Origin of the sequence: Streptomyces sp. NPDC090083 (assembly GCF_044747445.1) — a bacterium.
Lineage (GTDB): Bacteria > Actinomycetota > Actinomycetes > Streptomycetales > Streptomycetaceae > Streptomyces.
In genome coordinates this window covers 1-57,671 of sequence record NZ_JBIVED010000020.1, presented here as the reverse complement: position 1 = coordinate 57,671, position 57,671 = coordinate 1, and the positions used below count along the sequence as shown (strand labels likewise).

Sequence of the window (57,671 nt, the reverse complement as noted above, 5' to 3'; positions counted from 1 at the left end):
ACCCGGTGGGGCCCTGCGGCTCCGCGGCCCGTCCGTCCGGGCGGGTGCCGGTGCCGGTGCCGGTCAACTCCCCGCCGGCCGGCGGTTCTTCGTCAGTTCGTCAGGAGCTTTCATGGAGTACCTCGTGCGGCATGCCGTCACCACGATCCGCGAACGCTTCTGGGAACCGCTGAGCCTGGAGGAGCTGGCGCGCGGCGCGATGGTCAGCAAGTACCACTTCCTGCGGGTGTTCACCCGGGTCACCGGCGTCACCCCGGGACGGTTCCTGTGCGCGGTACGGCTGCAGGAGGCCAAAGTCCTGCTGCTGAGCACCCAGTTGACCGTCGCGGACATCGGGGCGCGCGTCGGCTACAGCAGCACCGGCAGCTTCACCCGCCGCTTCACCGAGCTGGTGGGCCTCTCGCCCACCGGCTACCGCGCGCTCTCCCTGACCCCGGCCGGCCCCGAACAGGCCCCGCCCGCCCCCCGGTCGGCACCGGTCCCGGCCACGCCGCCGGCGACGACGATGTCGACGGCGGCCCGGCCCACCGACACCCGCACCGGCACCGGCACGGTGACGGGCCTGCTGCACACCACCGGCGGCAGCGCGCGGGCGGTGCGGGTGGGCGTCTTCGCCAGCCCCCTGCTGCAGGGCGCCCCCGTCCAGCTCACCCACGCGTCCGCACCCGGCCCCTTCACGCTGGAGCACATCCCCGAAGGCGTCTGGTACGTCCACGCGGTGACCCGCCCCCGCCCAACCACCCCGGCACGCAACCGGGGTGAGGGACCGTCACCGGCCCGGCTGACGGCGGCGATCGGCCCGGTACGCGTCAAGGACAACACCGCGCGCCGCCTGGAGATCACCCTGAGCGCGCCCGACTGGAGCAGGCCGCCGGTCCTCTCCGCCCTGATGGACCTCGCCCCGCACCCCGCGGCGGCGTGACCCCCAAGCCCCCCAGCCCTTCAGCCCTACGCGCCGCGCAGTAGACGGCGCACACGCATGCACACATGCACACACGTGCACTTTTCCCCGGCAGACCTAGAGAAGGCGGACCCGACATGGCCAGGCTGTGCAAGCCCGCGGTGCAGGCGCCCGAGCACGTCATCACGATGGAGGAGACGCTGGACTTCGCCCGGCGTGTGCACGAGGGGAAGGAGCAACTGCCGCTCGCGCTGCGCCTGATACGCAACACGGGCGTCCAGAAGCGCCACCTCGTCCAGCCCATCGAACAGACCCTGCGCCACCCGGGCCTGACCGAACGCAACCGCATCTACGAGGTCGAGTCCAAGAAGCGCACCCCCCAGGTCGTCGAGGAGGCGCTGAAGAACGCCGACGTCGCCGCCCGCGACATCGACGCGATCATCTACGTGTCGTGCACCGGCTTTTTGATGCCGTCCCTGACGGCATGGCTCATCAACACGATGGGGCTGCGCCCCGACACCCGCCAGATCCCCATCGCCCAGCTCGGCTGCGCGGCCGGCGGCGCCGCCGTCAACCGCGCCCACGACTTCTGCGTCGCCCACCCCGGCAGCAACGTCCTGATCGTGTCGGCCGAGTTCTGCTCGCTGTGCTACCAGCCCGACATGGACGACATCGGCTCGCTGCTCTCCGACGGCCTGTTCGGGGACGCGGTCGCGGCCGCCGTGGTGCGCGGCAACGGCGGCACCGGCATCGAGCTGGAGCGCAACGCCTCCTACCTCATCCCGCACACCGAGGACTGGATCTCCTACGCGGTGCGCGAGACCGGCTTCCACTTCCAGCTGGACCGGCGGGTGCCGGGCACGATGGAGCCGCTGGCGCCGGTGCTGCGGGAGTTCGCCAAGGACCACAGCTGGGACGCGGGCAGCCTCGACTTCTACATCGTCCACGCCGGCGGCCCGCGCATCCTCGACGACCTCGCCAAGTTCCTGGAGGTCGACCGCAGCGTGTTCCGGCACAGCTGGGCCACGCTCAGCGAGTACGGCAACATCGCCAGCGCGGTGGTCCTGGAGGCGGCCCGCCGCCTGTTCGAGGAGGACACCCCGGCCCCCGAGGCGACCGGCCTGATCGCGGGCTTCGGCCCCGGCATCACCGCCGAGATGGCCCTGGGCCGCTGGAGCGACGGCGCCCGCGCCGACGTCGACTGACCCCCTCCTGTTCCGCCCTTTTCCGCCGCCGTCTCTGCCGAAGGACATCAATCGGATGACTGGCCTCATCGTCCCGCCCGGCCAGGGCCGGAAACTGATCACCAAGGCGCAGGAAGTCACCTTCAAGGCCACCAAGGACCAGGGCTCCATCCTGTCGGTCTTCGAGGTCGTCGTCCCGCCCGGCTTCGACGTCGGGGCGCACGTCCACCAGGACGCGCAGGAGTTCTTCTACGTCCTCGAGGGCGAGCTGGAGCTCCTGGCGTTCGAGCCGGAGCGGCGCACCGAGGACTCCTGGCACCGGTGGACCTCCCCGGAAGGCGACCGGATCGCCGCCGCGACCGAGGGCGCCTTCATGTTCGTGCCCCCGGGCACCCCGCACGCCTTCCGCAACGCCTCCGACAAACCGGCCCGCATGCTCTTCCAGTGCTATCCCTCGCCGTACCACGAGTTCTACTTCGAGGAGATCGCCGAGATCTGGCAGGCGGGCGGCACGATCGACCAGGAGGCCGTGGAACGCATGCGGCGGCGCTACGACGTCCACCAGCTGACCCCGCTGCGCTACGAACCCCCGGTCCGCGAACCCGCGCCCGAGCCCGCAGCCGCGTCGGCATCCGCGTCGGCGTCCGGATCCGTACCCGGGGCCGCGCCCGCAACGGCGCCTGCCGCAGCCCCTGTTGTTTCCACCCCTGCCCCTTCTGCCCCTTCCCCTGTTTCTTCCCCCCGGGCCGCCGGGCGCGGAGCGTGAACGGAGTGACCACGATGGACGCGATTCCCCTGGTGCACGCGAGCCTGGGCGAGCGGGAACTGGCCGCCGTCGCCGAGGTGTTCGCCTCCGGCTGGCCGGCCGGCCAGGGCCCGCAGGGCAAGGCGCTGGAGGCCCGGCTGGCGGCGGAGTACGCGGTCGGTGACGCGGTCGCGGTCAGCAACTGCGGTGCCGCCCTGCACCTGGCGATGCTCGCCCTGGGAGTGGGGCCCGGCGACGAGGTCATCGTCGCCGACTACGGCTTCCCCGCCCCCGCCCAGGCCGCCCGCTACGTCGGCGCCACCCCCGTCTTCGCCGACGTACGCCCCGACACCTACACCGTCGACCCGCAGGCGGTGGCCGACCTGGTCACCCCCCGCACCGCGGGGATCATCGCGGTCGACACGGTCGGCCTGCCCGCCGACTACACCGAACTGCAGGAGACCGCCGACCGGCACGGCCTGTTCCTCGTCGAGGACGCGGCCTGCGCGGTCGGCGCCACCTACCAGGGCGGCAAGGCGGGGGCGCTGGCGGAGGTGGGCTGCCTGTCCTTCCACGGCCGCAAGGGCGCCAGCAGCGGCGAGGGCGGCGCGCTGCTGGCCTCGGACCCGGAGATCGGCAAGGACGCGCGGCTGCGCTCCTCGTTCGGCATCGGCAGCATCTTCGACATGGGCAACGTCGTCGGCCTGCCGATCCCGGTGTTCACCGAGATCGGCTACAACTTCAAGCTGTCCGACATCGCCGCCGCGATCCTCCAGGTCCAGCTGGGCCGCATCGGCGAACTCCTGGCCCGCCGCAGCGCGGTCGCCGCGCAGTACGGCGAACTCCTGGCCGGCGAGGACCTGCTGACGCTGCCCCACGTGCCCGCCGACCGCACCCACGCCTGGCAGACCTACATGGTCACCCTCGACGAGGCGGTGGACCGGGGCACGGTGGCCACCGCGCTGCGCGCCCAGGGCATCGGCTGCGGGCACGGCACGTTCGCCGGCCACACCCAGCCCGTCTTCGACGCGAAGCAGACCTGCCCGGTCTCCCTCGACCTGGCCACCCGCCAGCTCGCCATCCCCATGCACGCCGAACTGACCCAGGACCAGGTCACCCGCGTCGCCCACGCCCTGCGCACCGCACTCCACCAGAGCACCGTCCGCCACGCCGCATAGCGGCCCCGCACAGCCCCGGCGGCACGGCAGGAACTCCCGCACCCGAGCGATGGATGCCGGGTCCCTGCCGTGCCGTACGACCCCGCCCCCGCCCTGCGCCCCACGGTCCGGCCCGGCAGCCCCGCGCCCCGCACGCGGTGCGGCCTTCGCGCGTCCGCCCCGCAGCGTGCCCCCGAAGGAGACACATCCCCATGAAGGGCTCCACCGCCTACCGATCGATCCAACGAAACGGCCTGCACATCGGCCTTCTGCCCGAGACGGCCGCCGCCGTGAACCCCGCGACGCCGATCATCCTGGACCACGACCTGGGCGTCCTGCCCGAGGCGGGACGCCGGCTGACGGTGCGCCAGTACGCGGAGCACGTCGACGATCTCGCCGGCCGTCTGTGGGCGGCCGGGGTCCGCCCCGGCGAGCACGTCGTGATCTACAAGACGGCCAACGCCGACCACTGGATGCTGGCCTGCGCGATCTCGCGCATCGGCGCGGTGGTGGTCAACCTGTCACCGGCGCTGGACGCGGCCACCGTGGGCGTCCTGCTGGGCCGGCTGGGCCGTCCGACGCTGCTGACCGACGGCACCGCCCTGGACCGGCTCGCCGAGGTGGCGCCGGACCGGCTGACCCGCCGCGTGATCACCTCGGCCGGCGACCGCCCCGGCACCGTCTCCCTCGCCGGGCTGGCGGGCTCGCCCCGGGTGCGGCCGGTGCTGCGTCCGCTGGACGAGGCCGCCGTCATCACCCACACCTCCGGCACCACCGGCATCCCCAAGCTCGTCGTCCACACCCCCCGCACCCAGGCGATCCGCCTGGTGCCGCAGTGGCGGCTGCTGGCCCTGAAGCGGAAGAAGGAGACCGTCGCCATCCATGTGCCGTTCGTGCACTCCCGGATGGTCGCGGCGATGTCCCTGGCACTGCTGAAGCAGTACCCGGTGCTGCTGCTGCGCGAGACGGACCCCGCGGTGGTCGCCGAGCAGTTCCTGGCCCACCGGCCCGCGTTCGTGGAGGCACTGCCCAACTCGCTGATGGAGTGGGAGCAGCTCACCCGCGACCCCCGGATGCCGTTCGCCTCGGTGAAGGTCTTCTCCAGCACCTTCGACGCCATCCACCCCGCCACGATGAGCCGCCTGCTGAAGTCCTCCCGCCGCCGCGGCGCCCTGTTCTTCCAGATCTACGGCCAGAGCGAGGTCGGCCCGGCCGTCGGCCGCGCCTACTTCCGCCCCTTCGCCCACAAGGCCAACGGCCGCTGCGTGGGCTGGGCCATGCCCAGAGGCGCCGCCCGCATCCGCGTCGTCGGCCGGGACGGCCACCGCCCCAGCGAACGCCACCCCGGCCGCATCGAGGTCGCCTGGCCGGGCCTGGCCAAGACCTACCTGGGCGAGCAGGAGCGCTACGACGACAACCGCAAGGGCGACTGGTGGGGGACCGGCGACGTCGGCTACCGCACCCGCCTGGGCTGCCTGCACATGCTCGACCGCGAGGTCGACATGATCCCCGGAGTGCGCAGCTCCCTGGAGATCGAGGACGTCGTCCTGGGCGCACTGACGGAACTGAGCGAACTGGTCATCGTCCAGGGCCCGGACGGCGAAGCGGTCCCGGTGATCTGCACCCACGACGACGCCCCCCTGGACACGGCCCGCTGGCGGGCGGCCACCACCGCCTTCCCGCAGCTCGCCGACCCCGTCCAGATCCCGCAGGCCGAACTGCCCCGGACCGCCACGCTCAAGGTGCAGCGCCTGGAGCTGGCCCGCCGCTTCACCCAGCCGCCGGCACAGAGCCCCGCGGCCCGCCCCACCGACTCGAAAGGCTGACACCGTGACACCTGACGCCACGCTCGCCCGACTGCGCGAGTACATGGTCGGACCCTCGCGGTTCATGAGCCTGCTCTCCGCCTTCGAACTCGGCCTGGTCGACACCCTGCGCGAGCGCCCCGGCTCCAGCGCAGCCCAGCTCGGCGAGGCCGCCGGAGCCCGCCCCGACGCCGTGGAACAGCTCCTGTTCCTCCTGGTCAAGGAGGGCTTCGTCGCCCACGACGAGGAGACGGGCACCTACACCCTCGACGCGCTGGGCGCCGTCCCGGTCGCCGACCTCAACCGCGCCCTGGCCTACATGAACCTGATCAAGGTCACCGCGCTGCGCCAGCTGTTCTACCTCACCGAGTCCGCCCGCACCGGCACCGTCGTCGGCCTCAAGGAGCTCTACGGCGCCGAGGGCACCCTCTACGACGCGGTCGCCGACCACCAGGACCTCAACGACTCCTGGCTGAAGCTGATGAACAACGTCACGGCCAACATCGACCCCTGGTTCTTCGACAACATCGACATCCCGGCCGGCTCCCGCGTCCTGGACGTGGCCGGCAACACCGGCCTGGGCGCGATCCACACCTACCGCCACAAGGCCTCCGAGGGCCTGACGGTCACCACCTTCGACCTGCCCGGCAAGGAGACCGAGGCGCTGGCCAACTTCCGCGCCGCGGGCCTCGAGGAGCACCTGTCGTTCATCGGCGGCAACGTCTTCGACGAGATCCCCCAGGACTACGACGTCGTCCTGGTCAAGCACTTCCTGGACATGTTCGACAAGGCCGACGTGGTCAGGATCCTCCAGGGCGTCCACAAGGCGCTCAGGCCCGGCGGCACGGTCAACATCCTCGTGCCGGTCTACCCGGAGGACATCACCGACCGCGACAACTACAACGTCGACTTCTTCCCGGCCTTCTTCATCGGCGCCGCCATGGGCCAAGGCGGCCCGCAGAAGCTGTCGGTCTACGAGCGCTGGCTGCGCGAATGCGGCTTCGAGGTGACCAAGGCGCTCACCAAGGACGCAGCCGAGATCCCGCCGGACGTCATCCCCGTCCAGGCCGTCCTGACCGCGGTCAAGACCGCCTGAACGCCCCCCGGCCAGACCCCTGTTCCCTGCCACGGCACCGGCCGCCCGCCGGGAGACCCCCATCCCGGGGGGTCTCCCGGCGGGCGGCGACCCCGCTTCCACCCCCGGCCGGAGCCGGGGACATCCACGAAGGAGAGTCCCGATGAAGGTAGCCGTGTCCGGGACCTACTCCTCGGGCAAGACCTCCACGGTGATGGCGCTGTCCCACTACACCGGCATCCCGCGCTCACTGGCCCGCACCGTCCGCGAGATCATGCCGCAGGCCCTGCCCGGAGTACGCCTGGCCGATGTCACACCGGCGCAGTTCCTCCAGCTCACCCTGCGCCGCCACACCGGCCGCGCGGTCCAGGAGGCCCTGCTCGGCGACCACTTCGTCTCCGACGGCTCCTCCCTGCAGGAGTGGCTCTACGGCGAGGGCCGCCGCCGCTACGGCATGAACCCCACCGCCGCCCCCGCCGACGGCCCTCCCGCCCTGCCGGACTCGCCGCGGATGGTGTTCTTCGGCGAGGTCGTCGAGCAGTACGGGCACGCCTTCAAACAGCACGTCAAGGCCACCTACGACGCCTACGTCCACCTGCGCCACGAACTGCCGATCGCCGCGGACGGCCACCGGCCGATGAACGACTCCTTCCGCGCGAGCGTGGACCGGATGCTGCTGGCCACCCTGGAGGAACTGGAGATCCCCTGCCACGTGGTCGGCGGCCCCATGGCCCAGCGCCTGGAGACCATCGCGGGCCTCTTCGGCTGGACACCGGTGATGACCACGACCGAGGCCATCGAACGGGCCCGGCGCGAGTACGGCCGCCAGGACTTCCGCATGGAGCACGAACGCCTCCCGGCACACCCGTGACCTCGTGAACAGCCCCGCGCCCGCGCCCGCAGGAGGACACCCGATGCACACACCACCACAGCCACAGCCACAGCCGTCGCCGCGTCCGCCGGCCGTGGCGGTCGCCTACCACTCCGGCCGCGGCCACACCGACGTCCTGGCCCGCGCCGTGCGGGCGGGCGCGGTCTCGGCGGGCGCCGAGGTGACCATGGTCGGCGTCGGGGCGATGGACGACGCCGCGTGGCAGACCCTGGACGCGGCCGACGCGATCGTCTTCGGATCGCCCACCTACATGGGTTCGGCGTCGGGCGCCTTCCACGTCTTCGCCGAGTCGACCAGCAGGCGCTGGGCGCGCCAGGCCTGGAAGGACAAGCTCGGCTCGGGGTTCACCATCGGCGCCTGCAAGGCGGGCGACAAGGACTCCACCCTCGGCTACTTCGCGACCCTGGGCGCCCAGCACGGCATGCTCTGGGTCAGCCTCGGCCTCCTGCCCGGCTGGCACCTCAGCCACGAGAGCGACAACGACCTCAACCGCCTCGGCTACTTCAACGGCGCCGCCGCCACCGCACCCGGCGACCTGCCCCCCGACGCCGTCCACAAGGCCGACATCGCCACCGCCGAACACCTCGGCGAACGCATCACCCACCTGACGGCGATCCACCTCGCGGGCCGCGCACTCCTGGCCGGCAGCCAGCGGACCACCGCGGCGAACTGACCCCCGGGACGGGCGGGGCCCGGGGAAGTACCGGCGAGGCCGCGACCACGGCCACGGCCACCGGTTCGGGCACGCACCCCGCGCCACCGCCACGGCCGCACCCTTCGCCCCGCGTCCCCCGCGCCGCCCCCGCACCCGCACCAGGCCGGCCCCGTCCAGGACGGCCGTGTCGTCGCCGTTCCCGTCACCGTGGACGCGGCGGGAACAGGAGTCCCCGTGTCATCCCTGCACCTGGCGTCCATCGACGACTTCCTCGGCCCGCGCGAGGGCCGGTTCCTCGGCGAGGGATTCAAACGGGTCGCGCACTCGCTGACCGACCTCACCATCACACCGGGCCACGCCCCCGCCGACGGCCCCGGCAGAGCCCACGGCCCCCGCGAAGCCGCCTGCATCAGCGCCACCGCCCACCTCGCCCTGCCCGCCGCCTGGTCCCGCAAGGGCGACCGGTACCCGACGCCCCACCTCAGCTCCCTCGACGTGATGCTCTTCGCCGCCCGCCTCACCGGCCTGTATGCGGCCCACGCCTGCTCGCTGGGCCCCGGCGACCGCTTCGAGGTGAGCTCCGTCGACATCAAGGCCGGCGCGCGCCCGGACGAGGAGGGGCTGGAGAGTTTCCCGGTCACCGGCTCCCTCGCCGCCGCCGAGAGCACCGGGCCGCTCTGGTCGACCACCCTGGACTGCCGGGTCGGCTCGCTGTCGGCCCGGGTGCACGCCCGCCACAGCCCCGCCCGCCGCCCGCCCGCCGCACCCCGGTCGTACTACCTGGCGGAGGAACTGCCCGGCCCCTGGAACGACGCCCCCTACGGCGTCCCGCACGGCGCCCGCCGCCAGCTGCTCACCGGCGTACGGATCACGGACGGCACCGAGGAGCCGTCCGCCTCGGCCCGGGTCGCGCTGCTCCCGGACGGGGCGCGGGGCCCCCGGGAGACCACCCCGGCCACCATGATCGACGCGTTCGTCGCGGCCATGCAGCTGGGCCAGGTCCTGCTCTACACGCTGGACGGCGTCGAGCGCGCCGACAGCAACAACCTGTGGATGCGCCGCACCCGCATCACCACCGACACCACTCACACCGCCTCCGGTGCCGGTGTGCCGGGGGAGACGGGCGGTGAGGCGACGGCCCGTCTGGGCCGCGCCCGGCTGCTGAACTCCGCGGCCGGCACCTGGCGCACGGCCGAGATCAGCGGCGCCCTGCACGGCGTACAGGCATGGGCGTCGGTGGCGCACCTGCTCGCCTCGCCCTCGCCGAGCGGCAGCCGCGCGGACGGCGCCCGCTGACCACCGGACCACACCCCGCCCCACCCCCACCACCGCTCTTCCCGCACCGCCCCACCACTCTTCCCATCCCGTTCTCACCCGCAACGACAAGGAGATCCCGGTGACCACCCTGATGCTTTTGCCGGACGGAATGCGCCGCTGGTCCCAGGCGAACGGCGTCTCCCTCGACGACGGCTACGCGGCGATGGGGGACAAGATCGTCGAGTTCATGGACTGGGCCCGCGAGGAAGGCGTGACGACCCTCTACATCACGGCCTCCTCCGCCGCCAACCACAGCCGCCCCCAGCCCGCGGTGACCACGTTCATGAACGCGTTCACCGACGTGGTGCGCCGCGTCCACGACACCTGTGCCTTCGACTTCTCCGGCTCCCTCGACCTGGTGTCCGCCCCGCACCTGGCCGAACTGGAGGAACTGCGCGAGAAGTCGGCCAAGGACACGGGCTTCACGCTCCACTACATCCTGGGCATGTCCCTCACCCACGAGGTCATCGGCATCTTCAACCGGCTCAACGGGAAGATCCCGGAGCTGACCGAGGAGATCCTGGCCCGCCACGCCTACGTCCCGGCCCAGGTCGACCACCTCATCCGCACCGGCGGCGCGACCCGCATGTCGTCGTTCTTCCCGCTGATGTCCCCGTACGCCGAACTGCACTTCGCGCCGTGCCTGTTCCCCGACATGACCCGCGCCGACTTCGACGCCGCCCTCGCCGACCTCAAGGGCCGCGAGCGCCGCTTCGGCGGCTACCCGCACTGACACGCACCCTCTTCCGGGACCCGGCGGCAGCACCCGGCCGCCGGGTCCCGGAAGAGGGTGCCGCCGTTCTTTCCCGCGCCGGTGCGGCCGGTTCCTCCCGCCGGCGCGCCGCGGCACCCACCCCCACTTCGCTCCCGGGCCGGATCCCGCCGACGGAAGACCTCTCGACATGACCACTCATCAGACCTCGTCCCTGCTCGTCGGTCTCGCCGCCGTCGTGTTCCTGGCCCGTGTGCTGGGCATGCTGGCCCGGCGCCTGAACCAGCCGGCGGTGATCGGCGAGGTCCTCGCCGGCATCGCCCTGGGGCCGACCCTCTTCCACGGCGCGCTCTCCGACGCCCTCTTCCCCGCCGGCATCCGCCCGCTGCTGGCCGCGCTGGCCGCGGTCGGGGTGGCGGCCTTCATGTTCCTGGTCGGCCTGGAATGGGACGCCGGGATGATCCGCGGCAGCGGCAGCCTCGCCGTCACCGTCTCCTTCAGCTCCGTCCTGCTGCCGTTCGGCCTGGGCACGCTGCTGGCCCTGTACCTGATGGACGACTACGGCACCGGTGACCGGACGGCGTTCATGCTGTTCATGGGCATCGCCATGTCGATCACCGCCTTCCCGGTCCTGGCCCGCATCCTCACCGACCGGCGCATGTCCCGCTCCCCGCTCGGGGTGGTGGCCCTGGCCTGCGCCTCCATCGACGACGTGCTGGCCTGGTCGCTGCTGGCCGCCGTGATCGCCGTCAGCGGCTCGGCGGGCCCCGACCAGTGGCGCATCCTGCTGGCCGTCCCCTACCTGCTGGCCATGCTCTTCGTCGTACGCCCGCTGCTGCGCCGCTTCACGGCGCGCCGCCCGGGGCTGACGCTGACCCCGACGGTGTTCGCGGCCGTCCTGGTGGGCCTGCTGCTGTCGGCCGCGGCCACCGAGTGGGTGGGCCTGCACTACATCTTCGGCGCGTTCCTCTTCGGCGTGATCCTGCCGCGCGGCAACAGCGAGCGGCTGCGCACGGACGTCCACGAGCGGCTGGGCCACCTGAGCGGGACACTGCTGCTGCCGGTGTTCTTCCTGGTCGCCGGTCTCCAGGTCGACCTGTCGGGTCTCGACGCGGGCGGGCTGGGCGCGCTGGGGCTGATCCTGCTGGTGGCGGTCGGCGGCAAGTTCACCGGGGCGTTCGCCGCGGCCCGCCTCAACCGGATGCCGCTGCGGCAGTCCGCGGCGCTGGCCACGCTGATGAACACCCGCGGCCTGACCGAGCTGATCGTCCTGAACGTGGGTCTCCAACTGGGCTTCCTGGACCGGGACCTGTACTCGCTGATGGTCGTCATGGCCGTGGTCACCACCGCGATGGCGGGCCCCCTGCTGAGCTGGATCATCGGCCGCCCCACCGACGCGGACACACCCCGCACGCCCGCGCACCCCGCCCCCTCGGCGAGCACGGCGACCGCGACCGCGACAGAGGTCGGCACCGAGCACCCGGCGGGAACCGTGGGCACCCCCGCCTAGAACCCCGCCCGGCCCGCGCCCCCGCACCGCATCCGGAACACGCGGAACACCCGGCAACGCGGACCGCATCCGGAATGCCCGCGGATCACGCGGGGATTCTCCGGAACGCACCGGAATTCACCGGCCCCCGGTCCGCGCGGCGGGCCGTTCACCCACTGCTCGCGCATTCCCACGCTTGTCACCGGCCCCGGCGCCAGTGAATTCTCCAGCGGTTCCCGAGCGGTCCCGCGCTATGTTCCCGAAGGCGGCGGAGTACGGATTCCCGCGGAATCAATGACCGGCGCAGACTACTTGGAGTGTTGATGTCCGAAGGCACTGAGGCGGAAAAGCTGTACTCAGCGATCGAGGAGGCGGCCCGGCTGGTGGGGGCGTCGTTCTCGCGTGACATGGTGTGGCCGGTCCTGGAGGCGTTCCGTGACGCGCTGACGGACGGCGCGATCATTTTCAGCGCGCAGGTCAACGCGGGCCGGGTGGGCGAACTCGAATACACCGTGCAGGTGTCGCCCGGGGCCGAGGGCCCCTACGCGCGGGCGCTGGCCGGCGGTCTGCTGCCCCGGGAGGACCATCCCGTGGCGGAACTGCTCTCGGACATCGAGAAGCGGATCGCCGTCGAGGACTATTTCATCGACGGCGGGGTCACCGGCGGGTTCAAGAAGATCTACGCCCAGTTCCCCGGCGACCTGCAGAAGGTGTCGGAGCTGGCCCGGATCCCGTCGGTGCCGCGCTCGGTGGCCGACAACGCCGCCCTCTTCGCCCGCCACGGCCTGGACGAGGTGGCGCTGGTCGGCATCAACTACCGCAGCAGGACGCTGAACCTGTACTTCCAGCTGCCCGCCGACGTGGCCGGCGCCCTCGACCCGCGCACCGTGCTGTCCCTGCTGAAGGAGATGGGACTGCCCGAGCCCGACGAGCGGATGCTCGCGTACGCGTGCACGTCCTACCGGGTCTACGCGACCCTCGGCTGGGACTCCCCGGACATCCGGCGGATCTCCTTCGCCCCGGTGCCCTCCCCGGGCCTGGACCCGGCCGCGCTCCCGGCCCGGCTGGACCCGCGCCTGGAGCACTTCGTGCGCAGCGCCCCCTACACGTACGCGGGGGAGCCGGTGAACGCCTCGGCGGTCAAGTGGTCGCCGGGCGGGGACCACCTCGACCTCGCCGTGTACCACCAGATCTCTCCCTCGCTGCTGGAGATGTTCACCGCCCACGCCCGGACCCGGTCCGCCTGACCCCGCGCCACCGCCCGTCCGCCCTCCCGCTTCGCGCCGTCCGGCCGCACCAGCCCGCGGTGATGTCACAGCCGCCACCCCGTGTCTCGTCCTAAGGGGCGAGGCCTCGAGCCCGTTCGCCAAATCGCCGGATTACGGAACAAGGAGAAGATGATCATGGCAGCACAGAGCGCAGCCGCCGCGGCTGGGCCGAGCACGGGGGCGGCCGCCGACGCACGGCGGCGGTGGCTGATCGGCGCCGTCATCTGCACCGCCTACCTGATGGTCGGTCTCGACCTGACCGTCATGAACATCGCGCTGCCCTCCGCGCAGCAGGCACTGGACTTCAGCAACGCCGACCGGCAGTGGATCGTGACCGCGTACGCGCTGCCGTTCGGCGGCCTGCTGCTGTTCTGCGGCCGGCTCTCCGACCTGATCGGCCGCAAGCGGGCCTTCCTGATCGGCCTGCTGGGCTTCGCCGCCGCCTCCGCGGTGGGCGGCGCCGCGACCAACTTCGAGATGCTGGTGACCGCCCGCGCCTGCCAGGGCGCCTTCGCCGCACTGCTCTCGCCCTCCTGCCTGGCCCTGCTGGCCACCACGTTCACCGACCCCAAGGAACGCGCCAAGGCCTTCGGCGTCTTCAGCGGCGTGGTGGCCAGCGGCTCGGGCGTGGGCCTGATCATCGGCGGTGCGCTGACCTCCGGCCTGAGCTGGCGCTGGTGCATGTACGTCAACCTGCTGCTGGCCGCGGTCGCGTTCTTCGGCGGCATGGCACTGCTGCAGGACCAGCCCAAGTCCGGCGCCCGCATGGACATCCCCGGCGTGCTGCTCGCCTCGGCCGGCATGTTCGCCGTCGTGCTGGGCTTCTCCAACGCGCACAACGGCTGGGGCGAGACGTCGACCTGGGGCTTCCTGGCCGCGGGAGCCGTCCTGCTGATCGCCTTCTCCGTCTGGCAGACCCGCGCCGCCAACCCGCTGCTGCCGCCCCGCATCGTCCTCAGCCGCACCCGCGGCGCCGCCTACTTCACCGTGCTCCTGGTCGGCATCGGCTTCTTCGGCATCCTGATGTTCCTCGTCTACTACATGCAGACCATCCTGGGCTACTCGGCGATCACCTCCGGCTGCGCACTGCTCCCGATGATCGCGATCACCCCGGTGGGCACCAGCGTGGGCGCCATCAAGCTGCTCCCGAAGTTCGGCCCGCGCCCGCTGATCACCGGCGGCCTGCTCATCAGCGCCGCCGGCATGGCCGGCCTGACCCGCATCGACGCCAACTCCGCCTACGCCACCCACATCCTGGGCCCGGTCCTGCTGGTCGGCATCGGCATGGGCCTCATCTACGGCGCGGCGCTGAGCGCGGGCACCTCCGGGGTCGCCCCGCAGGACGCGGGCATCGCCTCGGCCGTCATCAGCACCGGCCAGCAGCTCGGCGGCGCCATCGGCACCGCCCTGCTCAACACGATCGCCGCCACCGCCGCCACCGACTGGCTCGCCGGCCACGTCACGGGCACCCCCACCCTGCAGCAGCTGCACCTGGCGTCGATCCACGGCGACACCCGGGTCTTCTGGTGGTGCACGGCCATCTTCGGCTTCGGCGCGGTCGTCTCCGCCCTCCTGTTGCGCGGCGGCCCGCTGCCCGCACCGGCCGGCGCCCCCGCCCCCAAGCCGACCGAGCAGGCCGAAGCGGCCCGCTCCTGACCACCAGGACCCCCACCGGGGTTCCCCTCTCCGGCGGCCGGCCGCGCCCGGGTCATCACCCGGACCGGCCGGCCGCCTCACCCATCGCTTCACCCCGTGCGCCCCGCACCCGCTCGACCCCCGCTACAGCCGCACTCGAAGCCCCCTGGAGGGCGCGGGACGCGCACCGGCCCCGCCCCTAGGCTGAAAATCCGCCCCGGCACCGGCCCCCGCGCCCAGCCCAGGCCCCCCACCCAGCCAAACCCCCAGCCCCCGAGCCTCCAAGGCTCCAGGGAGGAGACCGCGGTGACCCGGATCGAGGAGTTCGAGGAACTGCGGTCCCTGCTGTTCTCCATCGCCTACCGCATCCTGGGCAGCGTCAGCGAGGCCGAGGACGCCGTCCAGGAGACCTGGCTGCGCTACGACGCCTCCCCGGCCAGCCCCGCGTCGGTGAAGTCCTTCCTGTCGGCCGTGGTCACCCGCGTCTCGATCGACGTCCTGCGCTCGGCCCGGGTACGGCGCGAGCAGTACGTCGGACCGTGGCTGCCCGAACCCCTCCTCACCGACCCCTACGACGACCCGGCCCGCTCGGCGGAACTGGCCGACTCCGTCTCCATGGCGGCGCTGATCCTGCTGGAGCGGCTGTCCCCGCTGGAGCGCGCGGTGTTCGTGCTGCGCGAGGTGTTCGCCTTCGACTTCCCGGCCATCGCCTCGGCGGTGGGCCGCTCCCAGAGCGCCTGCCGCCAGCTCGCGGTCCGCGCCCGCCGCCACATGGCCGCCGAACGCCCCCGTTTCGAGGCCGACCGCGCCGAACGCGACGAGCTCGCCGAACGCTTCTTCTGCGCGCTGCGGGAGGGCGACGTGGAGGGCCTGCGCGAACTGCTCGCCGCGGACGCGCAGATGGTCGGCGACGGCGGCGGCAAGACCCCGCAGCTGGCCAGGACCGTCAGCGGCGCCGACAACACGGCCCGCCTGCTGGCCTCGGTGGTCCCCGCGCTGGTGCGGGTGGAGGTGACGCTGGAGCGGCGCGAGATCAACGGCCAGCCCGGCGCGATCTTCCGCGACCGCGAGGGCAGAGTGCTCACCGCCTGGACCCTGGACGTCCTGGACGGGCAGATCCAGGCGATCCGCTCGGTTACCAACCCCGACAAGCTCGCCCACCTGGGCCCGGTCGCCGACGCCTGGGCCCTCAGCCGCGAGGCCAGCAGAGCCCGCCGCACCCCGCACTGACCTCGCCCCGCACCACCCCTCTGCCCCGCCCAGCCCTGCTCTTCTCCGCTCTTCTCCGCTCCTGTTCCTCTCTTCTTTCTCTTCTTCCTCTTCGTCTTTTCCCACGCCTCTCCGCCCGAGCGGAGAGGCGTTTGTGCTGCCCCCGCACACCCGCCCCCGCCCTTCCTCGCCTCGAAAGGGGTCCGCCGGTGACCACGGATGCCTCGAACACGGACGCCTCGGCGCGTCCCAGTCCCCAGGAGTTCATCGACCGCGGTCCGATGAGCCGCCGGCAGTGGCTCATCGTGGTCCTGGGCCTGCTGCTGATGGTGGCCGAGGGCCTCGACGCGGTCGTCGCCGCCTTCGTCTACCCCCGGCTGGAGAAGCAGTGGGGCGTCGGTGACGGCGCGGTCACCGCGACGGTGACGCTGAGCGTGCTGGCGATGGTCGTCGGCGGCGCGGCGGCAGGACCGCTCGCCGACCGCCACGGCCGCCGGGGTGTCACCGCCGCCGGTGTCGCCGTCTTCGGCCTCGGCACGGCCGGGATGGCGTTCACGCACGGCATCGGTGTGTTCGCCGGGGTGCGGATCGTGGCCTGTCTGGGGCTGGGGGCGGTGCTGCCGACGATGATGGCGCTGGTCGCGGACTGGACACCGGCCGCACGCCGGGGCCAGACGGTCGCGCTGGCCTTCGCCGGGGTGACGGCCGGCACCACCGCCGGCGGGATCCTCTCCTCGGTCCTGATCCCCGCGTTCGGCTGGCCGGTGCTGCTGCTGGTGTGCGGGCTCGCCCCGCTGCTGCTGGTCCCGGCGCTGCTCGCGTTCGTCCCGGAGTCGGTGAGCGTGCTGGCCGCCCGCGGCAGGCCCGCCACGGACGTACGGGAGGCGCTGCGGGCCGCGACGGGGGAGCAGGACGTCTCCGGCGTGGACCTGGAGCGGGCCGCACCCGTCCCGGGGCCGGTCTCGCGGACCGTCCTGTCCGGGGAGGCGACCCGCACCACGGTCCTGCTGTGGCTGTGCTTCCTGGCGGGGCTGGGGGTGGTGGGCCTGATCCTGAGCTATCTGCCGCTGCTGGCCGAACGCACCGGCCTGACGTCCGCTCAGGCGGGTGTGGCCGTGGCGGTGTTCGGGTGGGGCGGCCTGCTGGGCCAGCTCACCGTCTCCTTCGTCCTGCGGCGTCTGGACCGGTTCGCGCTGCTGGCCCTCCTGTGGGGCACGGCCGTACTGGGCCTGGCGGCCGGCCTCCTGTGGGCGGAGCAGTTCGCGGCGCTGCTGGCCGGGACGTTCGTCCTGGGGCTGTGCCTGCCCGCGGCGAACTCCGCGCTCCAGGTGATCGCCGCGCTCGCCTACCCGCCCGCCGCGCGCGCCACCGGCATCAGCTGGGCCAACAGCGCCGGCAAGCTGGGCCCCGTTCTCGGCGGCCTCGCGGGCGGCCTGATGGCGCACGCGGGCTGGAGCCTGGGCACGGTGCTCACCGTCCTGGCACTGCCCCTGGCCCTGTGCCTGCCGGCCGTGCGGGCGCTGAGGGCCCGCGCCCGCCGGCACCACGCCGCCGCCCCGCACGCCGCCGCCGTCCCCCGCCCGCTGCCCGCCCCCGCGCCCGCGTCCGCGCCGGGACAGGTGTGAGCACACGGCACACGGCGTAAAACGCACGGCACGCGACGCACGGCACGCGACGGCACGCAGCAGCGCACGGCGTGCGACGGCACACGGTAGGAAAAGCGGGCCCCACCCCCTCTGGCCGAGGGGGCGGGGCCCGCCTTTTTTTGTGCGCCCGGACCGCTGTCAGGTGCGGCCGAGCAGTCCCTTGGCCTCCACGGACCCGTCGCTGATCTGGTAGTAGGTCTGGAGCTTGAAGTACTCCCCGCCGGCGTACGAGGCCACGTTGTACAGGCCCTTGCCGACCGGCCCGTAGGTGTGGGGGGCGCCGAGCGCGAACCGTTCCACCCGGGGGTCGGCGCCGAAGCGGGCGGGCAGCTCGCGGACGTCGGGCAGCAGCGCGGCGAAGGTGATGCGCTGGATGTCGGGGGAGTCCCAGCTCAGGGTCGTGTAGATGCCGCCGGCCTGCGCGGCGTGGCGCAGCATCGTCTCGCTGGGCTCGGGCAGGCCCATGTCGCGCATCATCGCGCGCACGGTCTCCGGTTCGCGGCAGGCGGCGGGGGCGCCGAGGAAGTAGACGTTGACCGTCCTGCTGGGGTAGTCGATCCCGACCATGCTGATCTTGTCGTCCAGGCCGTAGCGGGCGTAGAAGCCGCTGTTGAGGCCCAGGCTGCGGGGCATGGAGGGGACCTCGGCGAGATCCGACAGCTTCTGCAGGTCATCGACCGGGAAAAACGTCCAGGTCTTCTTGAAACCGCCCACCAGCCCGAAGTCGGCGCCGTGGCAGGGGATCGGGAACCGCGCCTCGAGGTCGGCCAGCAGCGACCCGACGGGGTGGTCCGTCCTGGGGGTCAGCGCGTGCGCCACGGCGTGGGCGTAGGGGTCGAAGCCGCTGGGGAACGCCGTGAAGCGGCAGTCGATGTCCCCGGTGTCGCGTGTCGCGACCCGGAACGCGATCACGGCCTGCGGGATGAAGGACGCGTAGGCGGTCAGGACGGGCCAGACCCGCTCGCGCGCGGGCGTGATGTCCAGCAGCCCGGCCGTTTCCTCCATGACGGAATAAAGATTCTCCAGCTCCGCTGTCCCGCTCATCTACCATCCTCCGATGCTCATATCCATATCCCGGTCCATGAAAGCATCGGCGCCCGAAACTCCGCCTGTCAAGATATTAGCTAATCTTTTCCCTCGATATCGGGTGCGGCCGGGAAATACAGCGGCTTTCCACCGCGCCTCGAGCGGCGCCGGTTACTCTCGATGGGGTGGAATGCAGAATTCGCGGACGGAATTCGCGGCACAGCCCTCTCGCCTGCGTAGACACAGTTCCCTTGCCTGCATGAATCAAGAATTCAAGAATCGCGAACCAGGAATCAGGAAAAGGACACGACCCATGACGACGTCCGGCCCCTCGCCCGCCGCACCCCCCGCCGCCCCGAAGGTCGCCTTCGACTTCGACCACGGCAACTTCATCCGGGACCTGATCACCACCAACGGCGGCGGCGGCTTCCCCCCGGCCGAGGCCATCGCCCCCGGGGACACCCCCGTCTACACCTGGATCACCCTCCAGTTCCAGCTGGCCTGGTTCGACGCGCTGGCCCCCTACCACCCCACCGCCCAGGGCGTGCACTCACGCATCGCCCGCCGCCCCGCCGGGGAGTCCGCCACCAACCGCAACAAGAACATCGCCGGCCTCTACGCCTCCTACCAGGTCGTCAAGGCCGTCTTCGAGGAACGCGCCCCCGTCATGCGGATGGCGATGACCGCCTTCGGCCTCGACCCCGACGACGACTCCCTCGACCCGGCCACCCCCGTCGGCATCGGCAACACCGCGGGCCAGGCCGTCGTGGCCGCCCACCACGACGACGGCATGAACCCCCGCGGCGACCGGGGCCGCGCCTACCACCCCCGCCCCTACGCCGACTACACCGGCTACGCCCCCCGCAACACCGCCTACGCCCTGACCGACCCCACCCGCTGGCAGCCCGCACTGGGCCCCCACCAGCGGCGCGTCGGCGGCGGACCGGGCGACAAGGGCGTCTACACCGTCCAGCAGTTCCTCACCCCCCAGCTGCGGCTGGTCACCCCCCTCACCTACCAGGACCCCGCCGCCTTCCCCCTCGCCGCACCCGCCCACCTCGACCCCGGCACGCCGGACGCCTACCGCGACGCGGTCGACGAGGTCCTGGCCGCCTCGGCCGCCCTGAGCGACGAGCAGAAGGTGAAGGCCGAGTTCTTCGAGCACTCACCGGTCTCCCTCACCTGGGCCCCCCGCGCCGCCGCACTCGCCCACGACCTCGACCTGGACGGCTGGGCCCACCTCTTCGCCACCACCGCCCTGGCCCGCTTCGACAACCTCATCGCCGTCTGGCACCACAAGCACGCCCACGACGCCGTACGGCCCTTCAGCGCCGTCCGCCACGTCCACGGCGACAGCCCGGTGACCGCCTGGGGCGGCCCCGGCCGGGGCACCGTCACCGACCTGCCCGCCGGCCAGTGGAGCGGCTACCTCCCCCCGGGCCCCCACCCCGAGTACCCCTCCGCCTTCACCACCCTGTGCTCCGCCCAGGCCCAGGCCGCCCGCCGCTTCCTCGGCGACGACGTCCTGGACTGGACCCACGCCATCCCCGCCGGCACCGCCCAGACCGAACCCGGCCTGGTCCCCGCCGGCGACCTCAAACTGACCTGGGAGACCTGGACCGACTTCGAGAACGACTGCGCCGCCAGCCGCGTCTGGGCCGGCGTCGCCTTCCCCGCCACGACCCGCCACTCCATCCCCTTCGGCGCCCAGTTCGGCGACCTCGCCCACGACTTCATCCAGCGCCACATCGACGGCGACACCGGGCACTGACCCGGGCCCCGACCCCGGGGGGAAACCCCGGGCGGGGAAACCCCGGCAGCACGGCACGGCCCCGGCAGGCACGGACCCGGAGGAAAGGCAGGACAGCCGATGAGCACCGCCCCGCCCGCCCCCGCACGGCACGCGCACACCGCCGACCTGGTCGCCCGGGCCCGGACCGAGGCCCTCGCCATGACCTCTCCCGCCCCCGGCCCAGGCCCCGGCCCCGGCGAACTGGCCGCCCGCGCCCTGCGGGCACACAGCTCGCTGGCCCGAGGCCTGGGCCGGTGCATCCCGGTCACCGGCCTGGAACCCGGCGGCGGACCCCGCGCCCTCGCCGCGTTCCTCGCGGTCTACGCCGCCCAGCACCGCACACCCGCCCCCGACCCGCCGCCCTGACCCCGACCCCCGTGCACGCCACCCCCCGAGGGCGCGCACGGACCCGCGGGGCAGCCACCTCCCCCCGGTGCCTGCCCCGCACACACCGCCGCGCCCGCCCGCCCCGAGCCTCCCCCCGGCCGGCGGGCGGGCGCGCCGGTTCCCGCCCCCGATGTCACGCGCACCGGGACCGTCTCGTCTCGTGCACGGCGGACAACACGCCAAGCGCGTGCGGGCGGCGGACGTGCGGATGGGTGTACGGCGCGGGGGAGGGGAAGCGGGGCCACCGCGGCCGGGAGACGGTGCTTCTCCCGCGGCGAGCAGAAGGCGGACACCGTCCGCCAAGTCCAAGCAAAGAAGGAGGGAGGGCCCCGGGTGAGCCGGACCGAAGAGTTCGAGGAACTACGGCCACTGCTGTTCTCGATCGCCTACCGGATCCTGGGCAGCGAGAGCCGGGCCCGCGACGCCGTCGAGGAGACCCGGCGCGGTTACGAGCGCGCCTCCGCCGTGCCCGCCTCGCCCCGGGCGTTCCTGTCGGCCGAGGTCACCCGGATCTCCCGGGCCGCCCGCCGTCCGGACCCCGCACCCCCGACGCCGGCGGCGGCCGTGCTGCTCCTGGAGCGGCTCTCCCCGCTGGAGCGCGCGGTCTTCGCCCTGCGGGAGATCTTCGGCTGCGGCACCGCGCAGATCGCGGCGGCGGTGGGCTGCTCGGAGGCGGTCGGCCGCCGCCTCACCGCCGCCGCGACACCGTTCAGCACCCCCGGCACCCCCGGCACCCCCGGCGCCCCGGGTGTCCCGGGTACTTCCGGCGGTCCGGTCCCGTCCTGGCCGGACCGGATCGCCGGCGCCGACCAGGTCGCCCGCGTCCTGGCCGCCATCGTCCCCGCCCTGCTGCGCATCGGCGTCACCATGCGGCCCCAGGAAGTCGACGGCGGCCCCGGCGCCGTCTTCCACGACCGCCACGGCACCGCCCTGGGCGCCCTGGCCCTCGGCATCCTCGACGGACGGATCCAGACGGTCCGCTGGACGGCCGCCCCGCGGAACTCCGGAGACCGCGACACGGCGGCCTGACACCCCCCGCCCCTCCCTCCCCGCACCCCGCCACCGCGCCCTCCTTCCGGCCGTGCCGTCACAGACAGCGGTGCGGCAGCCCCCGCTCGTTCCGGGAACTGCCGCACCGCGATCCGTCCGCGTGCCCGCGGACCTCACTCCCCGCCCGTACCCGCTTCCGCGCCGGCTTCCGTGGCGTCGGCCACCAGGTCGGCGAGATCGAGGTCGAACAGCCCGCCGGCCCGCCCGCTGAGCCCGGAGATGAGCTTCACGAAGTCGACCTGCGCGTCGTTCTCCTGATCGGGGTCGTTGATCTCCTGCGCCAGGTTGAAGTAGAAGCCCTTCGTCTTCGACCGGTCGTAGAAGCCCTCCACGAACTTGCGGATGTCGTGGAAGAAGTCCTGGTACGCGGTCGAGTACCGGTCGAGGGCCTTCTCCTCGATCTGCGGGTTCTGCAGGATCGTGTCGACGACCTTCGACAGGGTGCTGCCCGCCAGCGTCGCGAGCGCGACCCCGGTGGAGAACAGCGGGTCCACGAAGGCGGCGGCGTCCCCGACCAGCACCCAGCCGTTGCCGTGGAAACGCTCGTTGGTGTACGACCAGTCGCGCGCCGAACGGTACCCCGCGGCCTGCGTCGCGTCCTTGAGGATGTCCTTCAGCTTCGTCGTCTGCTCCATCTCCGACTCGAAGAGGTCCTCCAGCGACTTGTCGGTGCCGCTGGCGACGTCCGACCGCGTCACGTAGCCGACGCTGAAGACACCCTTGTCGATCGGGATGCCCCAGAACCAGCCGTCCCGGGTGCCCTCGATGAGGATGTTGCTCCACTCGTCACCCGGCAGCCGGTGGCAGTTGTCGAAGTACGTCCACACCGCGACGTTGCGCAGCTGGTCGTTCCAGTTGACCGCGGAGAACTTCCGGCCCAGCACCCGCGCCTGCCCGGAGGCGTCGACGACCAGCGAGGCCCGCGCCTCATGGGTGCCGCTGAGACCGCGCAGGGCGTAGCGCACGCCCACCACCCGGCCGTCCTCCTCCAGCGGCTCCTTCACCGTGGCGTCCTCCACGACGAGCGCGCCCAGCTCCCGCGCCCGGTCCAGCAGCAGCGCGTCCAGGTCCGCCCGGCGCGTGTGATACGCATACGGGATACGGCCGCCGGTGGTGAACGAGAAGTTCCACGGAACCTCGTTGTTGCCCCACACCAGAGTTCCGCCGTATTTGCGCTCGAACCCCTTCGCCTCCATACGCTCGACCAGGCCGAGTTCCTCCATGGGCACCATCACACCGGGAATGAGGGACTCCCCGACGTGATAGCGCGGGAACCGTTCACGGTCGAGCACCAGAACACGGTGGCCGCGCTTGGCGAGAAGCCCCGCGGTGGTCGCACCGGCGGGCCCGCCGCCGATCACGATAACGTCGAAATCCTCAGTGACCCCAAAAAGAGTGGGCGACATGCGAGACCTTCCCCAGTCATGGATTCGGCCGTACCCGCGAGTCGCGTGGACTTCAATTCCCGCTCCCGCAGAGCACGTTCACCCATAAGCGTGCGGGCAGCACACCGGCACTGTCATCGCCGAGATTGCTCAGCACGAACCACAGCGCGCCTGCAGCGAAACCCCGCCCGCGACACGCCCCCCGGCCGGGGGCGCGGTCACCGCCCCCGCGGATACGGCGGCCCCGCCAGCAGCACCGGCTCGACCGCCTCGTAGCGGTTGCGCTCCCGCGCCGCGGCCCGCCTGCCCGACACCAGCGTCCCCACCACCCCGCACAGGAACCCCGTCGGCACCGACACCAGGGCGGTCGTCGTGAACGGGAACCAGTTGAAGTCCGCCCCGGGGAAGGCCGACTGGGGCGAGCCGGAGACGAGATTCGTCCCCGTCATCAGCACCAGGACACTGACCGTCCCGCCGATCAGCGTGCACAGCAGGCCCGCCCGCGTGTAGCGCCGCCAGAACAGCCCGAACACCAGCGCCGGCGCGATCGCCGACGCCCCCAGGCAGAACGACACGATCGCCAGCGGCTGCAGACTGCGGTGCTGGGCGGCCACCGCCAGCGCGATCACCGGCACCCCCACCCCCAGCGCCGCCAGCCGCGCCAGCGCCATCTCCCGCAGCGGCGCCGTGCCCGCACGCGCCAGCACGTCGTGCGCCAGCGAGTTCGCGCACGCCAGCGTCATGCTCGCCACCGACGCCAGCAGCGTCAGGAAGATCGCGGTGGTCACCGTCGTGAACAGCAGCCCCTCCGCCCGCGACAGATCCGTCCCGAACGCGGCCCGCGCGCCCAGCAGATACGCCGTGTTGCCCCGCGGATCGGCCGCCGCCACCGCCTTCGCCCCGATCAGCGCGGTCGCCCCCACCGCCACCACGGTCATCACCGCCATGAACAGCGCCACCGCCGACACCGCCCACGACATCGCCCGGCGCACCTGACGCGTACTGCCCGCCGTGTACATCCGCATCGTCACATGCGGCAGACACGCACCGCCCAGCACGATCGCGCACTGCGTGCTCACCATGTCCAGCGCCGGATGCCGCCCGCCCGCGAACTGCAGCCCGTAGCGCAGATACCCCGGCCCGGCACCGCTGTTGCGCGCCGCCGACTCGAACAGCGTGCGCGGACTCCAGCCGAACGTGTGCAGGATCAGAGCGGCCACCACCAGCCCCGAACCCAGCAGGATCACCGTCTTCAGGATCTGGATCAACGCCGTCCCGCGCATCCCCCCGATCGCCGCATACGTGATCATCAGCGCCCCCGCCCCCACGACACACCCCGTGCGCATCGCACCGTCGGAGAACCCCAGGACGTACGCCAGCAGCTGCCCCACACCCGCCAGCTGCACCACCATCATCGGCATCAGCGCCGCCAGCGTGACCGCGCACGCCGTGATCCGCACCGCCCGCCCCTGCATACGGCGCCCCAGCACGTCCCCCATCGTGAACCGGCCCGTGTGATGCAGCGGCTCCGCCAGCAGGAACATCAGCAGCAGCAGCGACAGCAGCGTGCTCAGCGCCAGCACCACCCCGTCGTACCCGCACAGCGCGATGATCCCGCCCACCGTCAGCACGGTCGCCGCCGAGATGTAGTCACCCGCGATGGCCAGCCCGTTGCGCAACGGCGACAGGAACCGGTACCCCGTGTAGAACTCGTCCAGGTCCTCCCGGTCCGGGCCGGTGACCACACACAGCAGCAGCGTCAGCGTCACCACACTGCAGAAAGCCACCAGCGACCAGGACTGCGCGGGCCCCCCGAAGCCCGTCACGGCAGCGCCCGCCCCTCACGGCCCGCCCGCCGCACCCGCCGCGCCAGCGGATCCACGAACCACCGCGCGGTCAGCTCGTAGAACACCACCGCCAGCCACGTCACCGGCACCTGCACCAGCGCCAGCAGCAGCCCGAACGGCAGCCCGCCCGGCGCCGGCCGCGTCATCAGCGACGGCACCCGGACGGTCAGCGCCAAGAACACCGCGAAATACCCCAGCGCGGCCAGCGCCGCCACCCGCCGCTGCCACCGGCACGCCCGCCGCAGCAACCGCAGATCCCGGTGCGGCCCCGCCCACGGCCGCACCCGGCCCGTCGCCCATCCCGGCGCCACCGCCGAGGCATGCCGCCCGGCCCGCTGCGCCGGCTGCCGTAACTCGGAGCTGTCGGAAGACATCCCAAGATCTCCTAGGGTCGTGGGCCCCACACGACACGGACCGCGAAGCGCGGGAAAACGGCCCGGTCATCGCACGCTATGCGGCACCCGCACCCACCGCAGCCCTTTCCGACGAACTCCCTGATGAAACCTTCAACCACCCCTGACCTCGGATGTTGCGGGTGAGGAGAGGGTGGCGGGGGAGCACGGCAGTGCCCTGTGAGCCCCGCGGTACGCCGAACCGCCCGGTGCGCCGGAAGCCGGCCCGCAGCCTTCGTTCCCCGCCGGTCGCCACAGAGTTCCGGGGCTGGTCGGGGACGGCCACAGCGCTTCACGTCAGGAGCGGCTCCCCCCGAGGCGGTGGGCGAAGGCGATGCGACAGACCCGGGCCCGACCCGACTCGGATCCCTGCCAGTGGCGTCGTGCACGAGAACGAGGCCATTGGCACAGATCCTGGGGATCGATCGCGGAGGGCGATGGTGGAGCCTCTCAGAGGTCTACGACTGCTGGAACAGAGCTGCACGCGTCTGAGGACGGCGGCCCCCGCAGCCGCGCTTGCTCCTGGTCATTCGGTCCAGTTCAGGGAAGGTTCTGACCTGAACTGGACGTGAAGGCGACCGTCAGCCGGCAGTCCAGTGCCGAGGCGATGCGGTCCAGGAGTGCCAGGGTGGGCAGGTCCCGCCCGAATTCGATGCGCGAGATCGCGGCCTGTCCGGTCCCGGCGAGTTCAGCGAGACGGGTCTGGGACATGCCGCGCTGCCGGCGCCAGGACCGCACCAGCTGGGCGGTGTCGTTCACCGTCCGGTGTCCGCAGGTGTAGTGCTGCCTGTTGTCGTAGGCGGGTTCGCCACTGCGGCGTGTGGGCGCCCAGTGATGGACCGCGGTCCCGTCCCGGGGGTCGACGATCAGGTAGTGCGGCACGCCCATGGCCGGATAGTCGCGCAGCTTGCCCTCATAGTCGTTGCCCGGGTTGGACCGGGAGACGATCTCGATCACCAGGTGACAGCGTCGCGGGTCGATGGCATCGCTCTCGGCCGTCGCCTCCTCCTCGTCGATCACGACGAGGTAGGGGACCCGCAGGATGCCCAGTGCCGCATCCTCCATGTCGGTTGCGGGCATGAGGACCAGGTCCGTACCCAGTTGAGGCTCCAACTGGGTACGCAGGCGGTGGGCAACGAGCTGATGCTGCTTCTTCGGGCTCACCATCATCAGCAGCAGGTGGCCACGGCTGATCTCCGGCCAGGCCAGCGACTCAGGCTTGTCGAACGCCTCGCGGACCTCACGAAGACGTCGGTAGACGCTCTGCTCCGTCACATCTCCACCGTTCATGACGAAATCATCGTGCCAGGTGAGATGTGACCACCCTGGCGGGCTCGCTCGACTGGGCAATAGCGCTCTGGCGGATGGTTGCGTCCCGTCGACCCTGTGCGTTGACGGCATTCCCGTAAGGGAGTTGACACGGCGTCGGCACTCGACTTACGTTTGCTGTGTGTAGCCGCTTGGTTGCATGTTTTTCGGGGGGCGGGCTTCATCGCGTGAGCGGTGGGAAGCCGGGGAATTAACCCCAGGAAACATGCGGCGTGAAGCGGCTTGTTGCTTTTCCGGGGCTCAGTTCCTCGCGACCCGTCCTTCCTGATCGGGAAGGAACGGCGGTGCCCTCTCAGGCTGAGCCACCACAAGAGAACTCTGTTGTTTCGGATACCAGCCGGGAGTCCCGGGAAGAGCCCGATCACCGCACAGTCGATTTGATCGCGCTTGTGTGCATCCTGGCTGCCTGCACCGTGATCTGCCTGTCAGCCGGTGTGGTGGCTCTCCAGGCAGTGATCGGCGCGGCCGGTATTTTGTTCGCCGCGTGGCGGACACCACCGCGGGCCAGGCGGGAGCCGGGACAGGCCCGGCGCCGGCCGCCGCGTCGCCCCGTATGACATGGACCGGGCTTTGACGATGACCGGTTACGACCGTTCCCGCGGTGGAGATCCGACCGCGCCGACGGCAGTCCGGTGTGCAGGGGCTGTTCGTGCGGTGGGGGAGGGGAGTGAGCCCGGACGTCAGGTGGCGAACCAGACACGACGTTCGGAATGCTGATCGCGTTGTTCTCCCGGCGCTCCAGCAGGCGGTGTTGACGGGATGACAGATCGAGGGACCAGAAGCAGGGGCGTCGTGCAGTGCGGAGCCGGATGCTGTGACCGAGCGCGCCCGGACAGGGCCGCAGGTGGGGTGTGGGACTGGCGGACTGCGTGGCTGCCTGCGTTGGGGAAATGCCCACAGAGCAGGCCGAGTTGGGGCGCGCAGGCATCTGCGCAGGGGAAGTGCGGTGGCGGCTGGGGCGATCCAGGGCGACATGTTTGATCTGAAGGAGCTTGAGCCGCCGGCTGGCGCACGCCACCGAACACCGACCCGCCGCCTGGGCCGGCTCCATGGCTCATCACGGCGAACTAACTCACCCAGGCTGCTTCGCCCCTGACAGGTCATCAAGCCTCTCGGTGAATCGACACCGGCGAGGCACCCCTCAGCAGCAACTGACGCCGCCCCCACCGAAATCCAAGACGGCCAGACCCGGCCGCTGAGTCCGGACGGCGGCAGCAGGACAGTGCTGGACAACGGGCGCATTGCCGACCTTGCCGCGCGGTGGACGAGAGCGGATGCAAGGATCGGCCTGTGATGGCTCGCCTCTTCGCGCAGCAGGGCGAGCTCGCCGACAGTGTTTCCGGCAGGGGGACGGGCAGAGCATGCCGACGATTCACCGTGAACCGCGCTTCGCCTATGACGACTTGGTCGATCTCGTCGAAGGCCAGTTACGGGTTGTGGAGCTGACCGCCGTCAACGGTGAGATCGGGGGCCCCGGAGAGCGGCTGTGGCTGACCGAACCGGCACACGGTGCGGACGTCTACCGGTTGTGGCGCAAAGGCAGGGGCAGTCGCACGTACTGGGCTGTGGACCGGGATCACCCCTGGGAGGCGCTGGTCTGGCTGCGTGAGGCGCTGGCTGAGGTGCTGGAGCGCCTGACCAGACCCGGGTCGGCGACGCAGTACGCCCTGGAGGTGGGCCGCGAGGAACGGGACCTGGCCGTGCTGACCGAGCTGGAGACCATATGGCTGTCCGGTCTGTCTCCGCTGAGCCAACTGCACGGGCCACGCGGCGCGGACGTGGAGCTGAACCACTTCCTCCTCATCCCGGCGCAGGCTGAACTCGCCCGGGCGAGCGCAGTGCGCTCCCGCATGCTGCAGCAGAAGTTCGGCACCGGCCCGGAAGCCGCCGAGCGGGTTGCCTCCGAGATGGGCTGGGAGCCGGCCAAAGCGCACAAAACGCTGGCCGCATGGGACGAGTACCGGCGCTGGGTGCGAGAAGGGGCCGCCCACGCGCGGGACACGGTCCCGGTGCAGCGGCCGACGGGCGATACGGGCCTGCCCGATCTGCTGGCGGCCACACTGATGACCGCAGCGTGCGAGGGCGAAACCATCGTTCCCGGGCGGCCCAGCCCCCTTCCGCTGCCGGACGAACTGGCGTGCTGGTACGTCTTCAGCCGGGACCTCGGCGCGTGCATCGCCGTCGCGGTCGAGGACGTCTACACCCCCGGAGCCGAACCAGGACAGTACATGCACCTTGCCCCCGCCCCCATGGTCCTGGAAGCCGGCTGGACCCTACGTGACGGCCTGGTCGTCTCACCCCTGCCTCACAACGGCTTCGGTGTCGAATACGACGAGGAGGCGATCCTCGCCGGCGGCGGCAGAATCCCCGCGGACGGAAGGGAAACCGGCACGGCGAGCCTGGACGACGGGCCGGCCGGGTGACGAAGAGGCACGAAGAGGCGCCCGCAACCCATTTACCCACGGCCGCCCCGGGACTTGTTCCTGCTGCTGCGCGGCGCGAGCCAGGTGCGAAGCCCAGTCAGCACCACGCTACATGCCAGGACGTGCCAGGACGTGCAGGCCGCTGCGGGCGCTCCCCTCGTCTCGGATGACTGAGATCGTCCGCTGCTCCGCCGGCCTGAGCACCTGCCCGTACATGAGAGAGCAGCCGGGCGGCACCTGGCCGGGACGGCCGGCCTCAGCCGCACCCTCACGCCGCCGCGCCGTAGGCGGCCCGCGCCCGGACTTCGCCGCCGCTCCGGCGCTGCGGGGAGCTCTCGGCGAACACCGCCAGGCGCAGCACGAGGTAGCGGCCTGTTCCGACGAGTGCGGTGGCCGACAGGTACACGGTCTGCTGCAGGACGAGTCCGGCGCCGGGGCGGAGTGCGGCCAGCGCGCCGACCGCGGCGGAGGTGACCAGCCACCCGGCAACGATGGTGGCCGCGCTCTTGAGGTGTCCGGCAAGGCCGGGCCGTCCGTGGCCGAAGGAGACGCGGGCGTGCAACTCGGTGGCGGCCAGGGTCGAGGCGACGGTGGTCAGTGCGTTCGCCGCCATCCACGGGATCCACTGCGACAGCAGGACCAGGGCTGCCGAGGCCGCCAGGGTGACCGCGCTGCCCAGTCCGGCGAAGCGCCCGAAGGCCGCCGCGTGCCGGCGGATCAGTCGCAGGCCGTTCATGGTGATCCCCTCCCCGTCCGCTGCCCCTGGTGGGGCCGTTGCCGTCATGCAGCGTGACCGGCCTTCCCTTCAGGGCGGTCTCAGCGCGGTCTCAGGAGTAGTGACGATGGTGAAACCCGTGGTGTGACATGCCGTCCCGCCCGGACCGTGATCACCCGCGCAGCGGGCTGGAGTCGGGCAAGCGCATCGAGCCGGCCGCGCAGAGCGGCTACTGCCTCTGGTGGGCGCTGGTTTCGCCGTGTAGCGTCACGGCGGGATGTCGTGGTTCGCAGTACCTGCCCGCGCTGCTGCGCGGGCGTTTTGCTGTGCGGTGGCCGGACCATGACGATCCCTTTCGGGGCCGCGAGGTGCGGCTCCGGCACCGACTGAGAGGCACCAGCATGGCCAGCGGAACCGTCAAGTGGTTCAACGCCGAAAAGGGTTTCGGCTTCATCCAGCAGGACGGCGGCGGGCCGGACGTCTTCGCGCACTACTCCAACATCAACGCCTCCGGCTTCCGTGAGCTGCAGGAAGGCCAGCAGGTCACCTTCGACATCACCCAGGGCCAGAAGGGCCCGCAGGCGGAGAACATCACCCCCGCCTGACCTTCCGTCATCAGGGCCCGGAAACAGGAACTGTTTCCGGGCCCTGACGCGTACGGACGACATGCCGGGGCCGAGGCCGCCGAGCGGTGAAGCGCGGCCGTTGCTCCGACGCCGGCACAGAGTCGACAGCGACACGGTCCCGGCGGACCGACGGTGGTCCGGACGGCGAGCCCCGCTGATCACGACCCGTTACGAGCCCTGGGGGCTGCGGCAGTAGCGCCAACGTTCCTTGCCTCGCCAAGAGCACCGCCACGCTAGGTAGGACGGATCCAACCGGCCGCTGGCTGTATCTCTCATCGCCGGGTGGCACCGGACGGCTGACGAGGGTGTCGGCACCGGGAAGCCTGTGCCGCGGCTGCTCGGCCGCCGGAGTCCGCAGCTCCGGCCCCAGGGCAACTCACCCTTTCCGATGGTGTGAAACGCCATGCGGCTCCTTGCTTCCCCGCTAGGCGATTTTGTAGAGGCACGCGGAAAAGCGAGGCCGGGATGACCGGGCGGCCGAAGACAGGACGGATATACGAACCGAGGCCGCCCAGCGTATCGGGCTGGTCTTCTCCCTCGTCAATGCCGATCCGCTCCCGCGTTGCGACGTAGATCGCGCTGTCGCGGTAGGCCATCAGGTCCTTCTCCAGCTTCGCTTCGAAGGCCAGGGCACTGCCCCGTCCGGCAGCCGGTCCACCGTGTCCAGGAGTGATGTCTCGGCCGGGATCGGAAGGGAGGAGAGCACCCCTTCGGCCAGCCAGACACTCGGCATGCCCGCATCGAAACCGGCACCGGTCAGCGCACCCGCCCGTTCACCTCGAAGACCACGCACTCCAGCCGCAGCGCCCGGGTGTCCAGCCCAGCCCAGCCCCAGCAGCACCACATCAGGCCGAGGAACCACCGCTCCCTCCACCTGCTGGGAAGCGCCGAGGCAGCGGTGCAGGCCGTGCCCGGACGTCAGGCGTGGCGCGGCAGGCCGGATCACGTAGAACCGGGACGGCGTGTCAAACCGTTCCCGGTGCCGGTCGACCGCCGGCAAAGACACCCAGGACGCCTTGATCGTCGCAAAGAGGGTCGCTCAAGGGCCCTGTGTGCGGCAGGTATTGACGAGTCTGTTGCTTGATTTTACCTTCGACGACGAGCGAGAGTTCACACATAAGATCAATGTTCATATCCATGACCAGGAGGTGAGGGGTTATGCGACGTTTCGCGCCCGCGCTGGTTGCCGCGATGGTGGCCGGTGGCGGATTCGTGCTGGCGGGGCCGGCTGGTCCGGCGTCAGCGGCAGTGGTGTCCGTGTCGACGGCGGCGCAGTTGAAGACGGCTCTGGCAAACGCGGCGGCCGGGGACACGATTCAGCTGGCGGACGGCACCTACAGCGGGAACTTCGTGGCGACGGCGGACGGGAACTCGTCGAAGCGGATCACTCTGACAGGCTCGTCGAAGGCGATCCTCAAGGCGTCCGGCGGGTACGGCTTGTATCTGAACGGGGCGAACTACTGGACGGTGAAAGGGATCTCCGTTACGGGTGGTCAGAAGGGCATCATGCTGGACGGTGCCGACTACGCGACGATCGACTCGGTCACGGTCCACGGGCTGGACATGGAGGGCGTGCACTTCCGTAAGGGCAGTGACCACGGGATCATCCAGAACTCCACGATCTACGACACCGGCAACGACGGCAGCGGCATGGGCGAGGGGGTGTACGTGGGCACTGCCGGCGGCTCAGACGCCAGTGACGACGTACAGATCCTCAACAACACCATCGGTCCGGACGTCGGAGGGGAGAACGTCGACCTCAAGGAGGGCACGCAGAACGGTGTGGTGTCAGGCAACACCTTCGACGGAAGCGGCCTGACCAACGCCAACTTCGACGACTCCTGGGTCGACGTGAAGGGCAACAACTACACGATCAAGAACAACACCGGCAAGAACACCCTCAACGACGGTTACCAGACGCACACCGTCAAAAGCGGCTGGGGCTGCGGCACGGTCTTCACCGGGAACACGTCCGATCTCACCGGCTCCACCGGTGCCAACCAGTTCGCCATCGACGTCACCAACTACAACGCCTCCAGTTGCCCCGTCACCATCTCCAAGACCAACACAGTGAAGGGAGGAAAGGGACTCGTCAACAGCGGCATTCCCGTGAACTCCGCGATATCCGAGGGCCAGGTTGCGGCAACCCCGGCCGCCGCAACCGCGACAGTAGTTTCCGTGTCGACCGCCTCGCAGCTCAGTTCCGCCCTCGCTGCGGCCAAGCCCGGTGACACCATCCAGCTCGCGGACGGCACGTACACTGGCAAGTTCGCCGCCACCACTCCCGGCACTGCTTCACAACCGATCACCCTGACCGGTAGCAACAAGGCAGTCATCCATAGCTCGGAGTACACCGGGCCGGGCGATTCCGTGACCGCGAGGACCAAGACGGACAGTGCGGCATCACCGACCTCGGCGGCCGCGTGCCCGACCGGCGGGGTGGGCTACGGCCTGTGGCTGAACGGCGCGCCGTACTGGAACCTCACGGGCTTCACGATCGATACCGCGTCCAAAGGGATCGTTCTGGATTCCTCGCCTCACGTGACCGTCAACAACGTCGAGGTACGCAACATCGGTGACGAGGGAGTCCATTTCCGCAAGGGCAGCTCTGCCGGCGTCATCAAGAACTCCTACATCCACGACACCGGCCAGAACCAACCCGGATACGGAGAAGGCGTCTACATCGGTTCTGCCAAGAGCAACTGGGCCTGCTACGCGGGTCCGACGGGCGTCGACGCGTCCGACAACGTCCAGGTCCTGAACAACCGAATCGGCCCCAACGTCGCCGCGGAAGGTCTTGATATCAAGGAGGGCACGAAGAGCGGCATCGTGACGGGTAACACGTTCAACGGGATCGGTTCGCAGAACGAGAATTCCGCAGACTCCGCCATCGACGTCAAGGGCGATGCCTACCGGATCAACAGCAACACCGTGGCGTCCCCGTATCTGGACGGTTTCCAGACGCACACCGCACAGAAGCCCTACGGATGCGGGAACACGTTCGCCGGCAATACGTTCACCGTCACCTCCTCCGAGGGCTACGGCATCGACGTCACGAACAACGGCTCAAGCAAGTGTGGAACCAGCCCCAACATCGTCTACGTCTCCAACCGCTCGACAGGCGGCGCCGGACTGACGAACATCCCGGTCACCGCCGGTGGTTGACGGCTGACCGTACCGGGGGCCGGGTGGTGTGGGGACCACTCGGCCCTGTCGGACGAACTCACTGTTCTCGGCGCTCGCCAGCAGGGAGGCCGTCATGCCCTTTTCCAATGCCCTTACGGGTGTCGTGGAGGGCTTTGCGGGCGTCTGCGGTTCCGGGGGCTGCGGCGTATACGCCGGAGTTCGCGCTATCTCGACGCATCTGCTGGTTTGACGGGCGTTGCCGACGACGTCTTCGGCATGGATTAATGGGAACTCTCCTGGCAGGACGTGCTTTTCGCGGGAGTCGCGGTGCTTGTCGAAGCGACCGTGTGCGGTGCGGGAGCGATGATGGTCCGGCCTCGTGGGCGGGACCGGCAGGGGAGCTGTCCCGGCTGTGGGTGTCCGCCGGCTTGGCCGTTCATCTCAAGCGGGCGGTTACACATTCAGGTGCGGTGTGCCGGGGTCAGTAGTCGAGGTCGAGGTAGTCGATGTCGTTGAGGGTGACGTCGGAGAGTCCTGTGGCGCGGCTTCCGCCGTCCTGGAAGTAGATCTCTTTGAAGCCTTCGGCGATGATCTGGCGCATCTGCTGGTCGCCGGCGCCTGTGGTGCGGGCGTCGAAGAGGCGTTGTGCGTAGGCCGGGGGGAGGTGCACGGTCAGGCGCCGGAAGCGTCCGTCGTCGGTCGTGCCGACGGGTGCGGTGTACCCGAACCGGGCCCGGGTTTCCACGGTGATCCCGGTCGCGGTGGCGGCCTGTTTCTGCCGGCGTCGGCGTACCTGGGGCTGCCACCGCTGCCGCACCGCGTCGTCGATCTTGGCGGCGATGTCCTTGCGGGCGTGTTTGCGGGCGCCGCGCCGGTAGCGGTTGACGGAGTCGGCGGTGACACCGAGCTCCCGGGCGACGGCCTTCGCACTGCCGAACTGCTTGAGCAGGAAGCCGATCTGGCCCTTCAACGTCTTCGGCGGCTGGCGGGTGAAGTTTTCCCGGTCGGTGCGTTCGATCGCGTCGTCGATCTCTCCGGCCACCGTCTACTCTCCTTCGTCCAGGACGGCGTCGCCGCCCTTGATGTGGCGGGCGGGGTTGTAGCCCTGTTCCATCAGGTCGACCGCCCACAGCATCGTCTGGACGCCTTCCAGTTTGGCCAGGCCCGGGGTGGGTCCGAGGCGGAATCCACCGGGCTGGGGCTTGCCAGAGGCGGCGTAGGGCAGGAAGACGAGCGGGCTGTCGCCGGGGCTGGGGTAGACGACGCAGTCGGACAGCACGGCGAGCGGGTACAGGCCCGTCATCTTGACCATGTTGTTCAGCTTGCGGTGCATGTTGACCCGGGCCTTGGAGATGACGGCGGCCCGGATGTCCGGGCGCCACGTCGGCCGCTCCAGGGCCGGCCACCGCTCACCTTCCTTGTAGGACTTGCCCTGCGGGCGCTCACGCAGCTTGCCCACCCCGCCCTTCACAGTCGCCTTGATCGCGGCGAGGACGGCAGCCATCGCCGGATCGGCCTGCTTGTGCCGCTCCATCGCGGCGAGGAACTGCCGGTCGTCCAGGTCCTTGGTGACACCGAGGTCGGCGAGGGTGTCGACGTAGGCGTTCTTCAACCGGTCGTGCCACGGGTCCAGGTACGCGCCGGTCTCTCGCCGCAGGTACGCCTCCAGGATCTCGACGTTGTAGCCGAGTTCCTGGGCGTAGGCGACGGTGTGCGTCTGATACCAGGCAGGGCCCTCGGGACGCCGGCCGTCCGGCGTGAACGGCGAGGGCAGGCGCGGATCCAGGTCGATGTGGCTCAGGTCGACCAGCCAGCTCCCGGGGATCTTCGGGTTGAACGTCGGGGCGCGGAAGTGGTCGGGCGCGGAGAGACCGACGACCAGACGGGCCGCGGCGGCGAGGAACGCCGTGTTCAGGTCCAGGCCGACCGCGTACGGCAGCGTGCACTCCTCATCCGAAAGAGTCTCCACCGACCGCACCCACTGGTAGGCCTCCTCATTCAGGAACCCGCCACTCCAGCCGGAGTTGACGACGACGGGGTGCTCCGGGGTGGCCTCCGGCGGCGCCGGATCCATGGGCTCCGTCCCCAGCGAACCCGGGTTGTAGCCGGACACCCAGTTCCCGGTGGCCGGGTCCTGCACGGCCTTCGTCGGCGGCCGCAGCGCCGTCATCAACTCCAGACCGGAGACGGCCGTCGAGCCCCGCGGGGTGATGACCCGGGCCGCGTACACCCCCAGGACACGCGCGATGTCGGCCGCCTCCATGTCCGCAACTCCGGGCCAGGACCGCTCATCAAGGGCGTCCCACGACAGGACCGCGAGCTGCACGCACTGCCGCTCACGACCCTGCGCTGAGCGGTAGATCCGCGCCCACGGCCCGAACCCGCGCTGGGTGAGCTGCCACTTCGCCTTCGCCACCTGCTTGACGACCGGGTGGTCGGCGGGCAGGCGCAGGGAGCGGCGCTGCTCGTGGCCCTCCAGGCGCTCCGGCAGCCCGAGCTTCACGGCGGCCGCGGCGGTGAGGACGATCAGCGGGTCGGAGTCCTTGCCGTACCGGCTGAGCTTCGCAGCCCCGAGGCCGGACGCGCGCAGCGTCCACTCCACCAACTCCGGCACGGTGGTCGCGGGGCAGTCGAGCACGATGCCGCCCGCGCCGTACGCGGACCCGTCGCCGTCCAGCACGGCGAGCGGCCCGTTGGGGAAACGCGGATCGGCTGCGGGCTGCGCCGCTTTTGTCGCGGCCGGACGGCGCGATGCCGCGGCCGGCCGGGTGGCGGGAGGTACCGCTGCGGCGGCGGGAACGGGGGGAGCCTGCGAGACGGCCGCCGCCGCCTCGGACGCGGCCGGTTCACTGGAAACCGCTGGCTCCCGCGTCGGCGCGGCAGCTGCGGCCGGCGCTGCACCGTGTGCGGGATACTTGGCGGCCCACCCCTTCAGCAGCCGCTGGTAGGCATCCAGGCGCGGCGACTTCGGCTCCGAGCGGCCGTTCTCCCAGTTCTTCACCGACTGAGTCGTCGTCTTCAACGCGGTCGCAAGACGGGCCTGAGTGATACCGGCAGCCTCACGCAGCCGGGCACGTTCCGCCGGAGGCGGCAGATGCGGCTCCTCCTCCAACAGAGCGTCGACAGACGCGAACAGCTCTTCCTCGGATGCCATTGCCTGCACCTTCACCTCAGGACCCGATAGCGCTTAACCCGAAACTTAGCCCATCTCTTAACCTTTCTGTGTCCACTCCAGCCCGACTTCGGTGAGTGTGGCGAGCTTGTCGGGGGTGAGCTTCGTGCGGCGGGTCTGGGTGTTGCACAGGTTCACTCCGAGCTTCACCTCCGACCTTCCGGTAACACCTCTGCGCGCTCTCTGGGGACGATCATGGAGCTCCCGTGCGGGTGTCCTGTACGGGAGGCCGTCATGCCCTTTTCCAAGGCCCTTACGGGTGTCGTGGAGGGCTTTGCGGGCGTCTGCGGTTCCGGGGCCTGCGGCGTATACGCCGCAGGCCCCGGAACCGCAGACGCATCTGCTGGTTTGACGGGCGTTGCCGACGACGTCTTCGGCATGGATTAATGGGAACTCTCCTGGCAGGACGTGCTTTTCGCGGGAGTCGCGGTGCTTGTCGAAGCGACCGTGTGCGGTGCGGGAGCGATGATGGTCCGGCCTCGTGGGCGGGACCGGCAGGGGAGCTGTCCCGGCTGTGGGTGTCCGCCGGCTCGTGTGCACGATCGCTACCGCCGTCAGTTGCAGGATGTATCGCTGGCCGTCCGGCGGGTGCAGATCCTGCTGGAGGTTCGGCGGTTCTCACGCTGCCCGTCCATGAGGCTCTGTCAGACAGCGTGCTAGCGGTTCTTCGCGAGAAACCGCCCGACGTCCATCCCGTTGTGGGCTGGGGCGGGTTTGGGGGGTTCGGGCGGTAGGGCAACGAGGGAGCAGGGGTGAGGGGTTGGGGCGGCCGCTTGGGCGGCCGCCGGTGATCGTGGTGCGCTGCAACGCACAGTGATCGGTTTCCCCTGAGTGTCGAGTGGCGGCGGCTGGGGTGGCCGCGCGGGCGGCCGCTGGGTGCGGCCTCCGGTTGCCGTGGCTCTGCTGCCTGTCCTGGAAGGGAGGCGGGAAGAGCTTAGGAAGCAGGGTGCCCGTCCGGCCGCGGGGCGAACCCTGCGACGTGGTGTACGGGTACGGACATCCCGGCGTCCGGATACCTCTCAGGGAGGGCAGAGCGGGGGAGCGGCCTGCGGAAATCCCTTCTGTGGGTGGTGCGTTGGAGACCGGACGGAATGCAACGTTCCTGATGAAAGGTCTCTAAAAGCGTGGTGGACGGGGCACATTCCTTTTCCGGTCTCCGTGCCACGGGGTCCTGCAAGATCCCGGGTGCTGTTCCTGGCGGGGGCCGGATGTCGAGTGGCGACAGCCGTGAGCAGAGCACGCAGGGAAGGAGCTTTCCCGTGGACATCAACATAGTGGGGACAGGCCGGGGTGCATGCGGGATCTGGGTGTGGGGCGGCCGGACAGCGGCAGCGTTCCCGTCGCAGACCGTGATCGTGATCGTGGTGGTATGCGCGGCCGTGCTGGTCGCGTTCGGAGCGCCGGGCGAGCCGGTGACGGTGCTGCTGACGGCCGCAGGTGTGCTCGCAGCACACCGCGCGCCCGCCGGGCGGACCGCTGTGGTCCCCGCATACCCGGTGGTGCGCCGGTCCGTCCGGCGCCGCCTCTGACATCCGCGGTACGCACCTGATGTGCCGCACCGGCCCGGCCGCGGCGCACGCCGCGGCCGCGCTGGCGCAGTGGCTCACCGCCCTGCGCCGACGTTCCTGCCTGACCCACCGCCAGATGTCCGGCCTGCTCGCCGAGCACGGCCGGTCTGCTGCCCACACCACCCTCTGGCGGGCCGAGCAGGGCACCGGCCTGCCGCGCTGGACGACCGTCGAGGCGTTCGTCACCGTGTGCCGCGGGGACGTCCGCCGCGCGGCCAGGCTCTGGCAGGCCGCCGCTCACGGCCGCTGCTGCCCGGCCTGTCACACCTCGCACCGGCCACCCGCACGACGGCCCCTGCCCCTGGTCACCGAACCCGCCCACCTCCTGCAGGCCATGCGCACCGTCCGGACCACCGCGGGAGAGCCGACACTGCGGGCGATGTCCTCCCGCCACGCCGTCGCGGGCACCCCGGTCAGCTACCTGCCGCGCAGCACCCTGCACGACATCCTCTCGGGCCGCCGCGTGCCCACCCTCGATCAGCTGCGCCTGTTCCTCGAGGCCTGCGACATGCCCCCGGCCGACTTCCCTGCCTGGGAAGCGGCCTGGCACCGCGCCGCAGCCCCTCCTGCGGTTCCGCGGTGAACCGCGCGCTCTTGCCGGGGACGCCTGATCCGCCAGCCCCGAACTGGGCGGCCGCGCCAGTTCGCCACCCAGCTCAAGGTGGCGTGCGAGGGCGATGTCCAGGGGCCAGTCCACATGGTCAGCCTGCGTGCCCGGGGCGCTGGCTGCCTGGCGGCCAACTTTTCTCCGGAGCGTGCTGGGCGGTGTGGCCTGCCCTTTTGCCGCAGTGCTGGTCCTCTTGTCGTTTTTTGCGGTGGGCGGGACCAATCCGGCTTCGTGGTCGGCTGCGGATCAACGGGTGACAGGCCGGCAAGGGGCAGTGGCTCAGGGAGGCATGGCGGGTGCGGATACCGGTGAGCGGGCGTCAGCGGGAGGCGGACACGGTCCGTCTCCGTGCGCGTGTGCTGCGCCGGGCGGTGACCGTGGCCGGTCTGGCCGCGGGTTTCGCCGGGGTGGGTCTGCTTGCGGCTACTGCGGCGCAGGCCGCCGGCCACTCTTCTCCGGCCGCCAGCACCGCCCATGCCCCCGCGCACGCGGAAGGCGGCCGGTCCGCAGCCGGTGGTGGTCTGTTGTCGGGTGTGGGGGAGTCGGTCGGGGCACTGCTGGGGGCTGACAAGCCGGCCAAGCCACCGACGTCGTCCGGTGGTGCCACCGGGTCCGGCTCTGTCCAGCGCACCAACTCCGGTGTCGCTGACGGGTCGTCCCCGTCCGGGAAGCCGGGGAAGACGGCCCGGCCGGTGCGCGGGCCTGCCGCAGATGTGCGTGCGGCTTCCCACGGCAGCGGCCTGGTGGGGCGTGTGGTCGCTCCGGTGGCCAAGAGCCCCCACACGCAGTCTCATCCCGCTGGCCGTCGGCCTTCCGATGGGCTCGGATCGGTGGTTGCGGGTGTGGTGAGGCCGGCGGAGCCGCTGGTCGGGGATGTGGGTGCGGCAGTACGGCCGGTCACGGGTTCTGCGGGGAGGCTGGCGGGGCATGTGGCTGCCCCGCTGACCGTCCCGGCAGGCCGTGTGCTGGCTCCGCTGGCCCGCCCGCTCGCCCCGGTGACCGGTGCTCTCGCTCCCCTCACGGCGCCCGTCGCACGGGGTCTTGCGCCGGTGGCTGATGTGGTGGGGCCGGTAGCGGCTCCTGTGCTGCGGCCGGTGCTCTCCGGTCTGGATCCGGTGACGGGTCCGGTGGCTTCAGGGGCGGGTCTGTCGCCGGTGACGGGGCCGGCCGGTGTGACTCGCACGGGCGGCCTTGGGAACTCTGCGCCCTCGGATGATGGGCTGCCTGCGGGTTCCGGTCCGGCGGCCGGACACACTCAGCACGCTCCCGCAGCCGCCGCCGGCGGCGCGGGCGTGTGGGTAGGAACAACTTCCTCTTCCTCTGGCTGGGCGGCGGGTACTGCTGCGGCCGGTCCGGTCCGGTCCTCCGCGCCGCGGGGCGCCGGGATGGTTCAGCCGGGCGGCCTGCAAGCACCTGGCGGTGACCACGGTGTCTCCGTCCCTGCGGGTGGCTGTCTCGGTATGACGGGCGGGGGCTTTGCGCCGACAGCAGGCAACGGTGGCGGGGCGGCAGCCTGGGCGGGAACGACGAGCCCGCGCATCCGGCCCGGCGGCGGAATTGCCTCCACTGCGTGGGATGTGACCGTGGCCGGTCTCCTCTACGACGGCCGCGGCCCGCGCCTTCCCGGATAGTCCCTCTCCCTTTCCCCAGCGGTCAGGACGCCCTCTTCCTGTGGGCGCCAACCTCGACCCGCTCCATCCTCTTTCAGTCGCCGTGCTGCGATGCGGTGTGCGCGACTGGGGTCTGGCGGGTCATCTCGAAAGGGACATGGCACGTGAACACCAACATCAAGCGCGGTCTGCTGATCGCGGCCGCTTCCGGCGGTCTGTTCATCCTGGGCCAGACAGCGGCTCAGGCGTCCGAGCAGCCGGCTCACCCCGAGCACGGGGTGACCTCGGTGGTCGGGGGCCTCCTGGGCGGGCAGCACAGCAGCAGCCCCTTCGGGGCTGCGGCCGACGCCTCCTCCACCAACCGCACCGGCGCCACCTCGGGTGCCACCGGCCGGGGCGGGGATGGCGGCAACGCCTCCAGCTCCAACACCGCGGCCTCCGGGAACACTGGCAAGTCCGGTAACTCGGGTTCCACCGGCGGCAACCATGCCGGGAACCTGTGTGTGCTGGCGGACTGCACCGCCCACGCCTCCTCCGGCAACTCCGGCAGCACCGGGAACACCGGCGACAGCGGCAACGCGTCGAACACCTCCCACACCAGCGGCGGCAACGGCGCCCGCGGTGGCGACTCCGGCACCGCCCACGCCACCGGAACCAGCACCGGCAAGGCCGGCTCGGCTTCCGGCAGCAGCCACGGCCGCGGCTCCGGGTCGTCGGCGACGTCGTCCTCGCACAACACGACCGGTGCCCGCTCCGGCGACACCGGACGCGGCGGTGACGGCGGCAGCGCCTCCAGCTCGAACACGGCCACGTCGGGGAACACTGGCAACAGCGGTAACTCTGGTTCCACCGGCGGTAACAGCGCGGGCAACATCTGTATCCTGGCCCGCTGCGACGCCTCCGCCACGTCCGGGAACTCCGGGCGTACCGGTGACACCGGCGACTCGGGCAACGCCTCCAATCAGTCCTGGACCAGCGGCGGCGACGCCGGCCGGGGCGGGGATTCCGGCAGCGCCCGCGCCACGGGTGCCTCCAGCGGCTGGGCGAAGGCCTCCGGCACGGAGCAGGGCTGGGGCTGGTGGCAGCGCGAGCAGCGCATGTACCGCCAGGGCCACGGCGGCAGCAGCCACTCGGGTGCCTGGTCCTCGAACCGCACCGGTGCGGTCTCGGGTGACACCGGCCGCGGCGGTGACGGCGGCAACGCCTCCAGCTCGAACACGGCGACGTCGGGGAACACCGGCAGCAGTGGCAACTCCGGCTCCACCGGCGGCAACAGCGCGGGCACCATCACGGTGCTGCCCGCCCGCTCGCACGGGCACGGAGGATGGGGCGCCTCCGACTGGAACCACGGAAGCCAGCAGTGGACCGGCTCCCGCGCTACGGTGACGTCCGGCACCTCGGGCCGGACTGGTGACACCGGCATGTCGGGCGACGCCTCCAACCAGTCCTGGACCACCGGGGGCAATGGCGGCCGGGGCGGCGACTCCGGCAGCGCCCACGCGACCGGCGCCAGTACCGCGACGGCGGCGGCGAAGTCGGCCGGCCACCACACCGGCGGCTGGGACCGGGCCCGTACCGCCAGCGGTCAGGCGGCTGCCGGCTCGTACAACACGACCGGCGCTCGCTCGGGTGACACCGGCCGCGGCGGCAACGGCGGCAGCGCCTCCAGCTCGAACACGGCCACGTCGGGGAACACCGGTAGCAGCGGCAACTCCGGCTCCACCGGCGGCAACCGGGCCGGCACCGTCGTCCTGGGCGGTGGCCACGAGCACAGCGGTGGCCGGCACACGGGCTGGGGCTGGAAGCACGAAGGCTGGAAGAACCACGGTTGGAAGCACGAGGGCTGGAAGCAGGGTGGTTGGAAGCCGGTGACCGGCGGCACGGCGAGTGCCACGTCGGGCGCTTCCGGCCGTACCGGTGACACCGGCGCGTCGGGCGACGCGGCGAACTGGTCGTGGACCACGGGCGGTAACGGCGCCCGGGGCGGTGACTCCGGCCATGCCTGCGCCCACGGCACCTCGAAGTCCCAGGCACACGCCGGACACTGAGCCGGTTCACTACTGAACACACCGGTCTCTGAAAGAGGCCGCACGCGGGGCCCGGACGGCAGTCCGGGCCCCGCCCGTCTTCCCGGTCCGGACAGCGGACCAGGGAAGGAACTAAGCCGACGATCCCCAGTGCGCTGTCGGGGCGGCATATCGGGCAGGCGGGCACCTGGTCGATGGTGAGGAGGCGGCGGGCACCGTCCTGGTCGACCGGTTTCGTCCGGCGGCCGGCCATGCCGCAGTCACCTGCGTGCACGGCCATGGGCCTGCCGTCGGCGCGGCTGAGCTCGAGGACCCAGTCCGGTGCCGGCGGCCGGTGCGCGCGTCCGCGTTCCTCTTCGGCCTGCCGCTGCCGGAGGTATGCGGCTTTACAGTCGATGCGGTCCAGCCACATGGCATGCCAGATCCGCAGCGTGGCGAGCCGCTCCAGATCGTCCGGGAGATCCCGTGCGTGGTCGAACATGCGTGATCCCAGGTCCGAGGTGCCGAGTGCGTTCCCGCGCTCGCGTGTTCGAATAATAGTTCGATAGCGTGGTGTGGGAGGTGAGCGGCGGATGAGCATGGAGTGGACCGGGCGTCGGCCGGGTGTGGTGATGCATGTGCGGTGTCCGGACCGGCTGCCGGAAGAGGGGTACCGGCAGGTCCTGGAACAGATGGCGGAGCTGTCGCCGGTGGTGCAGGCGCTGCCGCCGACCGCGGCGTTGGTCGACCTGCGGGGCGCCCTGCGCTACCACGGCGCGACCGCCGCCCACCTGGGGGACGTGCTCAGGTTGCGGACGGTCTCCCGCTACGGCATCGACGTCCGCGTCGGGATCGGCCCGACGATCACCGTCGCCGCAACCGCCTCCGCGCAGGTTCCGCACCCGGGTGGCGTCCTCGCCGTCGACCAGGCCGACGCCGCCGACTGGCTCGCCCTCCTCGATGTGGAGGACCTGCACGGCATCGGTCCCCGCCACGCGGCCACCCTGAAGCGCTACGGCGTCGACCGTATCGGCCTGCTCGCCGCGCTCCCGCCGGCCACCGTCCAGCGGATGCTCGGGGGCAAGACCGGCCGCATCGCGGTCGACCGGGCCCGCGGCATCGACCCCCGCACCGTCACCCCACGCCGTCAGCCCGCCTCCGCGACCGTCCGCCACCGCTTCCCCCACGACGTCCTGGACGGAGCTCCCGCGCGGTCGGCGCTGCTCGGTCTGGTCGTGCAGCTCGGTGCCGAACTGCGCCGCCGCGAGCAGGCCGCCCGCGCCCTCACCCTCACGCTGTCCTTCGCCGGCGGACCGAAGTGGGAGAAGACGCGGCGCATGGTCGAGCCGTCCGCGCACGAGGACGACCTGCGCCTGCTCACCTACCAGCTGATGGACGCCGCGGGCCTCCAGCGCGGCCGGCTGACCGGGCTGGCGCTGCGCGGCGAGGACCTCGTCGACGCGCAGCTGGTCGCCGAACAACTGAGCCTGGACGCCGCCCGTCAGGCCCGTCTGGTGGCGGAGTCGGCGGCTGACCGGATCCGGGCCAGGTTCGGGCCGGACGCGATCGGCCCGGCCGCCACGTACCGGCCCGCCTCCTGACCTGTCACCGGATCCGACCACAGCCCCGACCAAGCCTCCCTCTACGGCCCGACCACGCCGACCATGCTGGTCATGCGCTCCATGTCCCCGTGTCCAGTCGCGGTGCTGAGCCGGCCACAGGGACCGTGGTCTAGGGCGGGGCGTCGTCCGGAGTCGGCGGTCGGTCTCGTGGGCTGGGTACAGCCCGGCGTGATGACGCTCTTTCCGCGTCGTGCAGGAGTTGGAGGACGGCGAGTGCGGTCTCCGGATCGGGGTCGGTGCCCAGCAGCTTGCGCGCCTTGGCTTCTGTGCGGATGGCCGACCACGTCCTGAACGCTCCGGGAATCCCGTCCGGAAAGAAGCGCCAGAGGGCGAACCCCACCATGGCGGGACTGCCGAACGCCATCAGGGCGGCGAGGGAGGTGGGCACGGTGGACTCCGGTTTCTGGTCAGGGTTCTTTCACCCCTTGGTGCGGTGGGGCGGAGCGGGACAGCACGATGGGCGGCGGGACTTGTGGGGGCACTTTGACGGAGACGGGGGTTAGCGGCGCAACTCCCGGCGGGGACAGGAACTCTGACACTGCTGTGACCTCCTGAGCGGGGTGGTGACCTGCGTCTTTCCGGCGCTCGCTGTTGAGCGGCGGCTTGTTTCCCAGGAAGGGAGCCGGTGACCGGGCCGCGTCTGACCTCGGGACATGCCGTCCCTTGCGGCCGGAGCCGGATGGGATCGGGCTACCTGTTCACGTCGTTCACCAGAAAGCTGACCTGCCGGGGGTTGGCGGTGCGCCTCCCGGCAGGAGGAGAGCCCTACCACCGCCACGGGCCGTGACGGGAGTTGTTGACCTGCCACTTCCGAGTGCATCGGCGACCTTCCACATCAAGGTCCTAGCGAGTCAAATGCCACCGCAGCGCTCTGCACTCCGTCCCGCTAAGCCGCGCAAGGGGGTGCACCAGGGTTATGGGGGAATCCGGCGCGGTCGTGCCGGTCGCTGTGCAGATTTCTCGCGCCGTCAGTTTCATGTGTGACGAAAAGGGGCGGCTTCCGGACCGTCGTCACGGTGTGGCCGGACCCCTTGTCGGGCCAGGAAGGTCAAGGGTTCTAGAGTTTCGTGTGTGACGAAACGAAAGCCTGTGGACAGCGACCTGGACGGTACGGGACAGGGCGGCAGTGGGGACGTCGTGGTGGTGCGCGAGCAGCTGGTGGAGCGCACGTGCGCATGGTGCGGCGCTCCGGTCGCGTACACGGGGAAGGGCCGGCCGCCGCGCTACTGCAAGCCTGCGCACCGCCGCCGCGCGTCGGAGCTGCGCACTGCGCAGATGCGGGCGGACCGTCCGGTGAGCGAGGGCGGCCGGTCGACGGAGCCGGTCCGTGAGGTGGTGGAGCGGACCATCCTCCGTACCGTCCCTGCACCGACCCCGGCGCCCGCACCGGTGCGTCCTGCGCAGCGGCTGAGCGGCGCCCCCTACACGCTGCCCGAGGACGCGGTCGAGTGGGTCCAGGCGCTGGCGGCCCTGCGTGCGGATCTGGACAACCCGAAGATCGCACCGTTCCGCGAGTACATCGCCCGCGCCTGCGAAAAGACCGCCCGCGCCCTGCGCGAAGACGGTTCTGAGGCGCCGGGAGTGGACCCTGCCTGGGCGGGGGTGAACGCGCGGCCGGATTCCGGCGGCCCATGACCATCAGCGCTGTGACGGTCAGCGGGAAGCCCCGCGAGCCTCCTCCTTCCACCACTCGAGGCTGTGGCGGGTGGTGAGGGTGTCGGGGTGTTCGGGTCCCAGGATGCGTTCTCGCAGGGGGAGGAGTTGGGCGAGGGCGGTGTGAGCGCCGGCTGGGTCGCCTGCTGCTCCTTGCCAGTCTGCGAGGCTGTGGCGGGTGGTGAGGGTGCCGGGGTGTTCGGGTCCCAGGATGCGTTCTCGCAGGGGGAGGAGTTGGGCGAGGGCGGTGTGAGCGCCGGCTGGGTCGCCTGCTCTTCCTTGCCAGTCTGCGAGGTTGTTGCGGGTGGTGAGGGTGTGGGGGTGTTCGGGTCCCAGGATGCGTTCCACGTCGGGGAGGAGTTGGGCGAAGGCGGTGTGGGCGCCGGCTGGGTCGCCTGCTCTTCCTTGCCAGCGCGCGAGGTTGTTGCGGGTGGCGAGGGTGTGGGGGTGTTCGGGTCCCAGGATGCGTTCCACGTCGGGGAGGAGTTGGGCGAGGGCGGTGTGGGCGCCGGCTGGGTCGCCTGTCTCTCCTTGCCAGTCTGCGAGGTTGTGGCGGGTGGCGAGGGTGTCGGGGTGTTCGGGTCCCAGGATGCGTTCTCGCAGCGGGAGGAGTTGGGCGAGGGCGGTGTGGGCGCCGACTGGGTCGCCTGCTGCTCCTTGCCAGTGCGCGAGGTTGTGGCGGGTGGTGAGGGTGTCGGGGTGTTCGGGTCCGTTGAGGTGTGTGTATGCGTCGACGAGGTCCGTATACAGCTCGACGGCTTTGCGGTAGTCGCCAGCTTTGGCGGTAGCGGCAGCGTCCTCCTGCCGAGCATTGAGGTTGTCTGCGGTATCGGTGCTGGTCGGGGGGTTGTCTGGTGGGTTGTCTGGTGGGTTGTCCTGGACAACCCACCAGACGCCTGAGTCTGCATCTTCGTCTCCACCGGGGTCCGGGTCCTGGTGGAGGTTGTGGGTGATGTCGTGCAGGAGTTGGTCGTCGTGGTCGTTGACGGCGGTGATGCGGGTGAGGGCCTGGTCGATGTCGTCACCCACGGGGTCGGTGGCCGTTCCGGCCGGTGCGGTGAAGGGGGCGGGGGTGCTCTCGGTAGGGCCGGTGTCGGCGCTGGTGGTGGTGCGGAGGCGGTCGAGTTCGTCGGTGAGCTGGGTGATCTGGGCCTGGACGGTGGCGGCGAGGGTTTCGGCCTGGCGCTGTTTTTCCTGAGCGCGCGCGAGTTCCTGCTGGGCGCGTTGTTCCTGTTCCTGGGCGCGCGCGAGCTGTTGCTGGGTGTGGTGGAGGGTGTCGGTGTCGACGTGTGCGGCGCGTAGTTGGTCGCGTTCGCCGGTCAGGTCGGTGATCCGCCGCTCCAGCCGGTTGATCATGCTCAGGAGGACCATGACGAGTTTCGCGGAGTTGCCCGCGGCTTCGTGCAGCTGGTTCTGCGCTTCCAGCGAGCGGGTGAGCCGGTCGTAGGTCTCCATCTGCTGCGCCCGCAGTTCGGCGAGTTCCATCTCCGACGCCAGCGGGGGTGCGGGGTTCGCGGGCGAGGGGCGGGCAGTTGCTTCGAGCAGCTCGCGGGCCCTGTCCAGGCGCTGTTTGCGCAGGCGTGGTTCGGGGATGGTCGCGTGGATCAGTGCGGTCACGAAGGCGGGTTCGGGGACTTTCCCGGCCAGGGCGACGCTGATCTGGCTCTTGGAGAGATGGATCTGTGCGGCGAGTTGGACCAGGGTCTTGCCGCTGAAGTCGACCTGGTCCCGCAGGAACTCGGCGAGCTGCTTCGCCTCCGTACTGTCGGCCCTGATCGGCCCCCAGGGCCTGCCGCCGCGTACCCGCCCCGCCATCACTACCCCCAGTCCGGCGACCGGTTGTCCGCCCCGTCCCGGGACAACCTGACCGTTTTCCGGACCTTACCTGCGTCAATGCCCCGGACGGGCCCGAACTACCCAGCCGCACACCACTGTTGCCTCATCCGCTTCCCGCCGATGAAGGAGACACCGTGCTGCCGGCCTGGCTTCCCTCCCCGCGCACCCTGGGCGCCCTCCAGCGCGTCCTGCTCGTCGCCCTGCTCACCCCCGCCGTCCTGATCGCCCTTGCCGCGGCCGTTCCCGCGCTGGCGGTGATGCCGTTTTTGCCCGGCGGCACCGACCGGACCGTCAAGCTCCTGGCCGCACACACCCGCTACCTCAGCACGCTGCTCACCAGCAGCCGCCCCGCCCCGTAGACACATGAAAGCCCCCGCGGGAGACGGCGGAACAACGCCCTGGCCATCGTGGTGGGGTCCGTGGTCGCCCCGGCCATGAGGCCGACCACGCAGGCCGCCGTCACCCCTGCGGAGAGATCAGCTGGCGAGGGGATGGTCAGGCGGAGTGGTGCCAGGCGACCTGCTGTCCGTCGTAGCCGGGGTGGATGTGATGCCACACGGATGCGGAGGGGCCGTGCTGAAGGAGATCGGCGAGGGGAGCGGCCAGAACAGGGGTGGCGCGCAGCACGAGCACGTCGGTGCTTTTGGCGGCTGCGCGTAGGGCGGTGATCCGGTTGGTGATGCCGGCCGGGCCGGTGCCGTCCAGGACGAACAGCAGGCGCGGGAAGAGCGGGTAGTGCCTGCGCCAGGCCTGCGGCCCGGGCATCTGCTGGAGGGCCTGGCGGCGCCCGCCGGTCTGGGGCACGTACTCGTGCAGCCGCGCGTAGGCGGTCAGTTTCGCCGCGAGGCGCTCGGGGCCCATGGTGGCCCGGTCGACTTCCACGAACGCCCGCAGCATCGACCAGTGGCCGCCGGAACGGCCGCGCCGGTAGAAGAGGAGTGCGTCGGGGATGACGGCCTCGCCGCCCCCGGTCGCGTGATGGACCTCCGGGATCCAGTCCAGGGGCGTGCAGGTGTCGCCGTGGTGGCGGGCGTCCTGGACGAACGAGAGCCCGGTCTCCGTGACGGTGAGCGCGTGGGCTGCTTTCAGGCGTACGGCGGTGCGGTCGGACACCGCCCGCGCCGGCCGCCGGCCGCGCAGCTCCGGCCACTCGGAGGTGACCCTCACCCCGTACCTGGTGGGGAACCACACCCGGGTCCGCCCGGCCTGAGGCAGCGTCACCCGGTCGACCAGTCCCTCGCCGCGCAGCTTCGCCAGGCGTCGCCGTGTCTGCTCGATCCGCACCCCGGGCGCGGTCAGCAGATGCACCTGCTCCGTCGTCGCCGCCCGGTACTGCACCACCACCGCCAGCGCCAGCCGGTCCCCGACCCCCGCATCCACAACCACCATCAGCCCGTCCTCCCGCACCCGCGTACCGCCGCTCGCGGTGCCGCTCGTGCGGACAGGCCAGCAGCCGGCCCCGACCAGAGCCCCGACCACCAGGGCCCGACCGCGGTCACGATCCGACAACCCCGCCGACAACCCCGCCGACAACCAGCCGCACCCTCACCCCCGCCCCGCAGCGAAACCGCAGCTCACCAAAGGGATGGACCCGTGGTCGGGTGCCGGACATCCCCTCTACTCACCCCAGTCCACGCCCCGCAGCAGAAAAGAGAAGGGTGGGCGGGACGGACGCGGGCGGCGGCGAGGGGATCGGGGCGCCCGGGAGTGGTCCTCGCGCGTCGGCCGGGCCGCGCGCCGGCCGGGGGACAGCCCGGCCGGTGACACCGACCGGGCAGGGTGATCTTCCCCGCGAGGCCGTGACGCACCAGCGCCCGGACAGAGTTGGTGCGGCATGAAGCGAATGATCACCGCCGCGCTCGCAGCCCTCGCCCTCGCCGCGACCACGGCGGTGCCCGCGCATGCCGACGCCACGGTCAGGGACGGCAAGGTCAGCCTGAGCGTGAAGGGCCACGGCCTGAGCGTGCGACGAGCCGGCGGCTGGATCAACAGTCTGGGCACGGGGGTCCGCGCTCGCCTCTACACCGTCGACCACGGCCAGCGGCACACGCTGACCCGCTGGAGGGACGTCACCCCCCTCACCTACGGCACGACGCGCATGTCCACCGTTGACTGGACTCTCAACCGCCGCTTCAGGGCGGGGGCGTGGCTGTGCATCGAGTTCCACCACACCGACGGGACGCCCTGCGCGCAGATCCGTCCCTGAGCCCCGGGCCTCGGCCCGGGGCTCCGTCGCGTCTCCGTGGGGGACGACTACGCGATGCTGTGCTCAACGACCCCGCCACGGAACAGTCACCGCGGCTGGGGTCAGGTGCGGGTGCTGATGAACCGCATGGGCATGTTCCATGCCGCTGGTTGGTGTGATTCGTGGTGCGGGGCCCGGACCAGTGTGGTCCGGGCCCCGTGTGTGGGGTGTGGGGTTGTCAGGTGGTGGGGGTGGTGAGGCGGTGGATGGTGGTGGGGGTGGTGGTGCGGTTTCCGGTGGTGTTGATGCCGAAGCGGCCGGTGGCGGCGGGGATGGCTTTGTCGGGCAGGGCGTAGAGCTGGTCGCGTACGGCGTAGGAGTTGGGGGTGGGGTCGGCTGTGGTGGCGGCTTTGTGGATGGCGGTGGCGGTGGTGGTGATGGCGTCGTAGGCGAGGACGGCCCAGTAGCCGTGGGTGGCGTCGGCGGGCGGGAACTGCCGGCCGTGGTGGGTGGCGGTGAAGGCCTGGGTGTAGGCGGTGTAGAGGCTGTGGTCGGGGTTGGAGGTGCTGCTGAGCTGTGCGGGGCTGGGGAAGGTCGCGTACAGGACGGTGACGGGCGCGTCCTTTGTCTGGAGCGCTTCCATCTTCGGGTCGAGGGCTGCGGTGTCGGAGCCGGCGACGACGGTGATGTGCTGGCGGTGGCAGCTGCGCTGGCTGAGTGCGGTGAGGAAGTCGGGGAGGTACTTCTCGCGGGCGGCGAAGTACACGGTGTCGATGGATGTGCCGGTGCTGCAGATGTTCTGGCCGATGGTGGGCAGGATCGCGGCCGGTCCGCTGCGCGGGTCGAAGGTGAAGTCCGCGCCGGGGTCGAGGTGCTGGCGCAGACCGTCCACGGTCTGGAAGTCGTGGTAGAGGGAGTCGGTGTGGTAGTCGGTCGTGCCGTCGGGGGTGACCGATGTCCGCACCAGGGCCGCGGAGTGCCCGGTGCCCTGCAACTGCTTGCCGAGCGCGGTCAGCTGGACGGCGTTGGTGAGGGTGATGCGTACGAGTCCGTCGATGGGGCCCTTGCCGTCGACCGTGCCGGTGGTGTCGAAGCCGTCGGCGGTGATGAGGTCGGCGACCATGGGGATGTCGGCCGCGCTCAGCGAGCGTGCGGCGTCCACGGACTCCTGCCGGCTCAGGCCCATCCCGGCCACGGCGACCAGGCGGCTGGCGTGCTTCGCCGCCTTGAGCCGGTCCACGCTGTCCTTCCACTGCGTCTCGCCGCTGCCCATGTTGGCCAGCACCAGGCGGATCTTGGGGAAGCTGTTCTGCCGGTTCTGCTGCTCGACGGCCGTGTAGGCGCCCTCGATCTCGGACACGTACTGGCCGATGGCCAGGTCCTTGGAGGCGTCCTTCGCGGTCATCGGCGCCAGGAACGCCACCGTCACGTAGTTGCCCGACCGGGTGACGTCGCTGTTCTCCGCGCCGATGGCGGTCAGTACCGGAGCCAGAGCGCGGCCGAAGACCCCCGAGCCGTCGCTGCCGTCGGTGACGCCGGTGCACTCGCCGTCGGAGCCGGTCACCAGGTCCGGGTTGGACGTGCCGCAGTGCTGATGCCTGACGTAGCACTGCCAGGCGACCACGCCGCCGAAGACCAGCGCCAGGACCGCCGCGGAGGCGATCAGCCCCTGCCTGTACTTGCCCAGCTGTGACGGGAGAGGACGCAGCTTCTCCCAGCGGGCTTTGCGCCCTTCCTTCTCGGGGGTGCTGTTTTGCGGAGTGTCCTGGTTCACCGGGGCGCTGCCGTCGCGGACGGCGGTCCAGGCCGTGTGCCAGTCGGTGATCCTGTCCGCCGGTTCACCGCAGGCGGTGACGAAATTCTCGACGAACTCCCACTCGGGCAGCTGGTCGTTCTTCAGGTTGTTGTGGGTGGTGGTCTTGGTCAGCCTTTTGGCCCCGGATTCACTGGTCTTCCTGTCGATCTTTTCCAGCGTCAGCTGCTTGAACGCCATCAACTCCCTGAGTGCCTGGCGGAATTCACGCTGGTCTGCGATACGCAGCGGATCCATCACAGGCCTCCTTCGGACGCGGCGGCGGTGTGCTGGCCGTCCAGCCAGGACGCGATCCGGGCCGCCGCGCCGCCGGACGCCAGGACGACACCGAGGACGTCCACGGCCGACTGGCCCCCCGCCATGCCGGCGGTGACGACGAGCACGACGAGCACGAAGAGACCGACCCGGTGGCCTGCCGTCAGGTCCGCGGCGCACAGCGCCCGTCCTGCTGCGGACCCTGCGTGTTCTCGCTGCCTGGCCATGTAATAGATCTGATGTGACATGGAGAATTCCCCTGTCTTCCTGGGCGCGGCATGACATCGCCGGCACATGAGGCTCCGCTGCGGTTACCGGCCGCCCTGCGGAGCGAAATGAAGCGAACGCCGAAAGCTTCACGGGTATCTTCCCGTCGGATCAAGCGGCCGTCCTGGGAAATTCCAAACCGAACAATCCCGGTCAGCGGCTGACCGGTGTCCTTATTTTCCGGCCGCTCTGGCTTTCATTCCCGACTCACGCCCAGAGGCGGACCGTTCGGCTGCCCGACAGGCCGGGGGAACACCCGGCCCCGGCTGGAACCGGCGCGGAAGCAAGATCTACACGGTCTGCAACAAGGGCCCTGAGCTGGCCGTATGGTGTTCCGGACGCGTTCCGGACGTTCGGAACGTCCGCTCGATCTTGCATCCCGCACCGCACGGTGATGAGCTGACAACGTTGCCCGGCACCACCCCGACAGCACCGTCCTGTCTTCCTGGGCGCGGCGGCCTGATCGAACGGGCAGAAGAGGGGGCTCTTGTTACCGGCTTGAGCCCCCTCGCCACATTCCCGAGTATGAGCCAGTTCGGGAGTATTGAAATTATCCAGGAATCGCAACCGGGCGAAACCAGAATTTCTGATCGAATTCCCGAAAATGCGGAAAACTAATGGTCGAGTGAAACGCTGCCGTTCCCTTCACCTACGGAGCGGTGCGCACGTCCTACGTCGACGGGACGCTCAACCGCCGCTTCCCGGCGGGGACATGGCTGCGCACCGAGTTCCACCACGCCAACGAGACGTCCTGCGCGTAGATCCACCCCTGAGCCCCGGGCGCCGGCCCGGGACTCGTCGCGTCTCCGTGGGGACGATGACGCGACACCCTGCTCAACGACCCCGCCACAGGACGGCCACCGTGGCTGGGGTCAGGTGCGGGTGCTGACGAACCGCACAGCCCTGCCCCATCCGGCCTGGACAGGGTCCATGCACCACTTGCACAGCGGGCTCCCGCCGCTGCCGTATTTGTGGGTGTTGCGCTGGCAGCCGGAGCAGAGCCCGACCCGGTCGCCGGGACAGGTCAGCGCGGACGGGTCGGGTTCGGTGATCGGAGGCGGCGGGGGAGTCGTCATCACAGGTCCTGTTCCGGGCGGCACATTCCAGCCACCACAGACCACACAATATCGGCCTGATAGCACGCCCGTTCGAGCCGCGCCGACCGGCCACAGGAAAGGTGCCCGCCCGGGATGGGCAAAAGGGGCGGTCGTAGGCGCCGGTTAGGACCCTCTTTGTCCAGGGCCGGTATGGCAGCGCCAGATGACGTGCCCCACGGCTCGCGCCGCGCGGACTGGCTGCCGTGGCGTGTGCCCGGTGACGTCAGGCGACCCCGTGGGGTCGGAATCGATGCGACGGAGGCCAGGGTGGGAAAAGCGCAGGAGGGGGAGGGTGTTGGGCAAATAGACTCGCCCGCGTGGCTACAACATGGCGGCGGCTGACAGACCGCCTCAACGGGAAGCATGACCCAGAAGTCCTTTACGAAGGGCTTCCTGATCACCTGTCTGTTCCCGTGAGGCAGTGGTCCCTCAAGGTCATGGGCAACTATGTGCTCGTTGGCGTTGTCTGTCTGCGTCTGCGGCTGCCGTCCTCAATCCTGAACAGCCGTTCGCCGGAGGAAGCGCTCGCCAACTACCAGGACAAGAGCAACACGATGGTCTTCATGGAGATCGTCGATGCGCTTTTGGCTGGTCTCGCGGAGGCCAACCCCTACACGTCGGGGCGCTACGGAGTCGCTACCAGAGAGCTTCGCGTGGAGCTGGACTACATCCTCACCGAAGGGGGATCGGCCTATATGGTCAACCCGGAAGGCGACGGGTTGTGCCGCAGACTCAATGAGACCTTGCGGGAGTCTCTGGACGCCGCGGTGCAGGCTGCGGACAAGCAGAAACAGGGCGCAGGCGCACATCTCCGGGAAGCTTTTGCTGCAGCCTATGGGATCAACCCCAATCCCAGTGTTGCCTACTCTCAGTCGGTGAAAGCGGTTGAGGCGGTAGCCAATCCCCTATTCCTGCCTAAATCACCCGAACCCACGCTGGGGGCCGTGCGATCAACTCTTGACCAGGGTCGAACCAAGTACGAGATGGTGGTGCAGGACCGAACGGGGGCGCCCGCAGGCATCAGTGCGGTCGTTGAGCTTCTTAACCTCCTCTGGCATGGACAACGTGACCGCCACGCTGGCGGCCCTACTAGCCAACCGGTGTCACAGGAAGCTGCGGAGACCGCCGTACACGCTGCCGCTCTCTTGGTTCACTGGATCGCAACGGGCGCGATTCGCAAGAAGTAGCAGGGGGCGTATCCCTGATTAGTAGGTCGCCGCTACGTCCTCGCCCACGTCAGCCCGAGGTCGGCGAGCGCGGCGAGTTTGTCGGCGGTCAGCTTGGCCCGGCGGGTCTTGCTGTTGGACAGGAACACCCCGAGCTTCACCTCCGACCCGTCCGGCAGCGCTTCTACGTGGCCTCTGGGGACGGTCACGGAGCCGGTGCGGGTCTTGTACTGCGCGAGGGCCGCAACGCCCTTCTCGAAGGCGCTCATGGGCGTCGTGGGCGCCGCCGTGGACGCGTCCGGCTCCGCCGGGGCGGGGGCGGTGAGCGGGGTGACGCCGACGGTTTCCAGGCGTTCGCGCTGTCCGTCGGTCAGGGCCGCCCACACGTCGGGCTTCTGCTGCCGGGCCAGCCACTTGCCGACGTCCATGCCGTGGACGGTGAAGCCGGGCAGGACCTCCGCGGGGCTGTCCTCGTCACGCACCAGTTCGCGCAGCGCGGCGAAGTGGCGTTGCCATTCCGGCGCCCAGGCCGGGTTCCAGTCCTCATCCAGGGCCGCCAACGCGGCCTCCCACTGCGGGTGTTCGGCCAGGGCTCCGGGGCGGCGGAGGTTGGACAGCCACTGCCCCACCGGTTTGTCGAGCGCGGCAGCGGTCCGGGGCGCGCACAAGGTCCAGTGCTCCGCGAAGTAGACCCGGGCGGCGGCCAGGTTCTCCTGGAAGCGTGCGTCGGCGGCCGACCAGGCCATGCCCAGCTTCTCCAGCCGCTGCGCCCGCCGGCCGTTCATCTGCCCCGCCCCGTACGCCCTTCGTTGTTCTGCGACCCACTGCCCAAGCGGGAACGCGCCCTCCTTGTGCTCGTACGGCACCCGGGCATGCCCCTCGCGTTCCGTGTACTCCTTGAGCTTCGCCCAGCCGCGCGCCCAGTCCTGCCGCTCCGTGTCGATCACGTTGAAGGACACCCACTCCGCGACCATCACCGGGTCCCGCGGAGCCGCAAAACGGAGCAGCAGACGGGTTTCCTCCTCGCCATCTCCGGGCGCGGCACCGATGTATTCGGAGGGCTGCGCGACACCCTTCTGAGGTTCCTGCGGAATGGCCAGCAATTCCACGGCTTCCTCATCGTGAGCCCGCAGACCTTCCAGTACCTTCACCAACGGCTTATACGAGCCGGAGGTGAACATGTCCTCGGGGCTTTCATCGGGCTGGAGGAATACTGGCACGATCAGGGAGGCGAGTTTGCCTTCTCCGGGCTTCTGGCGCAGCGCGCGGCCGATCGCCTGCACAATGTCGTGCGGCGCGCCCTTCGGGTCCAGGAGAGCGACACTGTCCACGGCCCGGATGTCCACGCCCTCCCCGAGGACGCGGCAGTTGGAGAGCACGGCCCGCCGGGCGGTGGTCCCGAACTCGCCGAGCACTTCCCGCCGGCGCTCGGGGACGTGTTCGCCGCACAGCCAGTCCGCCCAGATCTCCGCCGGGTACTTCTCCGGCTGGTCGGCGTGCAGCCGCTCGGCCACGCGCTCCAGGCCCTCCGCATACGCCGAGGCCTCGATGGTTCGGTGGTGGAAGGTGATGCAGGTCTGGAGGTTGTGCTGCTCCATGGTGTGCAGCAGCGCGGCCTGGAGGGCTCCGAGGCGCTGTCCGCGGACTTCCTCGGTGTGGCGTTCCTCGCCCATCAGCCGCTCTGGGGTGACGACGGGGTCCTGGAGTTCTAGGACGATGATCTGGTACCGCGCGAGCAGTTTCCGGGACACGGCCGACGCGAGCGACAGCTTGTAGAGGACGGGCCCGAAGACCTTCTCGTCGTCCATAGAGGCCGCCATCTCGCGCGGCAGCGGGTCGCGTACCCCTTCGGCGACCTCGCGGTTCAGCCGCTCCTCCCAGATTCGGGGCGTCGCCGTCAGGTACAACCGTCGGTGCGCCGGGATCTTGGCCTGGTCGTGGATGTCCGCCCACGCCTTCCCCATCGACCCACTAGTCCGGTGCGCTTCATCGACCACTGCCAGGTCCACCGGCGCGAGCTGCTGCCCGTAGGCACCCTCGAACGCCTCCACCAGCACACCCAGCGACGCGTAGGTGGCGTAGATAGTCACCGGCCCGCTCCCGTGCCACAGCGCCAACTGCACGGGGTTCGTGGTGGACCGAACCCCCAGATGCCACAGCTCCGGATCGTCCTGAAGCGAGCACACCGCAACCGCCGGCCCCCTGTGCCCGACCTCGTGCCACGCCTTCACGGTCTGCGCCAGGAGATCCAGCGTCGGCACCAGAACGAGAACGCGCCCCCTGGGCACAAGCCGCTTCGCCGACGCCGCCGCAATGATGGTCTTCCCCGTTCCGCACGCAGCGTGCACCTGCCCGCGCAGACCATTCCAGGGAATGCCGCCCGGCGGGATATCGAGGCCGCGCACGATGGCGGATACGGCCTCAATCTGGTGTTCACGCAGTTTCACGGCCATTCCCGTGATCTCCTTCTTGCGAGATGCGGTGCGTAATAGGGATGAGATTCCGGTGCGGCAGGTGGCGGGCTGGGGTGGTGGTGTCTGATCCCAGACTCTACACAGTCAAAAGCTGCGATGCATAACTCATGCGGCAGCTTCCCCCTGTAGGCTGATACTTGGGCTGGATCCCGTCCCTGACACCCGGTTCGTGGGGTGTGGTGGCGGGGTGTTGGTGAGCGTGAGCGGCGGGTTTTGAGGGTGGGGGTGGGGTTCGGGTGGAGCGTAGCGGAGCCCGTCACTGCGGTGGGGCCGGCATCCGATCGGGTCGATGGTCCGTCACTTCTGGTGTGGGGGTGGTGTCTGGGATTCCCAGACCTTACACAGGCCCGCGCGTGATGCATCCTCCTCTTGCTGCCAGCCGTGACGATCGCGCTTGCGCGATTGTCTGCAATTCGCGCTTGCGCGAATTGCATTCCGTTCCGAATTCCGTTTACGGAATTCCATTCCGGCGCTTGCGCCGGAATTCGAATTGCGCTTGCGCAATTCGTACTCTATGCAGCGCGCCAGCGCTGCATACCCCGCTCCGCGGGG

Annotated in this window: 44 protein-coding genes and 4 pseudogenes; 31 read left to right on the top strand and 17 right to left on the bottom strand. The window is 70.8% G+C overall.

What is annotated here, in order from left to right; genetic code table 11:
* Positions 1–112 precede the first annotated feature (112 nt).
* The 15 genes and pseudogenes from ACIPTO_RS41485 (at position 113) to ACIPTO_RS41415 (ending at position 17,669) form a co-directional block, all read left to right on the top strand.
* On the top strand, positions 113–922 hold the full coding sequence (locus ACIPTO_RS41485) for a helix-turn-helix transcriptional regulator (protein WP_401200748.1): 810 nt from the start codon (positions 113–115) through the stop codon (positions 920–922).
* A gap of 116 nt (positions 923–1,038) precedes the next feature.
* Entirely contained in the window at positions 1,039–2,106 is a 1,068-nt protein-coding gene (locus ACIPTO_RS41480; RefSeq protein ID WP_366325988.1) for a type III polyketide synthase, read from the top strand.
* Positions 2,107–2,161: 55 nt separating this feature from the next.
* Positions 2,162–2,707, top strand: a pseudogene (locus ACIPTO_RS41475) (cupin domain-containing protein); the annotation flags it as partial.
* A gap of 158 nt (positions 2,708–2,865) precedes the next feature.
* Positions 2,866–4,008, top strand: coding sequence for a DegT/DnrJ/EryC1/StrS family aminotransferase (locus ACIPTO_RS41470; protein WP_366325986.1), 1,143 nt, complete (start codon positions 2,866–2,868; stop codon positions 4,006–4,008).
* 191 nt (positions 4,009–4,199) lie between these two features.
* On the top strand, positions 4,200–5,813 hold the full coding sequence (locus ACIPTO_RS41465; RefSeq protein ID WP_401200744.1) for a class I adenylate-forming enzyme family protein: 1,614 nt from the start codon (positions 4,200–4,202) through the stop codon (positions 5,811–5,813).
* Between the two features lie 4 nt (positions 5,814–5,817).
* A complete protein-coding gene (locus ACIPTO_RS41460) occupies positions 5,818–6,888 on the top strand; it encodes a methyltransferase (protein ID WP_366325982.1) in 1,071 nt (356 codons plus the stop codon).
* Positions 6,889–7,030: 142 nt separating this feature from the next.
* Complete coding sequence (locus ACIPTO_RS41455; RefSeq protein WP_401200740.1) at positions 7,031–7,738, top strand: AAA family ATPase; 708 nt, start codon at positions 7,031–7,033, stop codon at positions 7,736–7,738.
* Between the two features lie 43 nt (positions 7,739–7,781).
* Positions 7,782–8,432 carry a flavodoxin family protein gene (locus tag ACIPTO_RS41450; RefSeq protein WP_401200738.1) on the top strand — a complete coding sequence of 217 codons (651 nt, stop codon included), beginning with the start codon at positions 7,782–7,784 and terminating at the stop codon, positions 8,430–8,432.
* Positions 8,433–8,648: 216 nt separating this feature from the next.
* A complete protein-coding gene (locus ACIPTO_RS41445) occupies positions 8,649–9,710 on the top strand; it encodes an AvrD family protein (protein WP_401200735.1) in 1,062 nt (353 codons plus the stop codon).
* A 100-nt stretch (positions 9,711–9,810) separates the two neighbouring features.
* Positions 9,811–10,464 (top strand): undecaprenyl diphosphate synthase family protein, encoded by a 654-nt coding sequence (locus ACIPTO_RS41440; protein WP_366325974.1) that lies wholly within the window; start codon positions 9,811–9,813, stop codon positions 10,462–10,464.
* A 169-nt stretch (positions 10,465–10,633) separates the two neighbouring features.
* The gene (locus ACIPTO_RS41435) at positions 10,634–11,953 is read left to right on the top strand and encodes a cation:proton antiporter (RefSeq protein ID WP_401200732.1); all 1,320 of its coding nucleotides are present in this window, start codon (positions 10,634–10,636) and stop codon (positions 11,951–11,953) included.
* A 302-nt stretch (positions 11,954–12,255) separates the two neighbouring features.
* On the top strand, positions 12,256–13,179 hold the full coding sequence (locus tag ACIPTO_RS41430; protein ID WP_366325970.1) for an aromatic prenyltransferase: 924 nt from the start codon (positions 12,256–12,258) through the stop codon (positions 13,177–13,179).
* Positions 13,180–13,335: 156 nt separating this feature from the next.
* Positions 13,336–14,856 carry an MFS transporter gene (locus ACIPTO_RS41425; protein WP_366325968.1) on the top strand — a complete coding sequence of 507 codons (1,521 nt, stop codon included), beginning with the start codon at positions 13,336–13,338 and terminating at the stop codon, positions 14,854–14,856.
* 285 nt (positions 14,857–15,141) lie between these two features.
* Entirely contained in the window at positions 15,142–16,065 is a 924-nt protein-coding gene (locus ACIPTO_RS41420) for an RNA polymerase sigma-70 factor (RefSeq protein ID WP_366325966.1), read from the top strand.
* A 188-nt stretch (positions 16,066–16,253) separates the two neighbouring features.
* Positions 16,254–17,669: an MFS transporter gene (locus ACIPTO_RS41415; protein ID WP_401200727.1), complete on the top strand. Its 1,416-nt coding sequence runs from the start codon at positions 16,254–16,256 to the stop codon at positions 17,667–17,669.
* Between the two features lie 159 nt (positions 17,670–17,828).
* Here ACIPTO_RS41415 and ACIPTO_RS41410 read toward each other — a convergent pair whose 3' ends face one another.
* Entirely contained in the window at positions 17,829–18,734 is a 906-nt protein-coding gene (locus tag ACIPTO_RS41410) for an aromatic prenyltransferase (RefSeq protein WP_366325962.1), read from the bottom strand.
* A gap of 295 nt (positions 18,735–19,029) precedes the next feature.
* Here ACIPTO_RS41410 and ACIPTO_RS41405 point away from each other — a divergent pair, with 295 nt between their 5' ends.
* The 3 genes from ACIPTO_RS41405 (at position 19,030) to ACIPTO_RS41395 (ending at position 21,924) form a co-directional block, all read left to right on the top strand.
* Entirely contained in the window at positions 19,030–20,487 is a 1,458-nt protein-coding gene (locus tag ACIPTO_RS41405; protein ID WP_366325960.1) for a DUF6851 domain-containing protein, read from the top strand.
* A gap of 99 nt (positions 20,488–20,586) precedes the next feature.
* Positions 20,587–20,874 carry a hypothetical protein gene (locus tag ACIPTO_RS41400; protein ID WP_366325958.1) on the top strand — a complete coding sequence of 96 codons (288 nt, stop codon included), beginning with the start codon at positions 20,587–20,589 and terminating at the stop codon, positions 20,872–20,874.
* 354 nt (positions 20,875–21,228) lie between these two features.
* On the top strand, positions 21,229–21,924 hold the full coding sequence (locus tag ACIPTO_RS41395) for a sigma factor-like helix-turn-helix DNA-binding protein (RefSeq protein WP_401200722.1): 696 nt from the start codon (positions 21,229–21,231) through the stop codon (positions 21,922–21,924).
* 134 nt (positions 21,925–22,058) lie between these two features.
* Here the strand turns inward: ACIPTO_RS41395 and ACIPTO_RS41390 are convergent, their stop codons facing one another.
* From ACIPTO_RS41390 to ACIPTO_RS41375, 4 genes are all read right to left on the bottom strand, one after another.
* Positions 22,059–23,306, bottom strand: coding sequence for an NAD(P)/FAD-dependent oxidoreductase (locus ACIPTO_RS41390; RefSeq protein WP_366325953.1), 1,248 nt, complete (start codon positions 23,304–23,306; stop codon positions 22,059–22,061).
* Between the two features lie 242 nt (positions 23,307–23,548).
* Complete coding sequence (locus ACIPTO_RS41385; protein WP_401200719.1) at positions 23,549–25,156, bottom strand: cation acetate symporter; 1,608 nt, start codon at positions 25,154–25,156, stop codon at positions 23,549–23,551.
* Entirely contained in the window at positions 25,153–25,551 is a 399-nt protein-coding gene (locus tag ACIPTO_RS41380) for a DUF485 domain-containing protein (protein ID WP_366325949.1), read from the bottom strand. The genes ACIPTO_RS41385 and ACIPTO_RS41380 overlap by 4 nt, the downstream gene beginning before the upstream one ends.
* A 558-nt stretch (positions 25,552–26,109) precedes the next feature.
* On the bottom strand, positions 26,110–26,859 hold the full coding sequence (locus ACIPTO_RS41375) for a helix-turn-helix domain-containing protein (RefSeq protein ID WP_401200715.1): 750 nt from the start codon (positions 26,857–26,859) through the stop codon (positions 26,110–26,112).
* Between the two features lie 1,400 nt (positions 26,860–28,259).
* Between ACIPTO_RS41375 and ACIPTO_RS41370 the strand changes: the two genes are divergently transcribed.
* Complete coding sequence (locus tag ACIPTO_RS41370) at positions 28,260–29,321, top strand: hypothetical protein (RefSeq protein ID WP_401200712.1); 1,062 nt, start codon at positions 28,260–28,262, stop codon at positions 29,319–29,321.
* Positions 29,322–29,589: 268 nt separating this feature from the next.
* Here ACIPTO_RS41370 and ACIPTO_RS41365 read toward each other — a convergent pair whose 3' ends face one another.
* Positions 29,590–30,057 carry a hypothetical protein gene (locus tag ACIPTO_RS41365; protein WP_401200710.1) on the bottom strand — a complete coding sequence of 156 codons (468 nt, stop codon included), beginning with the start codon at positions 30,055–30,057 and terminating at the stop codon, positions 29,590–29,592.
* A gap of 380 nt (positions 30,058–30,437) precedes the next feature.
* Here ACIPTO_RS41365 and ACIPTO_RS41360 point away from each other — a divergent pair, with 380 nt between their 5' ends.
* A complete protein-coding gene (locus ACIPTO_RS41360) occupies positions 30,438–30,641 on the top strand; it encodes a cold-shock protein (RefSeq protein ID WP_352185919.1) in 204 nt (67 codons plus the stop codon).
* 524 nt (positions 30,642–31,165) lie between these two features.
* Here the strand turns inward: ACIPTO_RS41360 and ACIPTO_RS41355 are convergent.
* Positions 31,166–31,446: pseudogene (locus tag ACIPTO_RS41355) on the bottom strand (class I SAM-dependent methyltransferase); the annotation flags it as partial.
* A gap of 374 nt (positions 31,447–31,820) precedes the next feature.
* On the opposite strand from ACIPTO_RS41355, the pseudogene ACIPTO_RS41350 reads away from it, so the two are divergent.
* Positions 31,821–32,768 (top strand): annotated as a pseudogene (locus ACIPTO_RS41350) (sheath polysaccharide-degrading enzyme); the annotation flags it as partial.
* 3 nt (positions 32,769–32,771) lie between these two features.
* Positions 32,772–33,827: a right-handed parallel beta-helix repeat-containing protein gene (locus tag ACIPTO_RS41345; RefSeq protein WP_401200810.1), complete on the top strand. Its 1,056-nt coding sequence runs from the start codon at positions 32,772–32,774 to the stop codon at positions 33,825–33,827.
* 442 nt (positions 33,828–34,269) lie between these two features.
* Here ACIPTO_RS41345 and tpg read toward each other — a convergent pair whose 3' ends face one another.
* Positions 34,270–34,830, bottom strand: a complete 561-nt coding sequence (gene tpg / locus ACIPTO_RS41340; protein WP_401200707.1) for a telomere-protecting terminal protein Tpg — start codon at positions 34,828–34,830, stop codon at positions 34,270–34,272.
* Positions 34,831–34,833: 3 nt separating this feature from the next.
* A complete protein-coding gene (gene tap / locus ACIPTO_RS41335) occupies positions 34,834–36,942 on the bottom strand; it encodes a telomere-associated protein Tap (RefSeq protein WP_401200705.1) in 2,109 nt (702 codons plus the stop codon).
* Between the two features lie 483 nt (positions 36,943–37,425).
* Between tap and ACIPTO_RS41330 the strand changes: the two genes are divergently transcribed.
* From ACIPTO_RS41330 to ACIPTO_RS41315, 4 genes are all read left to right on the top strand, one after another.
* Positions 37,426–37,620, top strand: coding sequence for a transposase family protein (locus tag ACIPTO_RS41330; RefSeq protein WP_401200807.1), 195 nt, complete (start codon positions 37,426–37,428; stop codon positions 37,618–37,620).
* Between the two features lie 599 nt (positions 37,621–38,219).
* Positions 38,220–38,489: a hypothetical protein gene (locus ACIPTO_RS41325; RefSeq protein WP_401200703.1), complete on the top strand. Its 270-nt coding sequence runs from the start codon at positions 38,220–38,222 to the stop codon at positions 38,487–38,489.
* 19 nt (positions 38,490–38,508) lie between these two features.
* Positions 38,509–39,111 carry a helix-turn-helix domain-containing protein gene (locus ACIPTO_RS41320; protein WP_401200701.1) on the top strand — a complete coding sequence of 201 codons (603 nt, stop codon included), beginning with the start codon at positions 38,509–38,511 and terminating at the stop codon, positions 39,109–39,111.
* A gap of 1,798 nt (positions 39,112–40,909) precedes the next feature.
* Positions 40,910–42,793: a hypothetical protein gene (locus ACIPTO_RS41315; protein ID WP_401200698.1), complete on the top strand. Its 1,884-nt coding sequence runs from the start codon at positions 40,910–40,912 to the stop codon at positions 42,791–42,793.
* 136 nt (positions 42,794–42,929) lie between these two features.
* On the opposite strand, the pseudogene ACIPTO_RS41310 reads toward ACIPTO_RS41315, so the two are convergent.
* Positions 42,930–43,184: pseudogene (locus ACIPTO_RS41310) on the bottom strand (DUF6233 domain-containing protein); the annotation flags it as partial.
* Positions 43,185–43,344: 160 nt separating this feature from the next.
* Between ACIPTO_RS41310 and ACIPTO_RS41305 the strand changes: the two are divergent.
* The gene (locus ACIPTO_RS41305) at positions 43,345–44,352 is read left to right on the top strand and encodes a hypothetical protein (RefSeq protein WP_401200695.1); all 1,008 of its coding nucleotides are present in this window, start codon (positions 43,345–43,347) and stop codon (positions 44,350–44,352) included.
* A 130-nt stretch (positions 44,353–44,482) separates the two neighbouring features.
* Here ACIPTO_RS41305 and ACIPTO_RS41300 read toward each other — a convergent pair whose 3' ends face one another.
* A complete protein-coding gene (locus ACIPTO_RS41300) occupies positions 44,483–44,761 on the bottom strand; it encodes a hypothetical protein (protein ID WP_401200692.1) in 279 nt (92 codons plus the stop codon).
* A 683-nt stretch (positions 44,762–45,444) separates the two neighbouring features.
* Here ACIPTO_RS41300 and ACIPTO_RS41295 point away from each other — a divergent pair.
* A complete protein-coding gene (locus tag ACIPTO_RS41295) occupies positions 45,445–46,008 on the top strand; it encodes a hypothetical protein (RefSeq protein ID WP_401200689.1) in 564 nt (187 codons plus the stop codon).
* 18 nt (positions 46,009–46,026) lie between these two features.
* On the opposite strand, the gene ACIPTO_RS41290 is transcribed toward ACIPTO_RS41295, so the two are convergent.
* Positions 46,027–47,841, bottom strand: a complete 1,815-nt coding sequence (locus ACIPTO_RS41290; protein ID WP_401200686.1) for a tetratricopeptide repeat protein — start codon at positions 47,839–47,841, stop codon at positions 46,027–46,029.
* 155 nt (positions 47,842–47,996) lie between these two features.
* On the opposite strand from ACIPTO_RS41290, the gene ACIPTO_RS41285 reads away from it, so the two are divergent.
* Positions 47,997–48,221, top strand: a complete 225-nt coding sequence (locus ACIPTO_RS41285) for a dTMP kinase (protein WP_401200683.1) — start codon at positions 47,997–47,999, stop codon at positions 48,219–48,221.
* A gap of 136 nt (positions 48,222–48,357) precedes the next feature.
* On the opposite strand, the gene ACIPTO_RS41280 is transcribed toward ACIPTO_RS41285, so the two are convergent.
* Positions 48,358–49,251: a replication-relaxation family protein gene (locus ACIPTO_RS41280; protein ID WP_401200681.1), complete on the bottom strand. Its 894-nt coding sequence runs from the start codon at positions 49,249–49,251 to the stop codon at positions 48,358–48,360.
* Positions 49,252–49,696: 445 nt separating this feature from the next.
* On the opposite strand from ACIPTO_RS41280, the gene ACIPTO_RS41275 reads away from it, so the two are divergent.
* Entirely contained in the window at positions 49,697–50,068 is a 372-nt protein-coding gene (locus ACIPTO_RS41275) for a hypothetical protein (RefSeq protein ID WP_401200678.1), read from the top strand.
* 217 nt (positions 50,069–50,285) lie between these two features.
* On the opposite strand, the gene ACIPTO_RS41270 is transcribed toward ACIPTO_RS41275, so the two are convergent.
* From ACIPTO_RS41270 to ACIPTO_RS41260, 3 genes are all read right to left on the bottom strand, one after another.
* Positions 50,286–52,097 (bottom strand): hypothetical protein, encoded by a 1,812-nt coding sequence (locus tag ACIPTO_RS41270; RefSeq protein WP_401200676.1) that lies wholly within the window; start codon positions 52,095–52,097, stop codon positions 50,286–50,288.
* On the bottom strand, positions 52,097–52,342 hold the full coding sequence (locus tag ACIPTO_RS41265; RefSeq protein WP_401200674.1) for a hypothetical protein: 246 nt from the start codon (positions 52,340–52,342) through the stop codon (positions 52,097–52,099). Before ACIPTO_RS41265 ends, ACIPTO_RS41270 begins: the two co-directional genes overlap by 1 nt.
* 912 nt (positions 52,343–53,254) lie before the next feature.
* Positions 53,255–53,458 (bottom strand): hypothetical protein, encoded by a 204-nt coding sequence (locus ACIPTO_RS41260; protein ID WP_401200671.1) that lies wholly within the window; start codon positions 53,456–53,458, stop codon positions 53,255–53,257.
* A gap of 338 nt (positions 53,459–53,796) precedes the next feature.
* Between ACIPTO_RS41260 and ACIPTO_RS41255 the strand changes: the two genes are divergently transcribed.
* Complete coding sequence (locus ACIPTO_RS41255) at positions 53,797–54,666, top strand: hypothetical protein (RefSeq protein WP_401200669.1); 870 nt, start codon at positions 53,797–53,799, stop codon at positions 54,664–54,666.
* Between the two features lie 32 nt (positions 54,667–54,698).
* Here the strand turns inward: ACIPTO_RS41255 and ACIPTO_RS41250 are convergent, their stop codons facing one another.
* Positions 54,699–57,098: a Helicase associated domain protein gene (locus ACIPTO_RS41250; protein WP_401200666.1), complete on the bottom strand. Its 2,400-nt coding sequence runs from the start codon at positions 57,096–57,098 to the stop codon at positions 54,699–54,701.
* Between the last annotated feature and the right edge of the window lie 573 nt (positions 57,099–57,671).

Coding starts and splice junctions, on each gene's coding strand:
- ACIPTO_RS41485 (WP_401200748.1), top strand. CDS start 113: ATGGAGTACCTCGTGCGGCATGCCGTCACCACGATCCGCGAACGCTTC.
- ACIPTO_RS41480 (WP_366325988.1), top strand. CDS start 1,039: ATGGCCAGGCTGTGCAAGCCCGCGGTGCAGGCGCCCGAGCACGTCATC.
- ACIPTO_RS41470 (WP_366325986.1), top strand. CDS start 2,866: ATGGACGCGATTCCCCTGGTGCACGCGAGCCTGGGCGAGCGGGAACTG.
- ACIPTO_RS41465 (WP_401200744.1), top strand. CDS start 4,200: ATGAAGGGCTCCACCGCCTACCGATCGATCCAACGAAACGGCCTGCAC.
- ACIPTO_RS41455 (WP_401200740.1), top strand. CDS start 7,031: ATGAAGGTAGCCGTGTCCGGGACCTACTCCTCGGGCAAGACCTCCACG.
- ACIPTO_RS41450 (WP_401200738.1), top strand. CDS start 7,782: ATGCACACACCACCACAGCCACAGCCACAGCCGTCGCCGCGTCCGCCG.
- ACIPTO_RS41435 (WP_401200732.1), top strand. CDS start 10,634: ATGACCACTCATCAGACCTCGTCCCTGCTCGTCGGTCTCGCCGCCGTC.
- ACIPTO_RS41430 (WP_366325970.1), top strand. CDS start 12,256: ATGTCCGAAGGCACTGAGGCGGAAAAGCTGTACTCAGCGATCGAGGAG.
- ACIPTO_RS41425 (WP_366325968.1), top strand. CDS start 13,336: ATGGCAGCACAGAGCGCAGCCGCCGCGGCTGGGCCGAGCACGGGGGCG.
- ACIPTO_RS41410 (WP_366325962.1), bottom strand. CDS start 18,734: ATGAGCGGGACAGCGGAGCTGGAGAATCTTTATTCCGTCATGGAGGAA.
- ACIPTO_RS41405 (WP_366325960.1), top strand. CDS start 19,030: ATGACGACGTCCGGCCCCTCGCCCGCCGCACCCCCCGCCGCCCCGAAG.
- ACIPTO_RS41400 (WP_366325958.1), top strand. CDS start 20,587: ATGAGCACCGCCCCGCCCGCCCCCGCACGGCACGCGCACACCGCCGAC.
- ACIPTO_RS41380 (WP_366325949.1), bottom strand. CDS start 25,551: ATGTCTTCCGACAGCTCCGAGTTACGGCAGCCGGCGCAGCGGGCCGGG.
- ACIPTO_RS41375 (WP_401200715.1), bottom strand. CDS start 26,859: ATGAACGGTGGAGATGTGACGGAGCAGAGCGTCTACCGACGTCTTCGT.
- ACIPTO_RS41370 (WP_401200712.1), top strand. CDS start 28,260: ATGCCGACGATTCACCGTGAACCGCGCTTCGCCTATGACGACTTGGTC.
- ACIPTO_RS41365 (WP_401200710.1), bottom strand. CDS start 30,057: ATGAACGGCCTGCGACTGATCCGCCGGCACGCGGCGGCCTTCGGGCGC.
- ACIPTO_RS41360 (WP_352185919.1), top strand. CDS start 30,438: ATGGCCAGCGGAACCGTCAAGTGGTTCAACGCCGAAAAGGGTTTCGGC.
- tap (WP_401200705.1), bottom strand. CDS start 36,942: ATGGCATCCGAGGAAGAGCTGTTCGCGTCTGTCGACGCTCTGTTGGAG.
- ACIPTO_RS41330 (WP_401200807.1), top strand. CDS start 37,426: ATGATGGTCCGGCCTCGTGGGCGGGACCGGCAGGGGAGCTGTCCCGGC.
- ACIPTO_RS41320 (WP_401200701.1), top strand. CDS start 38,509: ATGTGCCGCACCGGCCCGGCCGCGGCGCACGCCGCGGCCGCGCTGGCG.
- ACIPTO_RS41305 (WP_401200695.1), top strand. CDS start 43,345: ATGAGCATGGAGTGGACCGGGCGTCGGCCGGGTGTGGTGATGCATGTG.
- ACIPTO_RS41290 (WP_401200686.1), bottom strand. CDS start 47,841: ATGGCGGGGCGGGTACGCGGCGGCAGGCCCTGGGGGCCGATCAGGGCC.
- ACIPTO_RS41280 (WP_401200681.1), bottom strand. CDS start 49,251: ATGGTGGTTGTGGATGCGGGGGTCGGGGACCGGCTGGCGCTGGCGGTG.
- ACIPTO_RS41275 (WP_401200678.1), top strand. CDS start 49,697: ATGAAGCGAATGATCACCGCCGCGCTCGCAGCCCTCGCCCTCGCCGCG.
- ACIPTO_RS41270 (WP_401200676.1), bottom strand. CDS start 52,097: ATGGATCCGCTGCGTATCGCAGACCAGCGTGAATTCCGCCAGGCACTC.
- ACIPTO_RS41265 (WP_401200674.1), bottom strand. CDS start 52,342: ATGGCCAGGCAGCGAGAACACGCAGGGTCCGCAGCAGGACGGGCGCTG.
- ACIPTO_RS41260 (WP_401200671.1), bottom strand. CDS start 53,458: ATGACGACTCCCCCGCCGCCTCCGATCACCGAACCCGACCCGTCCGCG.
- ACIPTO_RS41250 (WP_401200666.1), bottom strand. CDS start 57,098: ATGGCCGTGAAACTGCGTGAACACCAGATTGAGGCCGTATCCGCCATC.